Annotated in this window: 64 protein-coding genes (2 of these 64 running past the window's edge); 25 read left to right on the top strand and 39 right to left on the bottom strand. The window is 67.0% G+C overall.

The window, feature by feature from the left end; genetic code table 11:
* A protein-coding gene (locus ELY12_RS09505; protein WP_126176449.1) for a Zn-dependent alcohol dehydrogenase crosses the window boundary here: on the top strand, positions 1-793 show its 3' portion. It extends 296 nt beyond the left edge of the window; only the last 793 of its 1,089 coding nucleotides appear in the window; the start codon falls outside the window, past its left edge; it ends in the stop codon at positions 791-793.
* Positions 794-879: 86 nt separating this feature from the next.
* On the top strand, positions 880-1,968 hold the full coding sequence (locus ELY12_RS09500) for a phosphotransferase family protein (protein ID WP_126176448.1): 1,089 nt from the start codon (positions 880-882) through the stop codon (positions 1,966-1,968).
* Between the two features lies 1 nt (position 1,969).
* On the opposite strand, the gene ELY12_RS09495 is transcribed toward ELY12_RS09500, so the two are convergent.
* On the bottom strand, positions 1,970-4,087 hold the full coding sequence (locus ELY12_RS09495; RefSeq protein ID WP_241229807.1) for a S8 family peptidase: 2,118 nt from the start codon (positions 4,085-4,087) through the stop codon (positions 1,970-1,972).
* Here ELY12_RS09495 and ELY12_RS14520 point away from each other — a divergent pair.
* The 3 genes from ELY12_RS14520 to ELY12_RS09480 all read left to right on the top strand — a co-directional run bounded on the left by ELY12_RS14520 (position 4,077) and on the right by ELY12_RS09480 (position 5,750).
* Positions 4,077-4,403, top strand: coding sequence for a hypothetical protein (locus ELY12_RS14520; RefSeq protein ID WP_241229806.1), 327 nt, complete (start codon positions 4,077-4,079; stop codon positions 4,401-4,403). The two genes, ELY12_RS09495 and ELY12_RS14520, sit on opposite strands and share 11 nt — an antisense overlap.
* Positions 4,404-4,515: 112 nt before the next feature.
* Positions 4,516-5,355 carry a 2,3,4,5-tetrahydropyridine-2,6-dicarboxylate N-succinyltransferase gene (gene dapD, locus ELY12_RS09485; protein ID WP_126176445.1) on the top strand — a complete coding sequence of 280 codons (840 nt, stop codon included), beginning with the start codon at positions 4,516-4,518 and terminating at the stop codon, positions 5,353-5,355.
* Between the two features lie 56 nt (positions 5,356-5,411).
* Positions 5,412-5,750 carry a hypothetical protein gene (locus ELY12_RS09480; RefSeq protein ID WP_126176444.1) on the top strand — a complete coding sequence of 113 codons (339 nt, stop codon included), beginning with the start codon at positions 5,412-5,414 and terminating at the stop codon, positions 5,748-5,750.
* Between the two features lie 35 nt (positions 5,751-5,785).
* On the opposite strand, the gene ELY12_RS09475 is transcribed toward ELY12_RS09480, so the two are convergent.
* Both ELY12_RS09475 and ELY12_RS09470 read right to left on the bottom strand, forming a co-directional pair.
* The gene (locus tag ELY12_RS09475) at positions 5,786-7,042 is read right to left on the bottom strand and encodes a dipeptidase (RefSeq protein ID WP_241229805.1); all 1,257 of its coding nucleotides are present in this window, start codon (positions 7,040-7,042) and stop codon (positions 5,786-5,788) included.
* Positions 7,039-7,839 carry a DUF72 domain-containing protein gene (locus tag ELY12_RS09470; protein ID WP_126176443.1) on the bottom strand — a complete coding sequence of 267 codons (801 nt, stop codon included), beginning with the start codon at positions 7,837-7,839 and terminating at the stop codon, positions 7,039-7,041. The genes ELY12_RS09475 and ELY12_RS09470 overlap by 4 nt, the downstream gene beginning before the upstream one ends.
* A gap of 70 nt (positions 7,840-7,909) precedes the next feature.
* Here ELY12_RS09470 and ELY12_RS09465 point away from each other — a divergent pair, with 70 nt between their 5' ends.
* A complete protein-coding gene (locus ELY12_RS09465; RefSeq protein ID WP_126176442.1) occupies positions 7,910-8,380 on the top strand; it encodes a pyridoxamine 5'-phosphate oxidase family protein in 471 nt (156 codons plus the stop codon).
* A 10-nt stretch (positions 8,381-8,390) separates the two neighbouring features.
* Complete coding sequence (locus ELY12_RS09460) at positions 8,391-8,801, top strand: DoxX family protein (RefSeq protein WP_126176441.1); 411 nt, start codon at positions 8,391-8,393, stop codon at positions 8,799-8,801.
* Between the two features lie 3 nt (positions 8,802-8,804).
* Here the strand turns inward: ELY12_RS09460 and ELY12_RS09455 are convergent, their stop codons facing one another.
* Positions 8,805-9,056, bottom strand: a complete 252-nt coding sequence (locus tag ELY12_RS09455) for an SWIB/MDM2 domain-containing protein (protein ID WP_126176440.1) — start codon at positions 9,054-9,056, stop codon at positions 8,805-8,807.
* A 314-nt stretch (positions 9,057-9,370) separates the two neighbouring features.
* On the opposite strand from ELY12_RS09455, the gene ELY12_RS09450 reads away from it, so the two are divergent.
* Positions 9,371-10,798: a S41 family peptidase gene (locus ELY12_RS09450; RefSeq protein WP_126176439.1), complete on the top strand. Its 1,428-nt coding sequence runs from the start codon at positions 9,371-9,373 to the stop codon at positions 10,796-10,798.
* Positions 10,799-10,805: 7 nt separating this feature from the next.
* Here ELY12_RS09450 and ELY12_RS09445 read toward each other — a convergent pair whose 3' ends face one another.
* Positions 10,806-11,411 (bottom strand): TetR family transcriptional regulator, encoded by a 606-nt coding sequence (locus ELY12_RS09445; protein ID WP_126176438.1) that lies wholly within the window; start codon positions 11,409-11,411, stop codon positions 10,806-10,808.
* A gap of 111 nt (positions 11,412-11,522) precedes the next feature.
* Here ELY12_RS09445 and ELY12_RS09440 point away from each other — a divergent pair, with 111 nt between their 5' ends.
* Positions 11,523-12,395 (top strand): metal-dependent hydrolase, encoded by an 873-nt coding sequence (locus ELY12_RS09440; protein ID WP_126176437.1) that lies wholly within the window; start codon positions 11,523-11,525, stop codon positions 12,393-12,395.
* A 277-nt stretch (positions 12,396-12,672) separates the two neighbouring features.
* Here ELY12_RS09440 and ELY12_RS09435 read toward each other — a convergent pair whose 3' ends face one another.
* The 3 genes from ELY12_RS09435 to rplU form a co-directional block, all read right to left on the bottom strand.
* The gene (locus ELY12_RS09435; RefSeq protein ID WP_126176436.1) at positions 12,673-13,206 is read right to left on the bottom strand and encodes a GNAT family N-acetyltransferase; all 534 of its coding nucleotides are present in this window, start codon (positions 13,204-13,206) and stop codon (positions 12,673-12,675) included.
* A 218-nt stretch (positions 13,207-13,424) separates the two neighbouring features.
* A complete protein-coding gene (gene rpmA / locus ELY12_RS09430; RefSeq protein ID WP_126176435.1) occupies positions 13,425-13,694 on the bottom strand; it encodes a 50S ribosomal protein L27 in 270 nt (89 codons plus the stop codon).
* Between the two features lie 16 nt (positions 13,695-13,710).
* Complete coding sequence (gene rplU / locus ELY12_RS09425) at positions 13,711-14,253, bottom strand: 50S ribosomal protein L21 (RefSeq protein ID WP_126176434.1); 543 nt, start codon at positions 14,251-14,253, stop codon at positions 13,711-13,713.
* 180 nt (positions 14,254-14,433) lie between these two features.
* On the opposite strand from rplU, the gene ELY12_RS09420 reads away from it, so the two are divergent.
* Positions 14,434-14,934: a hypothetical protein gene (locus ELY12_RS09420; RefSeq protein ID WP_126176433.1), complete on the top strand. Its 501-nt coding sequence runs from the start codon at positions 14,434-14,436 to the stop codon at positions 14,932-14,934.
* On the opposite strand, the gene ELY12_RS09415 is transcribed toward ELY12_RS09420, so the two are convergent.
* The 9 genes from ELY12_RS09415 to ELY12_RS09375 are packed head-to-tail and all read right to left on the bottom strand — an operon-like array spanning position 14,931 to position 20,630.
* Complete coding sequence (locus tag ELY12_RS09415; RefSeq protein WP_126176432.1) at positions 14,931-15,380, bottom strand: molybdenum cofactor biosynthesis protein MoaE; 450 nt, start codon at positions 15,378-15,380, stop codon at positions 14,931-14,933. The two genes, ELY12_RS09420 and ELY12_RS09415, sit on opposite strands and share 4 nt — an antisense overlap.
* A 3-nt stretch (positions 15,381-15,383) precedes the next feature.
* Positions 15,384-15,626, bottom strand: a complete 243-nt coding sequence (locus ELY12_RS09410; RefSeq protein WP_126176431.1) for a MoaD/ThiS family protein — start codon at positions 15,624-15,626, stop codon at positions 15,384-15,386.
* Positions 15,627-15,630: 4 nt separating this feature from the next.
* Positions 15,631-16,614 (bottom strand): GTP 3',8-cyclase MoaA, encoded by a 984-nt coding sequence (gene moaA, locus ELY12_RS09405; protein WP_126176430.1) that lies wholly within the window; start codon positions 16,612-16,614, stop codon positions 15,631-15,633.
* Positions 16,615-16,619: 5 nt separating this feature from the next.
* Complete coding sequence (locus ELY12_RS09400) at positions 16,620-16,958, bottom strand: Rossmann fold domain-containing protein (RefSeq protein WP_126176429.1); 339 nt, start codon at positions 16,956-16,958, stop codon at positions 16,620-16,622.
* The gene (locus tag ELY12_RS09395; RefSeq protein ID WP_126176428.1) at positions 16,955-17,329 is read right to left on the bottom strand and encodes a dihydroneopterin aldolase; all 375 of its coding nucleotides are present in this window, start codon (positions 17,327-17,329) and stop codon (positions 16,955-16,957) included. Before ELY12_RS09395 ends, ELY12_RS09400 begins: the two co-directional genes overlap by 4 nt.
* Positions 17,330-17,338: 9 nt before the next feature.
* Positions 17,339-17,932 carry a TMEM175 family protein gene (locus tag ELY12_RS09390; protein WP_126176427.1) on the bottom strand — a complete coding sequence of 198 codons (594 nt, stop codon included), beginning with the start codon at positions 17,930-17,932 and terminating at the stop codon, positions 17,339-17,341.
* Positions 17,929-18,831 carry a class I SAM-dependent methyltransferase gene (locus tag ELY12_RS09385; RefSeq protein ID WP_126176426.1) on the bottom strand — a complete coding sequence of 301 codons (903 nt, stop codon included), beginning with the start codon at positions 18,829-18,831 and terminating at the stop codon, positions 17,929-17,931. Before ELY12_RS09385 ends, ELY12_RS09390 begins: the two co-directional genes overlap by 4 nt.
* Positions 18,831-20,231, bottom strand: coding sequence for a threonine synthase (gene thrC, locus ELY12_RS09380; RefSeq protein WP_126176425.1), 1,401 nt, complete (start codon positions 20,229-20,231; stop codon positions 18,831-18,833). Before thrC ends, ELY12_RS09385 begins: the two co-directional genes overlap by 1 nt.
* 54 nt (positions 20,232-20,285) lie before the next feature.
* Entirely contained in the window at positions 20,286-20,630 is a 345-nt protein-coding gene (locus ELY12_RS09375; protein ID WP_126176424.1) for an ArsR/SmtB family transcription factor, read from the bottom strand.
* Positions 20,631-20,678: 48 nt separating this feature from the next.
* Here ELY12_RS09375 and ELY12_RS09370 point away from each other — a divergent pair, with 48 nt between their 5' ends.
* Positions 20,679-21,140, top strand: a complete 462-nt coding sequence (locus ELY12_RS09370; RefSeq protein WP_126176423.1) for an SRPBCC family protein — start codon at positions 20,679-20,681, stop codon at positions 21,138-21,140.
* On the opposite strand, the gene ELY12_RS09365 is transcribed toward ELY12_RS09370, so the two are convergent.
* The 5 genes from ELY12_RS09365 to ELY12_RS09350 form a co-directional block, all read right to left on the bottom strand.
* Positions 21,141-21,725: an SURF1 family protein gene (locus tag ELY12_RS09365; protein WP_241229804.1), complete on the bottom strand. Its 585-nt coding sequence runs from the start codon at positions 21,723-21,725 to the stop codon at positions 21,141-21,143.
* A 28-nt stretch (positions 21,726-21,753) separates the two neighbouring features.
* Positions 21,754-22,581: a cytochrome c oxidase subunit 3 gene (locus ELY12_RS09360; protein WP_126176422.1), complete on the bottom strand. Its 828-nt coding sequence runs from the start codon at positions 22,579-22,581 to the stop codon at positions 21,754-21,756.
* 70 nt (positions 22,582-22,651) lie between these two features.
* Positions 22,652-23,206: a cytochrome c oxidase assembly protein gene (locus ELY12_RS09355; protein WP_241229803.1), complete on the bottom strand. Its 555-nt coding sequence runs from the start codon at positions 23,204-23,206 to the stop codon at positions 22,652-22,654.
* Between the two features lie 22 nt (positions 23,207-23,228).
* Positions 23,229-23,351, bottom strand: a complete 123-nt coding sequence (locus ELY12_RS14575) for a hypothetical protein (RefSeq protein WP_277600244.1) — start codon at positions 23,349-23,351, stop codon at positions 23,229-23,231.
* Entirely contained in the window at positions 23,348-24,265 is a 918-nt protein-coding gene (locus ELY12_RS09350; protein ID WP_126176420.1) for a heme o synthase, read from the bottom strand. The genes ELY12_RS14575 and ELY12_RS09350 overlap by 4 nt, the downstream gene beginning before the upstream one ends.
* Before the next feature lie 315 nt (positions 24,266-24,580).
* Here ELY12_RS09350 and ELY12_RS09345 point away from each other — a divergent pair, with 315 nt between their 5' ends.
* Positions 24,581-27,055, top strand: a complete 2,475-nt coding sequence (locus tag ELY12_RS09345) for a polyamine aminopropyltransferase (RefSeq protein ID WP_126176419.1) — start codon at positions 24,581-24,583, stop codon at positions 27,053-27,055.
* 15 nt (positions 27,056-27,070) lie between these two features.
* Here the strand turns inward: ELY12_RS09345 and ELY12_RS09340 are convergent, their stop codons facing one another.
* The 3 genes from ELY12_RS09340 to coxB form a co-directional block, all read right to left on the bottom strand.
* On the bottom strand, positions 27,071-28,030 hold the full coding sequence (locus tag ELY12_RS09340; RefSeq protein ID WP_164549468.1) for an alpha/beta fold hydrolase: 960 nt from the start codon (positions 28,028-28,030) through the stop codon (positions 27,071-27,073).
* 72 nt (positions 28,031-28,102) lie between these two features.
* A complete protein-coding gene (gene ctaD / locus ELY12_RS09335; RefSeq protein WP_126176418.1) occupies positions 28,103-29,824 on the bottom strand; it encodes a cytochrome c oxidase subunit I in 1,722 nt (573 codons plus the stop codon).
* Between the two features lie 29 nt (positions 29,825-29,853).
* Entirely contained in the window at positions 29,854-30,975 is a 1,122-nt protein-coding gene (gene coxB, locus ELY12_RS09330) for a cytochrome c oxidase subunit II (RefSeq protein ID WP_126176417.1), read from the bottom strand.
* 185 nt (positions 30,976-31,160) lie between these two features.
* Here coxB and pyrE point away from each other — a divergent pair, with 185 nt between their 5' ends.
* The 7 genes from pyrE to ruvX are packed head-to-tail and all read left to right on the top strand — an operon-like array spanning position 31,161 to position 36,509.
* Positions 31,161-31,742 carry an orotate phosphoribosyltransferase gene (pyrE, locus tag ELY12_RS09325; RefSeq protein WP_126176416.1) on the top strand — a complete coding sequence of 194 codons (582 nt, stop codon included), beginning with the start codon at positions 31,161-31,163 and terminating at the stop codon, positions 31,740-31,742.
* On the top strand, positions 31,739-32,482 hold the full coding sequence (locus tag ELY12_RS09320; protein ID WP_126176415.1) for a pyridoxine 5'-phosphate synthase: 744 nt from the start codon (positions 31,739-31,741) through the stop codon (positions 32,480-32,482). The genes pyrE and ELY12_RS09320 overlap by 4 nt, the downstream gene beginning before the upstream one ends.
* A complete protein-coding gene (gene acpS / locus ELY12_RS09315; protein ID WP_126176414.1) occupies positions 32,479-32,880 on the top strand; it encodes a holo-ACP synthase in 402 nt (133 codons plus the stop codon). The genes ELY12_RS09320 and acpS overlap by 4 nt, the downstream gene beginning before the upstream one ends.
* Complete coding sequence (gene lepB, locus ELY12_RS09310) at positions 32,838-33,755, top strand: signal peptidase I (RefSeq protein WP_126176413.1); 918 nt, start codon at positions 32,838-32,840, stop codon at positions 33,753-33,755. The genes acpS and lepB overlap by 43 nt, the downstream gene beginning before the upstream one ends.
* Entirely contained in the window at positions 33,752-34,855 is a 1,104-nt protein-coding gene (locus ELY12_RS09305; RefSeq protein ID WP_241229801.1) for an AI-2E family transporter, read from the top strand. Before lepB ends, ELY12_RS09305 begins: the two co-directional genes overlap by 4 nt.
* Positions 34,855-36,042, top strand: a complete 1,188-nt coding sequence (locus ELY12_RS09300; protein ID WP_126176412.1) for a DUF3089 domain-containing protein — start codon at positions 34,855-34,857, stop codon at positions 36,040-36,042. Before ELY12_RS09305 ends, ELY12_RS09300 begins: the two co-directional genes overlap by 1 nt.
* Positions 36,024-36,509: a Holliday junction resolvase RuvX gene (ruvX, locus tag ELY12_RS09295; RefSeq protein WP_126176411.1), complete on the top strand. Its 486-nt coding sequence runs from the start codon at positions 36,024-36,026 to the stop codon at positions 36,507-36,509. Before ELY12_RS09300 ends, ruvX begins: the two co-directional genes overlap by 19 nt.
* On the opposite strand, the gene ELY12_RS09290 is transcribed toward ruvX, so the two are convergent.
* The 6 genes from ELY12_RS09290 to ELY12_RS09265 all read right to left on the bottom strand — a co-directional run bounded on the left by ELY12_RS09290 (position 36,506) and on the right by ELY12_RS09265 (position 42,349).
* A complete protein-coding gene (locus tag ELY12_RS09290; RefSeq protein WP_126176410.1) occupies positions 36,506-37,201 on the bottom strand; it encodes an NAD(P)H-binding protein in 696 nt (231 codons plus the stop codon). The two genes, ruvX and ELY12_RS09290, sit on opposite strands and share 4 nt — an antisense overlap.
* Positions 37,194-38,354 carry a deoxyguanosinetriphosphate triphosphohydrolase gene (locus tag ELY12_RS09285; RefSeq protein WP_126176409.1) on the bottom strand — a complete coding sequence of 387 codons (1,161 nt, stop codon included), beginning with the start codon at positions 38,352-38,354 and terminating at the stop codon, positions 37,194-37,196. The genes ELY12_RS09290 and ELY12_RS09285 overlap by 8 nt, the downstream gene beginning before the upstream one ends.
* Positions 38,355-38,413: 59 nt before the next feature.
* Entirely contained in the window at positions 38,414-39,109 is a 696-nt protein-coding gene (locus ELY12_RS09280) for an aspartate/glutamate racemase family protein (RefSeq protein ID WP_126176408.1), read from the bottom strand.
* Between the two features lie 62 nt (positions 39,110-39,171).
* Entirely contained in the window at positions 39,172-40,152 is a 981-nt protein-coding gene (locus tag ELY12_RS09275) for an alpha/beta fold hydrolase (RefSeq protein ID WP_164549467.1), read from the bottom strand.
* The gene (locus ELY12_RS09270) at positions 40,134-41,138 is read right to left on the bottom strand and encodes an SO2930 family diheme c-type cytochrome (protein ID WP_126176407.1); all 1,005 of its coding nucleotides are present in this window, start codon (positions 41,136-41,138) and stop codon (positions 40,134-40,136) included. The genes ELY12_RS09275 and ELY12_RS09270 overlap by 19 nt, the downstream gene beginning before the upstream one ends.
* Positions 41,135-42,349, bottom strand: coding sequence for a parallel beta-helix domain-containing protein (locus ELY12_RS09265; RefSeq protein ID WP_126176406.1), 1,215 nt, complete (start codon positions 42,347-42,349; stop codon positions 41,135-41,137). The genes ELY12_RS09270 and ELY12_RS09265 overlap by 4 nt, the downstream gene beginning before the upstream one ends.
* Positions 42,350-42,459: 110 nt before the next feature.
* Between ELY12_RS09265 and ELY12_RS09260 the strand changes: the two genes are divergently transcribed.
* Complete coding sequence (locus ELY12_RS09260) at positions 42,460-42,813, top strand: hypothetical protein (protein WP_126176405.1); 354 nt, start codon at positions 42,460-42,462, stop codon at positions 42,811-42,813.
* Here ELY12_RS09260 and ELY12_RS09255 read toward each other — a convergent pair.
* From ELY12_RS09255 to ELY12_RS09235, 5 genes are read right to left on the bottom strand one after another with little or no spacing between them, the layout of a single operon-like run.
* Positions 42,810-43,130 carry a hypothetical protein gene (locus tag ELY12_RS09255; protein WP_126176404.1) on the bottom strand — a complete coding sequence of 107 codons (321 nt, stop codon included), beginning with the start codon at positions 43,128-43,130 and terminating at the stop codon, positions 42,810-42,812. The two genes, ELY12_RS09260 and ELY12_RS09255, sit on opposite strands and share 4 nt — an antisense overlap.
* Positions 43,130-44,650, bottom strand: coding sequence for an NAD(P)(+) transhydrogenase (Re/Si-specific) subunit beta (locus ELY12_RS09250; RefSeq protein ID WP_126176509.1), 1,521 nt, complete (start codon positions 44,648-44,650; stop codon positions 43,130-43,132). The genes ELY12_RS09255 and ELY12_RS09250 overlap by 1 nt, the downstream gene beginning before the upstream one ends.
* An 11-nt stretch (positions 44,651-44,661) precedes the next feature.
* On the bottom strand, positions 44,662-44,970 hold the full coding sequence (locus ELY12_RS09245; RefSeq protein WP_126176403.1) for an NAD(P) transhydrogenase subunit alpha part 2: 309 nt from the start codon (positions 44,968-44,970) through the stop codon (positions 44,662-44,664).
* A gap of 3 nt (positions 44,971-44,973) precedes the next feature.
* The gene (locus ELY12_RS09240) at positions 44,974-46,098 is read right to left on the bottom strand and encodes an NAD(P) transhydrogenase subunit alpha (protein WP_126176402.1); all 1,125 of its coding nucleotides are present in this window, start codon (positions 46,096-46,098) and stop codon (positions 44,974-44,976) included.
* A gap of 11 nt (positions 46,099-46,109) precedes the next feature.
* Complete coding sequence (locus ELY12_RS09235) at positions 46,110-46,235, bottom strand: aa3-type cytochrome c oxidase subunit IV (RefSeq protein ID WP_241229800.1); 126 nt, start codon at positions 46,233-46,235, stop codon at positions 46,110-46,112.
* Between the two features lie 139 nt (positions 46,236-46,374).
* On the opposite strand from ELY12_RS09235, the gene ELY12_RS09230 reads away from it, so the two are divergent.
* On the top strand, positions 46,375-47,793 hold the full coding sequence (locus ELY12_RS09230; protein ID WP_126176401.1) for a sigma-54-dependent transcriptional regulator: 1,419 nt from the start codon (positions 46,375-46,377) through the stop codon (positions 47,791-47,793).
* Here ELY12_RS09230 and folP read toward each other — a convergent pair.
* The 3 genes from folP to ELY12_RS09215 all read right to left on the bottom strand — a co-directional run bounded on the left by folP (position 47,790) and on the right by ELY12_RS09215 (position 50,962).
* Positions 47,790-48,902 (bottom strand): dihydropteroate synthase, encoded by a 1,113-nt coding sequence (folP, locus tag ELY12_RS09225; protein WP_126176400.1) that lies wholly within the window; start codon positions 48,900-48,902, stop codon positions 47,790-47,792. The two genes, ELY12_RS09230 and folP, sit on opposite strands and share 4 nt — an antisense overlap.
* A gap of 124 nt (positions 48,903-49,026) precedes the next feature.
* Positions 49,027-50,151 (bottom strand): site-specific DNA-methyltransferase, encoded by a 1,125-nt coding sequence (locus tag ELY12_RS09220; protein ID WP_126176399.1) that lies wholly within the window; start codon positions 50,149-50,151, stop codon positions 49,027-49,029.
* Positions 50,152-50,290: 139 nt separating this feature from the next.
* A complete protein-coding gene (locus tag ELY12_RS09215) occupies positions 50,291-50,962 on the bottom strand; it encodes a ribonuclease HII (RefSeq protein WP_126176398.1) in 672 nt (223 codons plus the stop codon).
* Between ELY12_RS09215 and ELY12_RS09210 the strand changes: the two genes are divergently transcribed.
* The 4 genes in view from ELY12_RS09210 to ELY12_RS09195 are tightly spaced (at most 47 nt apart) and all read left to right on the top strand, a layout consistent with a single transcriptional unit that may run on beyond the window.
* A complete protein-coding gene (locus tag ELY12_RS09210) occupies positions 50,961-52,136 on the top strand; it encodes a PQQ-dependent sugar dehydrogenase (RefSeq protein ID WP_126176397.1) in 1,176 nt (391 codons plus the stop codon). The two genes, ELY12_RS09215 and ELY12_RS09210, sit on opposite strands and share 2 nt — an antisense overlap.
* Before the next feature lie 47 nt (positions 52,137-52,183).
* Positions 52,184-52,708: a GNAT family N-acetyltransferase gene (locus tag ELY12_RS09205; protein ID WP_126176396.1), complete on the top strand. Its 525-nt coding sequence runs from the start codon at positions 52,184-52,186 to the stop codon at positions 52,706-52,708.
* Between the two features lie 28 nt (positions 52,709-52,736).
* Positions 52,737-53,282 carry a DUF1285 domain-containing protein gene (locus tag ELY12_RS09200; protein ID WP_126176395.1) on the top strand — a complete coding sequence of 182 codons (546 nt, stop codon included), beginning with the start codon at positions 52,737-52,739 and terminating at the stop codon, positions 53,280-53,282.
* A protein-coding gene (locus ELY12_RS09195; RefSeq protein WP_126176394.1) for a CoA pyrophosphatase crosses the window boundary here: on the top strand, positions 53,279-53,333 show its 5' end (the start). Its footprint extends 545 nt past the window's final position; 55 of the gene's 600 nt are visible here — the first part of the coding sequence; the start codon lies at positions 53,279-53,281; the stop codon falls past the right edge of the window. The genes ELY12_RS09200 and ELY12_RS09195 overlap by 4 nt, the downstream gene beginning before the upstream one ends.

The raw sequence follows: 53,333 nt of genomic DNA, 5'->3' as shown, positions 1-53,333 counted from the left end.
GATGGCGCTGTGCCTCGGCGCGGAGACCCGCCGGGCGCAGGGCGACGCGCCGCGCATCACCCGGCCTGACGGTTCGATGGTCAACCAGATGCTCAACCTCTCGGCCTTCGCCGAGCAGATGCTGATCCACGAGCATGCCTGCGTGCGGATCGATCCGGAGATGCCTTTGGACCGTGCCGCGGTGATTGGCTGCGCGGTAACCACCGGCGCTGGCGCGGTGTTCAATGCGTGCAAATTGGTCCCGGGCGAGACGGTGGCGGTGATCGGCTGCGGCGGTGTAGGTCTCGCTGCGATCAACGCCGCCAAGATCGCCGGCGCGGGACGGATCATCGCCTGCGACCCGATCCCCGCCAAGCGCGAACTCGCCAAGGCGCTCGGCGCCACCGACGCGGTCGATGCGTTGGCGGAGGATGCGGCGCAGCAGGTGATCGAGATTTCCAGGGGCGGCGTCGATCATGCGATCGAGGCTGTGGGGCGGCCGGCTTCGGCGGAGCTTGCCTGCAAGGTCCTGCGCCGCGGAGGGACCGCGACGATCCTCGGCATGATGCCATTGGATTGCAAGGTCGGCCTCGGTGCGCTGGACCTCCTGAGCGGCAAGAAGCTGCAGGGCGCGATCATGGGCAACAACCGCTTCCCGGTCGACCTGCCGCGCCTGGTCGACTTCTACATGCGCGGACTGCTCGACCTCGACACCATCATCGCCGAGCGTATCCCGCTGGCCGCGGTGAACGAGGGCTTCGAGAAGATGAAGCAGGCCGACAGCGCCCGCAGCGTGATCGTGTTCGACCAATAACCCTTTTCCGCTCGGGCTGAGCTTGTCGAAGCCCGCGCGCGGCGCCAGCATCCTTCGACAGGCTCAGGATGAGCGGAGGTTTGTGAATGAGTACCCCATCGCCCGAGATCAAGGACGCGACCGCCGCCTTCACCGGCACGGTCGAGCCGAGCGAAGCCGATCACCTCGACGAAGGTCGTTTGACCGAGTGGATGGAGGCCAACGTCGAGGGGTTCCAAGGGCCACTCAGTCAAGGCAAGTTCAAGGGCGGGCAGTCGAATCCCACCTACAAGCTGACGACCCCGAACAAGAACTACGTTCTACGCCGCAAGCCGTTTGGTCCGCTACTCCCCAGCGCGCACGCGGTCGACCGCGAGTTCAAGGTCCAGTCGGGTCTCTACAAGACTGGCTTCCCCGTCGCGCGGCAGTTCGGGCTGTGCACGGACGACAGCGTAGTCGGATCGTGGTTCTACGTCATGGACATGGTCGATGGCCGCACGATCTGGGACGGCGCCATGCCGGGTGCACGGCCCGAGGAACGGCGCGCGGTGTACGATGCGATGGTCGATACCCTCGCCAAGCTCCACAACACCGACATCGAGGCCGCGGGCCTCGGCGATTTCGGGAAGCCCGGCAACTACTTCGGTCGTCAGGTCGACCGCTGGACCAAGCAGTATCGCCTGTCGGAAACCGAGACCTTGCCGTCGATGGAAAAGCTCATCGAGTACCTGCCGGCAACCCTGCCTAAGCAGACCCGCACCAGCGTGGTCCACGGCGATTACCGCATCGACAACATGATCTTCGCGCATGACCGGCCCGAAGTGATCGCGGTGCTCGACTGGGAGCTCTCGACCCTCGGCGACCCGATGTCGGACTTCACTTACCTGTGCATGATGTACGTCACCGAGAACGGCGGCCGCTCAGGCGTGATGGACCTCGACCGCAAGGCGCTCGGCATCCCCGAGCTCGAGGAGGTCGTCGATCGCTATTGCGCGGCGACCGGGCGCGACCAGGTGCCCGACATGAACTGGTTCTTCGCCTACAATTTCTTCCGCCTCGCGGGCATCCTGCAGGGCATCAAGAAGCGGGTGATCGACGGCACCGCCAGCTCCGCCCACGCGAAGGCACAGTCCGACCGCGTCGCGCCGCTCGCCGACAAGGCGTGGGAGTTCGCGAAGAAGGCGGGCGCATCCTAAGCTAGAAGCGCTTCGCCCACTTCACCGCCACGCCCTTGTCGTCGGGCAGGCTGTCGATGTGCCCCGGGTCGGTGCGGTAGAACACGCTCGCCGAAGCATCGCCGCCCCACAGGTTGCCGTGCCAGGCGAGTTCGCTGTCGATCTCGCGCCCTTGGGGCGTCAGCGACAGCAGGCTGGTGCCATAGGTCGGCAGCAGAGTGTTGTAATCGTAGCTCGTCGGTAGCGTCAGGTTGAGCCCGCCGCCCTCGACCCGCAGCGGCTGCGACACGCGCAGGCCCAGGCTGTCCGAACGGCCGAGCACGCCCTGCTTGCTGACATCGGCCGACCAGCCGCGGCTGACGAAGTTCGATCCCGCGCCGATCACGCCCGACCGGTCCGCGCGGGTCCAGCCCTGGCGGAACGCTCCGCCCAGCCGCCAGCCATCGCCCATGTGCCACGCCGCATTGGCGTCGAGGAACATCGTGTTCGCCCCGCCGCCGCCGAAGGTGTCGTTGAAGTAAGCGCCGAGTACGGTGCGCTGCTCACCCAGCCAGGTCACGCCCAGCGCGGTGTCGACCGGGCCGAACCGGCGGTCGGCGGTCAGCGAGAAGCTGTTCAGCCCGCGCGCCTCGCGGTTGCGGTCGAGCTGGCCATCCTGCACCCGCAGGCTGCCGAGCCAGGCCTTGCCCTGCTCGCTGCTCGCGGTCAGGCCCCACGGGCCGAGTTGGCGGCGATAGGCGACCGACAATTCTCCGCTCTGGGCAAAGCCGTTGTCGCCGCGCGCATCCCCCGCGATCAGGAATGCCGGGCGATCCTGGCCTTGGAGCTGCGCCACGAGGCCGTCGGCACCCTCCTTGAACGCGAAGCCGATCTGCTGGTCGGGCGCGATCTTTATCGCCACCCGCCCCGCCAGCACCTTGGCCGCCTGCGCATCTTCGGCCGACAAGCGCAGCGGCGCGATCCAGTTCGACTGACCGTGCGCGCCATCCGCCAAGGTGAACGACATGGCCATCACCGGCCCGTCGCCGCCCACCGTCCGCGCCCCGGAATCGACTGCGCCGAGCAGCTTTGGCCGCACGCTCGCGCGTTGCAGCCCACGCGCGAAATCGTAGCTGTAGGCGCGCTTGTAGCCATCCAGCACCACCGTCCCGAGCGGCGCAGAGGTAAAGGCATCACCCATCGGCCCTGACGACACCCCGCTGCTGTCGCCGAGCGCTACCGACGTCGTGCTGCCGGCAAGCGTGGTCGTCCCGCTCGGCTGGAACGCCTTGGCGATGTCGAGGATACCGCGGCCATAAGTCGAGTCGGTTCCTGCCGCGCCGGCATCGCGCGCGCTGGTCAGCAGCAGCTCGACCATCTGCGGTCCGGTGAGGTTGGGGAACGCCTGCTTGAGCAAGGCCACCGCGCCGGCGATCTGCGGCGCCGAGAAGCTGGTGCCCGAAATCAGGGTGACGAACTGCCCATCCGGCGTGGTTTCGATCTTGAGCGCGCCGTTCTCGTACTCGCAGCACACCCGCTCGCCCAGCGCGGACAGGAACCACTGCGCCTGCGATCCGGCCTTGTTGCTGAAGCCCGAGAACTGGCTGTTTTCATCGACCGAGCCCGCGATGATCACGTTGCTCCCGCCTGCGTTGCGCACGCCGGCAGCGAAGGGGTTAGGCTGATTAGGATCGATCTTGGGATCGCTGCCGTCGCCGTCGTTGCCGGCCGATACCACAACCACAACGCCCTTCGCGCTCGCGTTGCGCACGGCGTTGATCAGCGCGGTGCTCGGCGCGTCGCCGCCCAGGCTGAGGTTGACTACCGTGGCACCCGCCGAAACCGCACGGTTGATGCCGGTCGCGATGTCGCGGTCGTCGAACGAGCAACCGTCCGAATCCGCGCTGGTATCGGCGCAAGTGCCGGGCGTATCGGCACGGAACATCGCGATCGTCGCGTCATAGGCGATGCCCACGATGCCGGTGTTGTTGCGGGCCGCCGCGGCGATCAGGGCAACCTGGGTACCGTGCCCGCCGACGTCCTCGACCGTGCCGTTCCCGGCGACGTCGGCGCTGGCGGGATCGATCCGGCCGGCGAACTCCGGACTGTCGGTATCGATGCCGGTATCGACGATTGCGATCTTCGCGCCCTTGCCGGTCACGCCCCTGGTCCACGCCGCGGTCGCGTTGTGGAATCCGGGTCCGTCCGACCGGCGAAACTCCGCGGTGTCGAAGGTCGATAACGGAGTGGGTGTCGGGGTCGGCGACGGCGTGGGCGTCGGCACAGGAGTAGGCGTTGGTGTCGGCACCGGCGCGGGCGTGCTGGAAATCGGTGGCGCGCTGCCCCCGCCTCCGCCGCAACCGGCGAGCATGGCGAGCGCGCTGATCGCGCAGCCGATGTGGAACCGCCGTGAGCGGAGCGAGCGAGTGTCCATAATGCGTGCGTCCCGAATTATGCGCTCTTCCCTGCCGGATTGACAATAAAGCGGCGCTGAACGCGTCGTTTCGCTTTCCGGCAGCAAAGCCGTTCGCGGCTTGCCCGGCGGCGGCGGCAACGGTAGCGCCGGCCCACACCCGCATGGAGCACCCTATGTCCGCCGATCTCGCCGCCGCCATCGACCAGGCCTGGGAGGATCGCGCCAACATCACGCCAGCCAGCGCAGCGGTTCGCGAGCCGGTCGAGGCCGCGCTTGAGCTGCTCGATGCTGGCCAGGCCCGGGTCGCCGAGCCCGACGGGTCGGGCGGTTGGCAAGTCAACCAGTGGCTCAAGAAGGCGGTGCTGCTGAGCTTCCGGCTCAACGACAACGTGGTGATCGACGGCGGCAGCGCGGGCGCGCCGGCGTTCGACAAGGTACCTTCGAAGTTCGCCGGCTGGGGCGAGAACCGCTTTCGCGATGCCGGCTTCCGCGTGGTGCCGGGCGCGGTGGTGCGGCGCGGCGCGCATATCGGCCGCGGCGCGGTGCTGATGCCGAGCTTCGTCAACATCGGCGCTCACGTCGGCGAGAACACGATGGTCGATACCTGGGCCACCGTCGGCAGCTGCGCGCAGATCGGCACCGGGGTGCACATCTCGGGTGGAGCGGGGATCGGCGGCGTGCTCGAGCCGTTGCAGGCCGATCCGGTGATTATTGGTGACGGCGCGTTCATCGGCGCGCGGGCCGAAGTGGCTGAAGGCGTCCGCGTGGGGGAAGGCGCGGTGCTCTCGATGGGGGTCTATCTCGGCGCCTCGACCAAGATCGTCGACCGCGCGACTGGCGAAGTGCACATCGGCAGCGTGCCGCCTTACGCGGTGGTCGTTCCGGGCGCACTCCCCGGCAAGCCTCTGCCCGACGGAAGCATGGGACCGAGCCTCTACTGCGCGGTCATCGTCAAGACGGTCGACGCGCAGACGCGGGCCAAGACCGGGATCAACGAGCTATTGCGCGACTAGGAACCGAACCGCGCCGAAAACCGTAGAAGGGCCAACCAGAACAAGGGAGCCAGATCATGGACCAGAGGGGCGACGAAGTTCACACCAGCACCACCGAAGCGAGCGCAGGATCGAAGGAAGGCGTGGTCCGCTGGGTGCTGATCATCGGCCTGATCCTGGCAATCGGCCTCCTGACCGTGATCTGGGTGACCGGCGCTTTCACGCAACCCGCCGAGGTGCGGCACGAAAACGTCAGCCGTGAAATCGCCGCCGAGGAGGCCGCGGAGGCGGACCGCGGCCAGCCGATTACCCCGGCGCTTGGCGATGATAGCACAAGCGCCTCGACGTCCACCACGGCCGCGCAAGCCACCCCCGGCGACGCGCCCGCGGGCGATCCGAAGCCCGACGCCCAATAACCCGTCGTCCCAGCGTAGGCTGGGATGGCGATCCATTAGAACGCGGTCGGATTCTCGATCGGCGGATCGCCGCGATGCGCGGCGGCATAAGCCTCCGCCGCATGCAGCACGCGGTCGATGTTCCGGTTGGCGATCTTCTCCAGATCGGCCTGGCTGTAACCGCGCCGCGCAAGCTCGGCGAACAACACCGGGTAGCCGGTCACATCCTCCGCGCCCACCGGGCCCGTCTCCATTCCGTCGTAATCGCCGCCAAGACCGATGTGGTCGATCCCGGCGACCTGCCGGATATGGTCGATGTGATCGGCCCAATCGCTGACCGTCGCCTTTATCTCGGGGTTGGCGGAATCCCATCGCGCGAGCGCCGCGGCCGTCGCCGCGGGATCGCCCGGCCACAGCGCCTTCAACCGCGCCTGCTCGGCGGTGCGCTGGGCATCCCACTGCCGGCGCTTCTCACTGAGAAAGGTCGGAAAGCCGACCGCCATCACGATCCCGCCGTTATCCTTCAGCCGCGCCAGCACGCTGTCGGGCACGTTGCGGGCGTGTCCATCAACTGCGCGCGCGCCCGAGTGACTGAAGATGACCGGCGCCTTTGCCACGTCGAGCACATCCACCATCGTCGCTTCGCTGACGTGGCTGAGATCGACCAGCATGCCGATGCGGTTCATCTCGCGCACCACGTCGCGGCCGAAATCGGTCAGGCCGTCGTGCGCCGGCGCGTCGGTCGCGCTGTCGGCCCACGGGGTGTTCTTCGAGTGCGTGATCGTCATGTAGCGCGCTCCGAGCGCATACATCTGGCGCAGCACGCCGAGGCTCGAGCCGATCGAGTGCCCGCCCTCCATCCCGATCAGCGAGGCGACCCGGCCAGCCTTCATCGCCTTCTCGGCGCCCGCCGCGGTGGTGACGAATTCCAGCCGGTCGGGATGGCGCGCGAGGATGCGCTTCATCACATCGATCTGCTCCAGCGTGGCCTGCACCGCCTGCTGCTCGGTCAGGCCGGCATCGACATAGACCGACCAGAACTGCGCGCCGACGCGGCCCTTGGCGAGCCGGGCGAGGTCGGTGTGCATCGGGCCCTTCTTGGTTGCGGGATCGGCGGTGCCGGTGGTGTCGGCGAAGTTCAGCTCGGCGATTACGTTGCGATAGCGTTCGCGCAGCTGCTCAGGCACGTCGTTGTGCCCGTCCCACACCGGCGCGGCCTTGAGCGCGGCGGCCGCCACCTGCTCCGGCGTCGGCGCGGCATGCGCGGTTCCGGCGAGCAGCAGCGCGGCAAGCGCGATCGGAGTCAGATTCACTTCGTCTCTCCCAGTCGTTCGGCGAGCGCCATGGCGGCCGCCGGTGCGCGCTCCTTGGCGCCGTTGATCAGCAGGGCGAATACATCGCCGCTTCGGCCCGCACTATCGGCGCGATCGCCAGCGTAAGGCAACTCCGCTGACGCCTCACCCGCTGCCCACGCGCGGCATAGCCGTGCGATGCGATCGAGTTCGTCAGGCGCGTAACCGGTTGGGCAGTTGCTGTGCATGTTCTGCATCCGCAAGTACGCGAAGTCAGCTGTGCGATCGGCGATCGAGACGCGGTTGTCCGCTTCCGAGAATACGATCGCGACCCCCGCCTTGCGCGCGAGGTCGACGAACTCGGCGCAGGCGAAGCTTTCGTGCCCGACTTCGATCGCGTGGCGCAGCGCCACCCCTTCGTGCTTGCGGGGCAGCATGGCGAGGAACTGCGCGAGATCGTCCGCCTCGAACCGCTTGGTCGCGGCGAGCTGCCACACGACCGGCCCCAGCTTGTCGCCCAGTTCGACGACGCCCTGATTGAGGAACTTGGGCAGCGCCTCGCCGGCAGTCGCAAGCACCTTGCGATTGGTGATGAAGCGCGAGCCCTTGAGGCTGTAGACGAAGCCGGGCGGCGCGACCTCGCGCCAGGCGGCGAAGCTCTCGGGCTTCTGCAGCTTATAGAAGGTGGCGTTGATCTCGATCATGCCGACTGCGCGGGTGGCATACGCCTGCTCGTCGGCTTGCCGCAGGCCCTTGGGATAGAACATCCCGCCGCGCCAGTCGGGGTAGGTCCAGCCGCCGATGCCGGTGCGTATCATGCGCAATCCATATCGCCCCGGAACTCCCTGTCGATCCAACATTTGATAGCCGACAAGGAGAGAGAACCCGATGACCAAGACGCTGTCCGACATTTCCGAAGACATGAAGCAGATCGACTTCTGCACCCTCGCTACCCACGCCCCGAACGGCACGATCGGCGCGCGGCCGATGAGCAACAACCGCGAGGTCGATTACGACGGCGATTCGTGGTTCTTCACCTATCAGGACCGCCAGATGGTGGCCGATATCGAGCGCGATCCCAATGTCGCGATGACCTATCTCGGCAGTGCGGGCCTCAAAGGCATTCTCGGCGCGCCGGGGCAGTTCATCCACGTCGAGGGCAGGGCGTCGATCATCCGCGACAAGGCGCGGTTTCAGGAGCATTGGGACAAGTCGCTCGACCGATGGTTCCCGAAAGGGACCGACACGCCCGGGCTGACGATGATCGAGGTGAACGCGACCCGCATCCACTATTGGGACGGCGAGGACGAAGGCGAAGTGGCGCTGAAGGACAATAAGGCGTGGACCGAAGGTCCGTGACACATAGCCAATGAAGCGCGCCGCCGCGCGCTGGCTGCTGGCGATGTTCTACGGCGTGGCGGGGTATTTCCACCTCGCCGCGCCGGCCTCGTTTCTGAAGATCATGCCGCCGTGGGTGCCCTCGCCAGGCGCAGTGGTCGCGCTGACCGGAGTGGCCGAACTGCTGGGAGCGGCGGGCTTGGCGCAACCGTGGTCGCGCAAGTTGCGGCAAGCGGCGGGGATCGGGCTGGCGCTCTACGCGCTGTGCGTGTGGCCGGCGAACTTCCATCACATGGCGCTCGACCTGGCGCGCCCCGATCACGGCTGGGGCCTGGCCTATCACATTCCGAGATTGCTGGCGCAGCCGCTGATCATCTGGGCCGCGCTATGGGCGGGCGAAGCGACCAACTGGCCCTTCGCCCGCGCCAAACGTTTACCGTAGGTCTCAGCTCATGTGCTTGGAGACGGCACCGGTCATCTTGAACATCGAGATCTGATCGTTGCCGGTCACCTTGCCGAGCGAGGCATCGGGATTGATCATCCGCTTGTCCTTGGTGTCCTGCAGGCCGTTCTTCTTGATGTAGTCCCACACCTTCGAAGTCACCTGCGCGCGGGTCATCGGGCCCTTGCCGCAAACCGCTTCGAGATCGGGGGTAAGATTGACGGGCTTCTGCAGCGCGTTGTTCTTGCCAGCCATGATTTAGATCCTTTCCTGCTTGGCTATGCGAAATAAGCTAGTCGAACAGGTTCGCCAGTCCACCCCTGCCTGCGATCGGCGACGGGGATGGCGAGACGCCCTCTGCCATTTGGAGTACTAGGCGCTCGGAAGGGGCACTGCGAGGGCAAGAAGCCCCTGAGGACAAGTTTTCGACAGCCATGACGCGGTTTTACGGGTAAAAACTGTTTCGCAAGCCGCTCCTGAGGTCCAAAACGGCAGTGAGAGCGGCGGCTGGGGCCGAGTCTCATTCACCACCGCGCCCGAGAGTGGCGCCGGTAATGAGGGATTTGGTCATGAGCATCGGTCGCACTTCGCTCAGTTTCGTGCTCGCACTCTCGCTCGCCGCATGCGGCGGAGGCGGAGGCGGTGGCGGCGCCCCGATCGGCGGCGGCGGCGGTCCGACTCCCACCCCGACCACCGCGGCCTGCTCGCTGTCGGCGCGGCAAGATTTCGCCAAGTCGGTGCTCGATGAGTGGTTCCTCTACCCCGAGCTGATCGACAGCTCGGTCAACAAGGCGAACTACACCACCGTCCAGGGCTACATCGACGCGGTGCTGCACAAGTTCTTCGAGCAGAAGAAGAATGCCCAGTTCACCTACATCACCTCGATCGCCGAGGAGAACGCGTTCTATAACTCGGGCTCCAGTGCCGGCTTCGGCTTCCGGCTGGGCTACGACACCTCGCAGAACCGCGTCTTCGTGCTCGAGACGTTCGAGGGCACCACGGCACTTGCCGCTGGGATCGACCGCGGGGCGGAGATCCTCGCCATCGGGACCTCGGCCGGCAACCTTACGAATGTTTCCACCCTGATGGCATCGGGCGGCGCCCAAGCCGTCGTCGATGCACTCGGCCCGTCGACCGTCGGCACCACCCGCGTGCTCAGGGTCAACCGCGGCGGCGTGGTGAGCGACATCACCCTGCAGAAGACCGATTACGCGCTCGATCCGGTGTCCAATCGCTACGGCGCGGTAGTGCTCAACGACGGCGGCAAGAAGGTCGGCTACATCAACCTGCGCACCTTCATCGATCCCGCCAACGCCGACCTGCGCGCGGCGTTCGCCAACTTCCAGGCGCAGGGGATCACCGAGGTGATCGTCGATCTGCGCTACAACGGCGGGGGCCTGGTCAACGTCTCCGAGCTGTTCGGGGACCTGCTCGCCGCGGACAAGGTCGGCAAGGTGTTCAGCTACACCACCTTCCGCAGCAGCAAGGCGGGTGAGAATTCGACCAAGCTGTTCGCCGCGCAGCCGCAGGCGATCGCCGCGACCAAGATCGCCTTTATCGGCTCAAACGGGACCGCCTCGGCGAGCGAGCTGCTCGCCAACTCGTTCATCCCCTACCTTGGCAACAACACCGCGCTGATCGGATCGAATACCTACGGCAAGCCAGTCGGCCAGATCGCGGTCGACAAGGCCGCGTGCGACGACCGCATTCGGGTGATCGCGTTCCGGACCGAGAACGCCAATCACCAGGGCGATTACTTCGGCGGCCTTGCGAGTGTGTTCCCGAAGACCTGCGCCGCGCCCGACGACATCACGCACCAGCTCGGCGATCCGAACGAGGCGCAAATCAAGGCCGCGCTCGACTTCCTAGCAGGCCGGGCGTGCACCTCGATCACCGCGTCTGCGGGTCAGAAGGCCCTGTCCGTCGCGCCGACGCGCGAGCTGATCCGGCCGGAGAACGGGAGCACCGCCCAGCGCGAATCGCCGGGCTCGTTCTAAAGCGAGCCTAGAGCGGCTGCGGTTCGGCCGCGCGCTGCAGCGAGCTGACCAGCAGCTGCTCCGCGCGGTCGCGCGCCGCGGTCTCGGGCAGCCCGAGCGAGCGCGCGAGCGCGCGGCCCATCAGCGCATCGCCGAGCGCCAGGAGGACCAGCGTCAGCGTATCCTCGTGCAGGCGGCGCGGATTGTCTTCATGGCCCGCTTCGTCGGGAGCGATTTCGTCGACCAGCTCGTGGATCGTCTCGATGATCGGGTCGAGCGCGTCTTCATTGCCGCTCGCGAGCATCCAGCTGGCCAGCGCGCCGGCGCCCTCCTTGTCGAACGCGTCGAAGGTCAGGTCCACCACTTCGCGCGGGCTGCCCAGCCCCGCCCGGCTGGCGCGCACCGCGTCCTTGATCGTGTCGCAGACGGTTTCCGCCAGGTGCTGCGCAAGCGCCTTTTGCAACCCCGAGGCGGAGCCGAAGTGATGCAGCAAGTTGGCGTGCGTACGCCCGATCCGCCCAGCGACCGCCTTGAGCGTGACCGATTGCGGCCCTGTCTCGATCAGCAGCAGGCGCGCGGCGACCAGCGCGGCGGTGCGGGACTCTTCGGGACTCAAACGCTTGCGGGTATTCATCGGTCAGCCGAACTAGGACGCACCTTCCGCTAGGGCAATCGTTTCCTTATTTACACTCTTGTCAGTAGTGCGTATTGACACGTCTGTCAGTTAAACCGGAGTCGACGCACCGTGAACGCGCCCACCACTTTGGAACTCGCCGAACCGTCCGCTACCCCGAGCGATCTCGACATCGTCGTGCGCGATCGCCGCTTCCTGCGCGGGGCGGAGCCCAAGCGCTGGTGGCTCAATGGCGACCCGGTCGCCACCGCGTGGTTCAACGCGCTGTCCGCGACCTTCCCCCGCGGTGAGGCGTTCTTCATCGAATCGGTCAAGGCCTTCCGCGACGGCGCCAGCCCGAAGCTCACGAGCGAGATCCGCGCGTTCGTCCGCCAAGAGATTAATCACACCCGCGAGCACATCGTGCTCAACAAGCTCGCCGAAGCGAGCGGCTACGACGTCAAGTTCATCGACGGCCGGATCGAACATCTGCTGCAATTGCTCGAGAACCGCCCGATGCACCTCAACCTCGCGGCGACGATGGCGCTCGAGCACTTCACCGCCATGCTGGGGCACGAGCTCCTCGCCAACCCCGAGCATCTTGCCGGGGCAGAGGGCGATCTCGGCGAGATCTGGCGCTGGCACTCGGTCGAGGAAATCGAGCACAAGGGCGTCGCCTACGACACCTGGCTCCACGCGACCAAGGACTGGAGCCGGTGGAAGCGGTGGAAGGTCAAGAGCCTGATGATGGTGATTGTCAGCAAGCGCTTCATCTTCAACCGGGTGCAGGATACCGCCGACTTGCTGGCCCAGGACGGCCTCACCGGCTGGAAGTGGCGCGCGAAGATCTGGTCCTACCTGCTGGTCCGCCCCGGCTTCCTGCGCCGCATCGCGCCGCAGTGGCTGGCGTTCTTCCTCCCTGGCTTCCACCCCTGGAACCACGACGACCGCGCGCTGATCGCCAAGCACGAGGGCGATTTCGCCGACGCGCTGCTGCCGGCGTAAGAAAGACCACACCCGTCATCCCAGCGAAGCCGGAGGCGTGCGAAGCACAAAGCTGGGATCTCGTGCCGCCGAGCTCGGCGCCTGAGGGCACGAGACCCCAGCCTACGCTGGGGTGACGAATACACTTTTGATCCCCATGTACTCCGTCGGCCCGGGCTTGACCCGGGCCAGTGCTTCTCTTTGCGAGGTCGGCAAGGAAGCACCACCCCGGAACAAGTCTCCTTCGGAGAGCTGCGCTTCCCGGGGCGAGGCCAGTATTCGGATCAAATCCCTGACCTCACGCCGCGCGCATTTGCGGCGCTGCGTCGGCATCCAGGTCGAGCACGTACTCGTGCGCCGCGACTTCCTCGCCCCGCGCACAGCTCAACCGCGGACGCGTCACGCCCGTCGGCACGAAGCCCAGCTTGCGCAGCACCCGCCCCGAAGCGGGATTGTCGACGAAGTGCCCGGCGTTGACGCGCCGGTGCCCCAGCAGCCGCGCCACTTCGAGTACGCCGCCGGCCGCCTCGGTCGCATAGCCCCGCCCCCAATAGGGACGCGCGATCCAATAGCCGACCTCAGCCTCGCTGTGATGATCGCCGAGCCCCGCGGACCCGACCACGCGGCCGCTCGCGGATTCAACCACGAGGAAGTGCGGGCGACACGGATCCTGCGCCTTTGCGGCGAACGCGCGCGCCTCGTCGGGCCCATAGGGCCACGGCGCGCGTGCGAGATTGCGCACGACGCCTTCGTCGGCGATGCCGCCCAGGACGGCTTCCCAGTCCTCGGGCCACGCGGGCCGCAGGAACAGCCTTGTCGTACGATGGAACACGTCGTTTCTCCCTTGTGCCCCGCGCTCGCCCGCTAGGGCGTTCGCGTGACAGTCTCATGGCGGCGCTTCTGCGAGGGCGCCGATTGCACGAGGGAGATACGACCAAGGGAGACATGGCCTCCCGATTGCTCGGGCTGGCCCCATCTCCCTCTACGTGCCGGTTCTTGAGTCCCGGCGGGGGGCCATCCCGTGGACGGCCCCGTTATCGGTCCGTCCGGTTATTCCGCGGCTTGGGCCATCATGTCGACCGACACGTATTTGCGGCCGAGCTTGCCCGAGTGGAATCGCACGCGGCCGCCGGTAAGGGCGAACAGGGTGTGATCCTTGCCCATGCCTACGCCGGTGCCCGGGTAGAACTTGGTCCCGCGCTGACGCACGATAATGTTACCCGGCACCACTTCCTGGCTGCCGAACTTCTTGACGCCGAGGCGACGGCCCGCGGAGTCGCGGCCGTTGCGGGACGAACCGCCTGCTTTTTTATGTGCCATTGTCTCGTCCTAACTCTTATTCGCTGTCGGTCTTCGGAGCGGCCTTCTTGGCCGGCGCCTTCTTCTTGGGGGCCGCATCGACCTGGCCTTCGCCGGCGGTGCCGGTGTCCTTGGCAGGCGCCGCAGCCTTGGGCTTGGTCGCCTTCGGCGCGGCAGCCGGCTTGGCGGCCTTGTCGGCCTTCGGCGCAGCTTCGGTGGCCGGAGCGGCTTCGGTCTTCGGAGCGGCCTCGGCCTTCGGGGCAGCCTTCTTATCGGACTTCGAATCGCCGACCGAGACGATGCGCAGCAGGGTCATCTGCTGGCGGTGGCCCGCCTTGCGGCGATAGTTGTGCCGGCGGCGCTTCTTGAAGACGGTGACCTTCTCGCTCTTCGCCTGCGCGATGATCTCGGCCGAGACGACGACCTTGGCCGCGTCGGCCAGGTTGTCGCCTTCGCCGGCGACAAGCACGTCGCCCAGCGTGATGGTCGAACCGGCGTCGCCCGCCAGCTTTTCGACCGCGATCTTGTCTCCGGCGGCAACCCGGTACTGCTTGCCGCCCGTGCGCACTACTGCGAACATGGTAAGGTTCACTTCCGACTATGTGTGTGGCCGCCCATGGCAAGGCGACGAGACCGGGAAACCCATATGGGTCCCGGAAAGATGAGCGCCGCTAAAGGAAAGGGGCGGGCAAGTCAACGCCCGGATCGCGCGTTTCGCGAACCGCTTCCCACTTGGGCCGGCCATGCTAAGGACGACGCCGTGACCGCCGCCTCGCGCCTTCTCGCCATCGCCCCGGTAACCCTGCTGGCCGCCTGCGCAAGCTCGGGCGACTATCCCTCGCTCGCCCAGCGTCCGGCGGAACGGGTCGAGGGCACGCTGACTCCCGCCGCCCCCGACGCGACTCCTGCACCACCTCCCGCTCCCAGCGCCGACCTGGTCGAGCGCCTCGCCGCCTTGCGCGGAGAAGCCGCCGCGCGGCACGCCGAATTCACTGCCGCGCTCCCGGTAGCCCAGAGGCTCGCCAACGCGGCAGGCTCGACCGGCAGCGATAGCTGGGCCAGCGCACAGGTCGCTTTGGCCGATCTCGATTCGCTGCGCAGCCGGGCCGCGGTCTCGCTGGCCGATCTCGACACCTTGTGGGTCGATGCGACACTCGATGGCGGGGCCCGCGAGGCGATCGGCGCGACTCGCAGCGAGGTTGAATCACTTGTGCGGCAAGAAGACGAGGCGCTCGCCCGCCTGCGCGCCCGCGTCGGCTAGGTACTCCACCGAGCCAAATCGGCATGATCTTCGGGCCGTGGCTCGATCCAATGCCACTCCCCGCTGCGCTGCTCCCGCTTCCAGAACCAAGCCGCGGACTTCAGGTGATCCATCACGAAGTCCACCGCCTCGATCGCCGCCCGCCGGTGCTTCGCCGCCGCGGCGACCAGCACGATCGGCTCACCCGGCCGCATCACGCCGACCCGGTGCCAGAGCAGCAGACCATCGAGCGGCCAGCGCGCCAGCGCCGCTCGGGCGAGCTCCTCCATCCCTGGCAACGTTAGCGGTTCATAGTGACTGAGCTCCAGCGCAGTCACCCCATTCCCGGGCCGCACATGACCGACGAAGCTCGCGATCCCCCCGCTCTCACGAAAGGCGACAGTGAAAGCGCCAAATGCTTGGTCCGGCGCGAACGGCTCATCGAGCAGCCTGATGTCCAACCTCATGCCTCACCCCCCGCTGACCGGAGGCAGCAGGGCAACCTCGTCCCCGTCGACCGCATTAAGTTGCGACTTATCCGCCACAAGGTTCCCGCCGCACGCAACGCGGACGCGATCATCCTGCAGCGCGTCGCGGACGGACGATGGCACGGCCTGGAGCAGCACCTGCCAGTCCATCGGACCGGGGAGCGCCATCTCATCGCGCTCGGCGAGATCGCGCAATCGCCCCAGGAACACCACCCGAACGCTCACGCAATTAGCCGCCGGTGACAGACATGTGCCGCTCGACTGCGGGGCCAGCTCCTTGCGCAATCGCAAAGCTGTGCCGCTCGGGCTTCACACGCATGGCCTGATCGAGCGCGTGCGACAGCGCAGTGTCCGGCTCGTCCGATCGTAGCGCCGCTCGCAGATCGATCGCTTCGGCGGCGCCCAGGCAAGGATGCAACTGCCCGGTAGCGGTCACCCGCAACCGATTGCAGCCGGCGCAGAAGTTATCGCTCAGCGGAGTGATGAAGCCGAGGCGCCCACCGGTTTCCGCGACGTCGAAATAGCGTGCCGGCCCGCCGGTGCGATGGGTCGATGGCAGCAGCGTCCAACGTTGCTCCAGCTCGCGGCGAACCTCCGACAGCGGCACGAACTGCTCGGTGCGCGGCTGAGCGATCTCGCCGAGCGGCATGACCTCGATCAGGGTCACCTGATGGCCTTGGCCGTGCGCCCAGGCGATCAGATCGGACAATTCGGGCAACCCGTCGCGCAGCGCCACGACGTTGATCTTGACCGCGAGGCCAGCCTCGCGCGCGGCGGCTACGCCTTCGAGCACCTGCGGCAGGCGGTCGGCGCCGGTCAGCTCGGCAAATCGTGCACAGTCGAGCGTGTCGAGCGACACGTTGATCCGCCGCACGCCGGCTGCAGCCAGCGCATCGGCATGCGCGGCGAGTTGGGTGCCGTTGGTCGTCATCGTCAATTCGTCGAGGCCGCTGCCGACCGCTCGGCCAAGTGACCGGACAAGGTCCATCAGATCGCGCCGCACCAGCGGTTCGCCGCCGGTGATGCGGATCTTGCGCACCCCCCGCGCCATGAACGCGAGCGCGAGCCGATGCAGCTCCTCCAGCGTCAGCAGTTCGCGGCGCGGCAGGAAAGTCATCTCGCGCGGCATGCAATAGGCGCAGCGCAAGTCGCAGCGGTCGGTCACCGAGAGCCGCAGGTAGGTGATCCGCCGTTGAAAGCCATCGACCAGCATGGCGCTCAGTCTAACGGATCGCCCGCGCCGTGACCATCGAGCGGCAGATATTGCCCGGTCACGCCGGGCGCGGCAGTAAGGTAAGCGAGGGCTGCGGTGATCGCGCGCTCGTCGTCGCTGGCAATCACGTTCACCCGCTTCGGCGCCACCGCCCGCGCAAGATCACGCGCTGCCGCCCGACGCCAGTCTGCATGGTCGTAGGGCGCTGGCGGCAGTACAACCGCCAGCACGTCCCCCTGATCGAGAAGGGACTGCGCGCGGCCGCGCCACTCGCCGTGAAACGTCGCCGCGGCATCGAGCGCGCTGTCAGGCAGCGCATCGATCCGCAGCACCGCTTGGCTCACCCGCGACGCTCGCGCGTCAGCGTCATGCCGATCATCTCCGTCCCCTCGGCGATGGCAAGCTTGACGATTTTGACCGTCACCGCCTCCACCCGCTGGTCCCCGACAAATAGCGTGTCGCAGATATGGTCGGCCACCGACTCGATCAGCTTAAAATGCAGCCCTGGGGTCAGTGCCTCCGTCGCGGCGAACTTCAGGTCCATGTAGTTCTTGCTGGCCGAGAGCGGCGTGTCGGGCGCGTAGTGCGGCGCAGGCTTGAGGCGGGCCGACACAGAGATGCGCAGCGGCTGCGGCTTACCGGTCTCCTCCGAATAGATCCCGGTGAGCACATCGACTTCAAGGTCGGCCACTTCGAGGATCAGCGAATCGTCCATTGCGCGCACCTAGCCGGTCCGGTCTTCACGTTCGACCTCGCGTTCGATCCGGCGATCGGGCACAACCCACATCAGCGCGGTTGCCGCAAAAAACGCCACTCCGATCCATGGATCGACGAACCACGCCGAGGCGATCCCAGCGAGGTAGAGCGCCGGCGAGACCTTGCCCTTGAAGTCATTGCCCAAGGCGCGGGCCAGCGTGCCGCCCTCACCCTGCACACTGACGATGCGCCGCTCGAGAATGTAATAGGCAATCGCACACGCGAGCAGATCGAGGCCGTAGAAAATCGTCGGCCAGCGATCGAACTCGTTCTCGCCCATCCACGCCGTCGTGAACGGCAATAGCGAGAGCCAGAACAGCAGGTGCAGGTTCGCCCACAGGATGCTGCCGGTGGCCTCGTCGGCCGCCGCCATCAGGTGATGATGATTGTTCCAGTAGATGCCGATGTAGATGAAACTCAGCACGTAGCTCGAGAATACTGGCCACAATCGCCCCAGCGAGCCGAGCAAGGCATCGTGCGGGACCTTCAGCTCCAGCACCATGATGGTGATGATGATCGCGAGCACGCCGTCGCTGAACGCTTCGAGGCGGCTCGTGCTCATGAATGGCCGTTAGCAGGGTTCGACCAGCGCGCGAAGATGGCGGTCGGAAGCAGGCGGCCGTCCTCGCCGTCTTCGCGGACTGCGAGATCGCCGTGCTCGATAGTCCCGGGCAGGTCGCCGAACAGTTCCGCCAACAACCCGGCGATCGCCAGGCTACTCATCCGCACCGCATAGACTGTGAGAAACAGGAAACGGCTGTCCGCATCGAGCAGGCGGCGGCAATCGGCGACCAGGGGGGCGAGATGCTCCTCGATGCGCCAGGTTTCGCCGTTGGGGCCGCGGCCGAACTTGGGTGGGTCGAGGATGATGCCGTCGTAGCGCTTCTCTCGCCGCACTTCGCGCGCGGTGAACTTGGCCGCGTCATCGATCAGCCAGCGGATCGGGCGGTCCTCCATGCCCGACAGCGCGGCGTTTTCGCGCGCCTGGGCAACCGACTTCTTGCTCGCATCGACATGGGTGACGGGGCCGCAAGCGCTCAACGCAAGGCTGCCGACGCCGGTGTAGCCGAACAGGTTGAGCGTCTGCGCGTCAGTCTTGCCGGCAAGCTGGCCCCGCATCCAAGACCACACAGGCGCCATGTCGGGGAAGAAGCCGAGATGGCGAAACGGGGTGCATTGCGCGGTGAAGCGCACATCGTTCCACGCAAGCGGCCAGCCTTCGGGCGGCACCGCGCGTTCGAACTGCCAGCGGCCGCCGCCCTCCTCGTCCGAGCCAGGCACGAACTCGCCGTCGGCTTGCCAGTCGACCATGCGCGGCGACCACATTGCCTGCGGTTCGGGGCGAATGAAGCGGCGCGGGCCGTAGCGCTCAAGCTTGCGCCCATGGCCGCTGTCGACGAGCCCGTAGTCGGACCACCCCTTGCCCGCCAGGATCAGCGGCTGCTCGGCAAGGGTCGCCATCAGGCAGCGGGCGTCGCGCGCTCGGCGATGTAGGCGCGGACCGCCGCATAGTCGCCGGGAAGCTCGTCGTAGCGTTCCTCGCGCGCGAACAGGTCCCCAATGCGCGCGGGGAGCTGCGGGCGTTGCCCGGTGGCGCGCTCGACCGCGTCGGGAAACTTGGCCGGATGCGCGGTCGCGAGCGTGACGATCGGTACGGCGGAATCGAGATCGGCGGCGCGGGCGGCATGGAGCGCGATCGCGGTGTGCGGATCGATGATCTGGCACGCCGCCTCGCGCGCCCACCGCATCGCCTCGGTCATGTCCGATGGTTCAGCGCGGGCGCTCGTGAGTAGCTCCGACGCACCCTGGCGCTGCGCATTGGTCAGCCGCATTGCCTTGCTCGCCTCAAACCCGCGCATCTGGTCGGCCAGCGCAGCGCCATCGCGACCGCCGGCGTCGAACAGCAGCCGCTCGAAGTTCGAGCTCACCTGAATGTCCATGCTCGGCGCCGCGGTGGGCGTCACCTCGCCGGTCGAGTAATCCCCGTCCGACAGTGCGCGGTGGAGAATGTCGTTGACGTTGGTCGCGACGATCAGCCGCTCGATCGGCAGGCCCATGTGCGCCGCGACATGGCCGGCGAACACATCGCCGAAGTTCCCCGTCGGCACGCTGAACGCGACCTTCCGCTCCGGCGCGCCAAGCTGCAACGCAGCGGCGAAATAATACACGACCTGCGCCATCAGCCGGGCCCAGTTGATCGAGTTGACCGCGCCGATGTGAAAGCGCCTCGTCAGCTCGGGATCGGCAAACATGCGCTTCACGTGTCCCTGCGCGTCGTCAAAACTGCCTTCGATGGCGATATTGTGCACGTTGGGCGCTCGCACGCTGGTCATCTGGCGGCGCTGCACGTCGCTCACCCGGCCCTTGGGATGAAGCATGAAGATCTCGACGCCCTCGCGGCCCGCGACTGCATCGATTGCCGCGCTGCCGGTATCGCCGCTGGTCGCGCCGACGATGGTCAAGCTCTTGCCGGTGCGGCCGAGGAATTCCTCGAACAACAGGCCGAGCAGCTGGAGCGCTACATCCTTGAAGGCGAGCGTCGGCCCGTGGAACAGCTCGAGCAGCCACTGGCGCTCGTCGAGCTGGACCAAAGGGGTGACCGCGGCGTGGGCGAAGCGACCATACGCCGCGGTGGTCAGCTCAAGCAGTCGTTCGGGCGTCAGGCTGTCGCCGACGAAGGGTTGCATGACCCGCGCTGCAAGCTCGGCATAGGGCAGGCCACGGAGCGCCGCGATTTCGTCGTTCGAGAATCGCGGCCACTCGCGCGGAACATAAAGGCCGCCGTCGCTCGCCAGGCCCGCGAGCGTCACGCCTTCGAAATCGAGCGCCGGCGCGCTGCCCCGGGTGGAGACGTATTCCATCGCCGCCGCGCCTAGCCGCGCGCGCACCGACCGGCAAGCAAGCCTCGCTTGCCGTCAGGCGTCGGTTTTCTTCTCGGCGCGTTCGAGCTCGGTCTTGAGCCGCAGCAATCCGCTTGCCGCCGACGCGGCATGCGGGCCGATCCAGCGCTCGTGGATCGCCTGGATCGGCGTCGCATCGAGGTAGTTGAACCGCTCCCGCCCCTTGCGCACCGCGACCACAAGCCCTGCGTCTTCGAGCACGCGCAAATGCATCATCACGGTCGTGCGATCGAGGTCGGGAAAGTGCGCGCTGAGCTGGTTGGTGGTCAGCGGCCGCAACGCGAGCGCGTCGCAGATCGACCGACGCACCCGGTTGGCGAGCGCCTTGAACACCGCGTCGAGATCGCGTTCGCTTGACATGTTATATTTCTATAACATATTCCCAAGCGACTCAACAGGAGATGCATGATGGATCTCAAGTTCAGGGTGTTCGCGAACGTCGCCCGCCCGGTGCACGAGGTGTTCGAGGCGGTTGCAGACCCCGATCAGCTATCGCACTACTTCACCACCGGCGGTGCCAAGGGCCGGCTAGAACAGGGCGCGACGGTCACGTGGGACTTCGCCGACTTTCCCGGCGCGTTTCCGGTCAAGGTGGTCGAGGTCGTGCCGGACGAGCGCATCGTCCTGGAATGGAAAGCCAACGATCCGTCCGCGGGCCGCGACTACGATACGACCGTGACGATGACTTTCAAGCCGGTGGATGGGGACACGGAGCGGACTTTGGTCGAGATCGCCGAGGAAGGCTGGCGCGAGACTGAAGGTGGTCTCAAGGCCAGCTATGGCAACTGCATGGGCTGGGCGCAGATGGTCGCCGCGCTCAAGGTGTGGGTCGAGCATGGCATCAATCTGCGCGAAGGCATGTACAAGTAGCTAGGCCCCCTCACGCCAGCGCTTTCTGAGCGCGAGGGCGTAGATCACCAGCGCGGTGGCGGCGAACAGGAACCACTGCACCGCGTAGGACAAGTGATTGTTCGGCACATCGCGGGGGTCAGGCGCGGCGAGTTGAGCAAGGCCCGCTTGCGGCGGCGCGGCGACGAGGCGAACGCCGTCCTTGCCCGAAGGTCCGACGAAGCCGGTCACCTCACCGCCCTGCCAGGCGACTGTGCGCGGGTCGCTCGACCAGCCGAGCGCGACATCCGCCGCGCTTCCATCCGTAAGCACGCAATGGGCGATGTGCGCCCAGCCCGTCTCGCCAGACTGCGAGTGGCCGGCGCGTTCGTCGATCCCGGTGATTCTCGCGCAGTTGAGCTCCGAATGGCGATAGAGCGCCAGCTCCCGCTCGGCCGCCGACTTCGGCCACGGCGCCTCCGAAGACATCGTCAGCGAGCGGTTGTAGCGAGCGAGCTGCGCTTCCTTCTCGCCGAGGCGATCGAGCTGCCAGAAGCCCAGCCAGATCATCACCCCGACTGCCGCCGCCACCAAAAGCGTCGGCAGGATGGGCACGCGCCGGATCATCGGCGCGGCCACCGTTCACCCAGAGGCATCAGTGGATCGGCGCGCCCCAGCCGCCCCAGACGTAGACGACGACGAACAGGAACAGCCACACCACGTCGACGAAGTGCCAATACCAAGCCGCCGCTTCGAAACCGAAGTGCTGCTGCGGGGTGAAGTGGCCCTTATAGGCACGGACCAGGCAGACGATCAGGAAGATCGTTCCGACCAGCACGTGGAAGCCGTGGAAGCCGGTCGCCATGTAGAACGCCGAACCGTAGGTATTCTCGCCGAAGTTGAACGGCGCGTGGGCGTATTCGTAGGCCTGGATGCTGGTGAACAGCATGCCGAGCAGGATGGTCAGCCACAGGCCCTTCTTAAGGCCGTCGCGGTCACCGTGGATCAGGCAGTGGTGCGCCCAGGTGACGGTGGTGCCCGAGCATAGCAGGATCAGCGTATTGAGCAGCGGCAGATCGAACGGATCCATCACCGCCTCGATCGCCCTGGGCGGGAATTGCCCGCCGACGACTTCGCTCAGCTCGCTGGGGAACAGCGAGAAATCGAAGAACGCCCAGAACCAGCCGAGGAAGAACATCACTTCCGAAGCGATGAACAGGATCATGCCGTAGCGCAGGTGCAGCTGCACCACCGGGGTATGATCTCCGGCCTGCGCTTCCTTGACGATGTTGGAGAACCAGCTGAAGAAGGTCGCGATCAGCCCGGCGATGCCGAGGCCGAGCACGATCGGCCAACCGCTCAGCGTGTCGCGGTGCATGAACAGCACCATGCCGCTGGTGAAGGTCAGCGCCGAAAGCGAGCCGATCAGCGGCCAGATGTCGGGCGGCAGGATGTGGTACTGGTGGTTCTTGGCGCCGGCCATGTGAATTCTCGTCCCTGATCGAGCGGTTACGCCCCGCCCTTAGTGCGCGTGAAAGGCGCGGTCCAGTGGCCTATTGCGGCACATCCGGAGCGCGGTGGAAAGTGTAGCTCAAGGTGATCTGCTGTACCGGCGCCGCATCCGGATCCTGCGCCATCGCGGGATCGACGAAGAACAGCACGGGCATGTGCACTTCCTCGCTGGGCTGGAGCGTCTGCTCGCTGAAGCAGAAGCACTGCACCTTGTTGAAATAGGAGCCGGTTTGATCGGGCGAGACGTTGAAGCTCGCCTGGCCGGTGACCGGCACGTCCGAATTGTTCTTGGCGTAGTAGAACGCCATCTGCCGCTGGCCGAGCTTGACCGTCTTGGTCACCTGTTCGGGGCGAAAGGTCCACGGCAGGTTGGCGTCGACATTGGCGTCGAACCGCACCGAGACGGTACCGCCGACCTTCGCCCCGGCTTTCTCGGCTGCCGCCGCCTCACCGGTCGTGGCACGCTGGGTGGTGCCGCCGAAGCCGGTCACCTGACAGAAGATGCGATAGAGCGGCACCGCGGCGAAGCCGAGCGCCAGCATCGCCAGCGCCACCAGCGCGGCGATCAAGGCGACGCGAGCGTTGCTCTTCTGCATGGGCGCGGCGCTCGCCATCGCGTCAGCCCATCTTCACGATCGTGAGCGCGTAGAACAGGATCACGAAGAACACGAGCACGGCGCCCAGCGCGAGGTTGCGGCCCTTGCGCCGCTGCTTGAATTCGATCTCTTCTTCGGGGGTCATGCGAGCAGCCCCTGCCCGTAAACCAGCCGGTCCGCAACCAGCGCGGCGAACAGCGCGAAGAGGTAGAGCACCGAGAAGCCGAACAGCCGCTTTTCGGGCTTCATCCGGTCGCCCTCTTCGGATCGGCGCAGCGCGACCGGGCCGGCTAGAACGATAAAGGCCAGGCTGAGCGCGATGGCGATTGCGCCATAGATCACACCGGTGCCGCCGATGAACCACGGCGCGGCCGCGACCGGCAGCAGCAGCACGGCATAGGCCATGATCTGGCGGCGCGTGCTCGCCTCGCCCTTCACTACCGGCATCATCGGAATCCCGACCTTGGCGTAATCGCTCTGCACGAACAGCGCGAGCGCCCAGAAGTGCGGCGGGGTCCACATGAAGATGATCGCGAACAGCAGCACCGGCATCAGCGTGATGTGCCCGGTCACCGCGACCCACCCGATCATCGGCGGGAACGCGCCGGCGCCGCCGCCGATGACGATGTTCTGCGGCGTGCGGGGCTTGAGCCAGATGGTGTAGATCACCGCGTAATAGACGATCGAGATCGCGAGGATGATCGCCGCCAGCCAGTTGACCGCGATGCCCATCAGTCCGACCGAGGCGACCGACAGCGCAATTCCGAAATCGCGCGCATCGGTCCGCCGCACCCGTCCGCCGGGGATCGGGCGCTTGGCGGTGCGCTTCATGCCGCTGTCGAGATCGGCCTCCCACCACTGATTAAGCGCCGCCGCGCCGCCCGCGCCCATCGCGATGCACAGCACGGCGATGAAGCCGATCAGCGGGTGAATATAGCCGGGTGCCGCCAGCAGCCCGCACAGGCCGGTGAAGATCACCAGGCTCATCACGCGCGGCTTGGTCAGCGACAGGAAGTCGCGCCAGTCGGTCGGCAGGTAAAGGGCGGCGGAGTCGGTCATGCGGGAATGGGCGCGCCTATAGGGCGCAATGTAGGACTTGTCACACTTGTCACACTGTCCTGATGACAAAATCCGGCCCGCCGGAAACACGGCTCGTTGGCATGAACAAAGGCGTCTGTCGGCCGGATCATCGGTCGACGTTGGCACAGGCGGCGGGCTGTAGGAAACCGGGATTGCCCGCGTTCACGCGGAAAGGATCTTCCGGGCCGACGCCCATCGCAAGGCGGACCTCACTCACAACCAAAATTCCACGCTTAAGAACAAATTAACCGTAAAGCCCGAAGGACTGGGGGTACATTGGACGGGGGTCGCGAAATGCTTGTTTTCGATTTGAGGCGCGGTGTGGGCGTCGGCCTGGTGTGCGCTTCCGCGCTGATCTTCCAGGTTTTCTTCACGCGCATCTTGAGCGTGATCCTGACCGAACAAGTCATTCTCATGGCGATCTCGTTTGCGCTTCTCGGGATGGGCGCGGCGGCGACTTACGTCAGCACGCGCGACGACTATCGGCCCATCACCGACAAGCGGATGGCGATTCTCGCCGTCGCCCTGACGGTCAGCTATCTGGCGGCATTCTATCTCAGCTCGCTACTCAGCGGTGCCTACAACCGAGAGATCGACGCGACCGTCACCAAGAGCGGCGGCGCGGGCCTGTTCGCCATGTTGCAGGGCACCATGCTGGAGAACATGTGGTTGCTAGGCGCCATCCTGGTCATCCCGTTCGGGCTCTTCGGGTTGTTCGTCGCCTCCGTGTTCCGCTCGGCGCGGCAGGAAGACTATCACCGCTTTTATGGCGCCGATCTGGTCGGCGCTTCGATCGGCGCCATGGCGTCGATGTTTGCGCTCGACGCCTGGGGCTTTCAGGGCGGCCTTGGTTTGACACTCATTACCGCAGCCACTGCGGCGGTTCTGTTCGCTGCCGGCCAATCGAAGGCGATGGGAGCCGGCTTCTCGGCGCTAGCCGCACTGGCCGCCGCGATCAGCGTTACGCCGGCAGTCAGCCAGATTCTCGAGCCGCGGCCGGCAAGCGCGTTGCTCTCCCGCAATTTCGACGATGACCGGACCAGCAAGGAATTGTGGTCGCGCTGGAATGCCCACTCGCGCGTCGCGCAGCTGCAGATCGACTACAAGGATGGCACGCGCGACGAAGTCTATGCGCACGAAGGCGGGGACGGTTGGGCGATGGCCAAGCCGGCCAAGCCCGACAAGATGTACAAGCTCGCTGCGACGCTCGAGCCGAAGGACATCCTCGTCCTGTTCGCGGGCGTCGGCCAGGACATGCGCCAGTTGGACACCGCCTGCGAAGGCAAGTGCAACATCACCGGCGTCGAGATCAATCGCGACATGGTCGAGCACGAGCTTGCGGTGCGACCCTCTACCCGTGCGTTCCTGGCCAAGCCCAACATTCAATTGAAGGTGGCCGAGGCGCGCGAATACCTCGAGCGCGACCACCGCAAGTACGATTCGATCCTGCTGTCTTGGTGGGGTGCGGGCACGTCGTTCTTCCTGGGCACGTCCGGCCAGTTGGCCGAGCACCTGTACACCAAGGAAGCGATCGAATCGCTGATGGACCACCTCACGCCCGACGGCACGATCGTGTTCTTCAACGGGAGCAAGATCCAGCTGGTGAGCACGATCGCGACGATCGCTCGCGAACAGGGAATGGACGATCTGCGTGACCGCCTGGTTCTCATGCGGCCCACCCAACTGGTCGAAAGCAATTCCGCCGGCTTCTACGACACGCCGGAATCGATGCGGATGCTGTTCAAGCCGTCCGGGTTCACCCCTGCGGACATCGCGAAGGTGGAGGGCTTCGCGAGGTCGGTCGACATGACCATCGTCGTGGGACCCGACACGCTGGTTCGCGGCTACGAGCCGTACGCGCAGCTTATCGGCGGCATGCCGATAGCGGAGGTCAACAAGACCCTGCGCAGTCGCTACGGCATCGAGGTTTCGGTACCGACCGACGCGCGTCCCTTCGTCAACGACCTCAATCCGCGGGCCGACTACTTCGACATCGCGCATCTCATCGCCGGCGGTGCGGGTGAACGTCCCGCGTGGCTGTGGGTCCGCAACATCTTCCTGTTCATCGTCATTCTGTCGGTCATTTCATGCTTCCTGGTGCTGGCGCCGGTGAGCCGCCGTGGGAAGGCCAAGTGGTCTCCGCGCAATACGCACTACCTTATCTATTTCGCCGCGATCGGAGCCGGGTTCATGCTGATCGAGGTGGGCCTGCTGCGGAAACTGGGGCTGCTCCTCGGGCATCCCTCGTACGCCATCTCGGTGGTGCTCGCCTCGCTGATCCTGTCGACCGGCGTCGGCTCTCTCGTCGCGCCGAGACTGGTGGCGCGAGGCGTCACGCTTCGCACCCTGGCGCTGTTCGTGATGGCGTACCTGCTAGCGTTCGTAGTGGCCTATCCCGCCGTATTCCCAACCGTCGTGGCACTGCCGTTCGCCGCCAAGGCCGCGATCAGCATCATGGCGATCTTCCCGCTGGGTATCGCGCTGGGGCAGTTCTTCCCGCGGGGTCTGGAAGCTGCGGGAGCCGAGGATGTGAACTTGGTGCCGTGGGCGTGGGCCGTGAACAACACCCTGTCCACCATCGCTTCGGCGGTGGCCGTCTACCTCAGCTTCCCGCTCGGCTTCGACTGGATCCTGTTGCTCGGCGGCTCGGTGTATCTGCTGATCTTGCTTACGGAACGCCGGACTGCGAGCGCGCCGATCGCTAGCGACGCGCCAATAGCGATCAGCGCTGGACCCGGCACCGGCGCACAGCCGATTGCCGCAGGGTAATCGGCCCGTCGCCGTCTAGAGGCGCGCCAGCCAGTCGAGCAGCAGACGGTTGACCTCCTCGGGCCGCTCCTGCTGGGTCCAGTGGCCGACGCCTTCGAGCACGTGGCCTTCGACCTTGGGCGCGAACATGCGCATCATCGCTACCGGATCGGCAACCGCGCCGAACAGCGTGGTCGCGGGGTCGCGGTCGCCGCCGATGAACAGGCATGGCTGCTCGATCCGCTTGCCCGCGTAAGCCTGCAGCCATTCGTAGTCGCGCTCGTGGTTGCGATAGCGGTTGAGCGGGCCGCGGAAGCCGCTCTGGCTGAATTCGCGGCCGTAGAACTGGATGTCCTCGGTGGTCAGCCACGGCACCGGCTGCGGATCGGGCAGGCCGTCGAGGAACTTGGCGCCGAGCGGCTTGTCCCAATAGGCGCCGGGTTCGACATCGCCGCTGATCGAGTACATCATCCGGTGGACGAAATGCTCGGGGTCGGCCTCCGCTTCGGCCTCGGCGACGCCGGGTTCCTGGAAGTATTCCTGGTAGAAGAACCGGCCCTTCGAAGTGAAGTGCTCGCGGAAGACCTCGGTGAAGGGGCGGCTCGGCACACCCGCGAACGGCACCGACAGGCCGGCCACCGCCGAGACCCGATCCGGGTTGGTGAGCGCGGTGTTCCACACGATTGGGGCGCCCCAATCGTGGCCGACGAGGATCACCGGCTCGCCCGGCTGCAGCGCGTCGGCGAGCCCGATCAGGTCGGCGGCGATCTTCTCGAGGGTGTAGTCGGCGACCTCGGGCGGCTTGTCCGATCCGCCGTAACCGCGCACGTCGATCGCGCAGGCGGTGTAGCCGGCCGCCGCAACCGGATCGATCTGGTGACGCCACGAGTACCAGCTTTCGGGAAAGCCGTGAACAAAGATCACCAGCGGCCCGGTCCCCTCCATCGCGCAGCGCAGTGTCGCGTGACCGGTATCGATCAGGCGCATCTCAGGCATCGTCATCCCTCCCAAAGCAAACGGCCGGCCCCATAAGGGACCGGCCGCTCGTGTTCCGTCAAGCCGTGAAAGTCAGGCCGTAGCCGGGGCCGCCGGCGGCAGGTGGTTGTGATAGTCGTGGTCGTCGTCGATCACCGGCAGTGTTTCGAACTGGTGATACGGCGGCGGGCTGGTCAGCGACCATTCGAGCGTGGTCGCACCCTCGCCCCAATAGTTCGGCGCGGCCTTCTTGCCCGCGGTGAACGCGTAGATCAGGTTGACGAAGAAGAAGATCATCGACCCGGCCATGATCATGTAGCCGATCGTGCTGACGTGGTTCCAGTGCTCGAACGCCAGCGCGTAGTCGGGATAGCGGCGCGGCATGCCGTTCAGCCCGAGGAAGTGCTGCGGGAAGAAGATCACGTTCACGCCGATGAAGAAGCCCCAGAAGTGCAGGTGCGCCAGCAGCTCCGAGTGCATCCGGCCGCTCATCTTCGGAAACCAGTAGTAGAAACCCGCGAACAGCGAGAACACCGCGCCCATCGACAGCACGTAGTGGAAGTGCGCGACTACGAAGTAGGTGTCGTGCACCACGTCGTCCACGCCGCCGTTGGCGAGGTAGACGCCGGTCACGCCGCCGACGGTGAACAGGAAGATGAAGCCGATCGACCACACCATCGGGCTCTTGAACTCGATCGAGCCGCCCCACATCGTGGCGATCCAGCTGAAGATCTTCACGCCGGTGGGCACCGCGATGACCATCGTCGCCGCAGTGAAGTACATCTTCTCGTTCACGCTGAGGCCGGTGGTGAACATGTGGTGCGCCCACACGATGAACCCGACCACGCCGATCGCGACCATCGCGTAAGCCATGCCGAGGTAGCCGAACACCGGCTTGCGGCTGAAGGTCGCAACGATCTGGCTGACCATGCCGAAGCCCGGCAGGATCATGATGTACACTTCGGGGTGACCGAAGAACCAGAACAGGTGCTGGTAGAGGATCGGGTCGCCGCCGCCCGACGCTTCGAAGAAGGTCGTGCCGAAGTTGCGGTCCGTGATCAGCATGGTGATCGCCGCGGCGAGCACCGGCAGCGCCAGCAGCAGCAGGAACGCGGTGACCAGGATCGACCACACGAACAGCGGCATCTTGTGCAGGGTCATGCCCGGCGCGCGCATGTTGAAGATCGTGGTGATGAAGTTGATCGCGCCCATGATCGACGCCGCGCCCGCAAGGTGCAGCGCGAAGATCGCGAAGTCGGTCGCGGGACCGACCGAGCCCGAGGTCGAGAGCGGCGCGTACACCGTCCAACCTGTGCCCGAGCCGAGGCCGGTCGCGTCACCCGGCATGAACAGCGAGATGCTGAGCGAGGTGAAGCCGGCCACCGTGAGCCAGAACGAGATGTTGTTCATGCGCGGGAACGCCATGTCCGGCGCGCCGATCATCAGCGGCACGAACCAGTTGCCGAAGCCGCCGATCATCGCCGGCATGACCATGAAGAACACCATGATCAGGCCGTGCGCGGTGATCAGCACGTTCCACGCGTGGAGGTTCGCTTCAAAGCTGGCCTCGCCGCCCCACATATTGACCCAGCCGCCCAGCACCTGGATGCCCGGTTCCATCAGCTCGGCGCGCATCACGCCCGAGATCGCACCGCCGACGATGCCCGCGAAGATTGCGAAGATCAGGTAGAGCGTGCCGATGTCCTTGTGGTTCGTGGACATGAACCAGCGGGCGAAGAAGCCAGGCTTGTGATCCGCGTCATGATGCGCATGATCGTCGTGGTGAGCCTGGAAGTGGTCGGCGGTAGTGGCCATGAGCGGTGTCTTTCGAACTTCGAATTGGGTCAGGCGGCGGGCTTGGCGGCGGGAGCCGCAGCCGTGGCGGCCGCGCTGGCGGTCGTGTTGGCGGGCGCGCCGACGGGCTGCTGGGCCGAGCTTTCCGGCTGCTGCAGCGGCGCCGCGGCGGGAGCCGCGGGCGCTTCCGGCTTGCCGACGGTGCCGCCCTGCGAGCGGACCCACGCCTCGAACTGCGGCCGTGGCACGGCTTCGACCGCGATCGGCATATAGCCGTGCTTGGCGCCGCACAGTTCAGAGCACTGGCCGTAGTAGATGCCCGGCTCTTCGATGAAGAGGCGCTTCTCGTTGAGACGGCCCGGAACGGCGTCGAGCTTGTACCACAGGCTCGGCACCGCGAACGAGTGGATCACGTCGGCGGCGGTGGTCTGCACGCGGATCCATTCGCCGACCGGCACGACCATGCGGTTGTCGACGCCGAGGTGGTGCGGCTCGCCGCGCTTCTCGGCTTCCTCGTCGGGCAGCATGTTCGAGATGACCTCGAACCCGCCGTTGTCAGGATAGGTATAGCCCCAGTACCATTGGTAGCCGGTGACCTTGACCGTCACCGCATCCTTGGGCGCCGACTGGTACTGCGCCGAAATCAGGCTGATCGAGGGCAGGGCGATCGCGACCAGGATCAACACCGGCAGCAGCGTCCAGGCCACCTCGATCGCGGTGTTGTGCGTGGTGCGCGAGGGCACCGGATGCGCGCCCTTGCGGAAGCGGATCATCACGTACAGCAGCAACGCGAGCACGAAGAGGCAGATGATCGCCATCACCCACACGAGCGCCGAGTGCAGTTTGAACGCCTGACGCCCGGTCGGCGAGTACTGCGTCTGCACATCGAGCGCGCCGGGAGTCGGCACGCCCTTGATCCATTCCGGGCCGAGCGGCTTGTAGGCGCTGGCGCCCGGGGCGACCTTGTCGCTCGAGGCATCGGCCTTGTCGTCGACCGCACCGGCCGCTGCCGCGCCGGTCGCGTCGGCAGCGGGAGCAGCCTCGGTCGCGGCAGCCGGCTGGCTGGCGATCGACGCCGGCTCCTGAGCCAACGCCGCCTGCGGCGCGAGCGCCAGCAGCAGCGCAGCCCACAGCGGGGCGAGAATACGGGCGGTCGATTTGCCGAGGATCATCGGTGCGAAGCTTTCCGTCTTGCCTTGTTTTTGTTTCGCTTCCCCGCCCCTCATCACAGGCCGGAAACGCCCCTCTGGCAGGGGTTTGCGCGGGCCTATACGCGCGCTTGCCCCATGCCTCAAGCGCTTCTAGGGAGATTTTTGCCCGCCTTTTCCCCACTCATAAAGAGCGCAGCGATCCGCCGATGACCGACGAAGAAGTGCTGCACGAATTCCGCGAAGCCGAAGCGCTGCTGGAAGGCCATTTCCGCTTGTCGAGCGGGCGGCACAGCACGCATTACCTGCAATGCGCGCGCGTGCTGATGAATCCCGACCGCGCCGACCGGCTCGCCCGCGCGCTGTGCCAGAAGATCCCGCGCGAGGTGCGCGCCGAGATCGACGCGGTGGTCAGCCCGGCGATGGGCGGTCTCATCATCGGGCACGAGATGGGCCGCGCGCTGGGCAAGGACGCCATGTTCCTCGAGCGCCCGACCGGGACCTTCGAACTGCGCCGCGGCTTTCGGCTCGAACCCGGATCGAAAGTGCTGATGGTGGAGGACGTCGTCACCACCGGCCTCTCCAGCCGCGAGGCGATCGAAGCGGTCGCGCGCGAAGGGAGCGAGGTGATCGCCGAAGCCGCGCTGGTCGACCGTTCAAACGGCTCGGTCGATCTCGGCGTGGCTTTCTATCCACTTATCGCCATCAGCTTTCCCAGCTATGCCGACGACGAAGTGCCCCCTGCCCTTGCGGCGATTCCGGTGACCAAGCCCGGGAGCCGCGCGGCTTGAGCCTCCCGAGTGCTCAGGGGCGCCTGCGTCTCGGCGTGAACATCGACCACGTCGCCACCATTCGTAATGCGCGCGGCGGCGACCATCCCGATCCGGTCCGCGCGGCCGAGATCGTCGCGGCGTGCGGCGGCGACGGGATCACCGCGCACTTGCGGGAGGATCGCCGCCACATCCGCGACGCGGACCTCGCGCGGATCCAGGCCGCGACCGACCTGCCGCTCAACCTCGAGATGGCCGCAACCGACGAGATGCTGGAGATCGCGCTCAGGCACAGCCCGCACGCCGCGTGCATCGTGCCCGAGCGTCGCGAGGAGCGCACCACCGAAGGCGGCCTCGACGCCGCCGGCCAGCACAATCGCCTCGCCCCGATCGTCGCGCGGCTGGCCGACGCCGGCATCCGGGTCAGCCTGTTCATCGCGCCCGAGGAGCGTCAGATCGAAGCCGCGTTGCGTCTCAAGGCGCCGGTGGTCGAGCTGCACACCGGGGAATACGCCCACGCCACGGGCGATCGGGTGTCGGTCGAACTCGAGCGCATCGCCGACATCGCCGCGCTCGCCGCCAAGAACGGCATCGAGCCGCACGCCGGCCACGGCCTCACCTATGACAACGTCCAGCCGATCGCCGCCATCCCGCAACTCGCGGAGCTAAATATCGGACACTACCTCGTCGGCGAGGCGGTGTTCGTCGGGCTGGAAGCCGCGGTGCGCAAGATGCGCGAGTTGATGGACGACGCTCGGTGATCATTGGCCTCGGCTCCGACCTCACCAACATGGACCGCATCGCCAACTCGCTCGAGCGGTGGGGCGAGAGGTTCGAGGCGCGCTGCTTCACCGATGTCGAGCGTGCCAAGGCGGCGCGGCGGCCCTATACGCGCGTCGGCACCTTCGCCAAGCGGTGGGCGGCCAAGGAAGCTTACGCCAAGGCGGTCGGCACCGGGTTCAAGCGCGGGGTGTTCCACAAGGACATCGGCGTCGTGAACGCTCCATCGGGTGCTCCGACCCTCGCGCTCACCGGCGGGGCCGCCTTGCGGCTTGCCGAATTGACGCCGGAAGGCCATGAGGTGCGCATTCATCTGACCCTAACCGACGACCATCCATGGGCGCAGGCCTTCGTCGTCATCGAGGCTCTCCCCACTTGACCAGCTTGAGCGATACGCACCCCGTGAGCGAACCCGACAAGAAGCGCGAGAAGATCAACTGGCTCGCCGAGCTGCGCGGCCTCGCGCTGATGCTGATCGCGGTGCTGGCGTTCCATAGCCTGGTCGCCAAGCCGTTCTACATCCCCTCGACCTCGATGGTGCCGAACCTGATGGTCGGCGATCGGCTGGTGGTGTCGAAATATCCCTTCGGCTGGAGCTGGGTCTCGGCGAGCTTCCACGTCCTGCCGCGCAGCGAGGGCCGCGTGTGGCCGGCGACGCCGCAGTATGGCGACATCGTCATCGCCGTGCCGCCCGATCGCGACGAGGACTACATCAAGCGCGTGATCGGACTGCCCGGCGACCGCATCGCGGTAGTCAACGGCCAGGTGATCCTCAACGGCAAGCCGGTGCCGCAGAAGGTCGAGCCCGACATCCGCATCCCCGTCGATGCGCAGATGTGCGACGGCCGGCCGTGCCTGGAATACTGGGACAACTACCGCGTCCGCGGCGCGGACGGGAAGGACTACTACGAAGTGCCTGCGCTGCGAGAGACGCTGCCCAATGGCGCGACCTACCTGATCGTCGATACGCAGAACCAGATCCTCGACAACTATCCGGAAACACTGGTCCCCGAGGGCCACGTATTCCTGATGGGCGACAACCGCGACCATTCGGCCGACAGCCGCGCCGACACCTGGGAGCGCGGTCTCGGCGGGCCGGTGCCGCTCGCCAACGTCGGTGGCCGGGCGGAGTTCATCACCTTCTCGCTCGACGGGACGACGACCTGGAACCCCGCCACCTGGTGGAGCTCGCTGCGCGGCAACCGCGCCTGGACCACGCTCCGCCCCGCCATCGCGCATAGCGAGAAGCGATGACCGACGCGCCGTCGATGAAGGGGGAAGTCGCGGCCGATCCGATCGCGGGGGACGGCCCGGTAGGACCGAGCCCGACCCAGATCGAAAGCCCCGAGCTGCGGCGCGAGGCCAACCGGGCGCTGATCTGGGCGCTCGTCATCGGCCTGCTGGCGCTTGCAATCTACCTGTCGCAATCATTGCTCGTCGTGTTCGGCGCGCTGGTGATCGCGTGCATGCTCGATGGCGGCGCCCGCCTGCTCGGCCGCTGGGTGCCAATCGGCCGCGGTTGGCGGGTGATGATCGTGCTGGTCCTCGCGGTCGCCTTCATCACTTGGCTCGTGCAGTTCGCCGGCGCGCAGATCGCGGAGCAGGCGGCCGAGTTTCCCTCGCTGATCACCACCCAGCTCGGCCGGCTGGTCGCGTTCCTGCGCTCCAAGGGCATCGATATCGGGCAGGACGACCTGCAGAACCTTGCCAGCCAGGCGATGAGCGGGGTGGGCACCCTGGGCCGGGTGGTCGGCGGGTTCTTCGGTGCGATCACCACCGCGGTGCTGATGCTGACGATCGGCATCTACCTCGCGGTCGATCCGCGGCCCTACGAGCGCGGCCTGTCGTGGATGATCGCCGAGCGGCACCGCGAGCATGTCGCCGACACGCTCGATCACATGGCATTCAACTTGCGTCGCCTGCTCGCCGGGCGCCTGCTGGGCATGGTGGCGGAGGGCTTCTTCACCTGGGGTCTGCTGTCGCTGATCGGCGTGCCGATGGCCGCATTGCTGGGGCTCATCACCGGCATCCTAGCGTTCATTCCCAACATCGGCGCGCTGACCGCCGGCATCCTGATGACACTGGTCGGCTTCTCTGGCGGGACCGAGATGGGGCTGTGGACGATCGCCTCATACTTCTTCATCCAGACCTTCGACGGTTACGTGCTGGTGCCGCTGATCGCCAAGAAGACGGTCGACCTGGCGCCTGCCTTGGTGCTCGGCTTCCAGCTCATCATGGGCGTGTTGTTCGGGGTGCTTGGCCTGACCTTTGCCGATCCGATGCTGGCAATGATCAAGACCGCGCTCGAGCGGCGCGCGCACCGTATCCATAGCGAAGGGACGGCGTGGGGCTGATGGCGCGCAAGTTCCTGTATGCCGTCGCGCTCGTGATCTTCCTGTTCATCGCGGGGGCGATCGCGCTCAACATCTGGTCGAAGGAAGCGACCGAGTTGGCCTTCGTGCCGCGCGGCGAGTTTGTCTCGCAGCCCGCGCTCGACAGCAACGCCTATGCCGATCCCGCGATGTGGTACTCGCGCCCGGGCATGGGAGCGGCCGATCCGGCGCGCTACGTCCCGCAGGAAGATTCGTCGGCCGAGACACCGGCGGCCGAGCAGGCGCTGGCGCCCTCCCCCACGCCAAGCGCGACGCCCGCAGGATCCGGCTACGCGGTCTTCTTCGTCCATCCGACCAGCTATCTCCAGCCCGCCATCGGCGCCGACGCGCCGTGGAACGCTCCCCTGGGCGACAAGGATGCCGAAGCCCGCGCGCACCTGTTCTTGCGCGGCATGGCGAGCCCGTTCTCCGGCGCGGCCGAGATCTGGGCGCCGAAGTACCGGCAGGCGGTGTTCGGCGCGTTCCTGACCGACAAACCCGAGGCGAACCAGGCGCTCGACCTCGCCTACCGCGATGTGAGCCAAGCGTTCGACTTCTTCGTCGCGACCGCGCGCAAGGACGAGCCGATCGTGCTCGCCGGGCACAGCCAGGGCGCGTTGATGGTGCTGCGGCTACTGCGCGAAAAGGTGATCGGCACCCCGCTCGAGAAGCGGGTCGCGATGGTCTATCCAATCGGCTGGCCGATTTCGGTTGCGCACGACCTCCCCGCACTCGGCCTGCCCGCCTGCGCCACGCCCGACCAGGCCGGCTGCATCGCCACCTGGTCGAGCTTCGCCGAGCCTGCCGACCCGAGCCAGCTGCTCGAGCGCTTCACCGCCACGCCGGGCTTCGACGGACAGCCGCGCGGGGATGGACCCATCGTCTGCACCAACCCGATCACCGGCACCCTCAACGGCACGGCGCCGGCGGAGGACAATCTCGGCACACTGAAGCCCGCGAGCGACTTTTCCAGCGGCGAACTGATCACCGGTGTCGTGCCCGCGCGTTGCGACCCCACAACCGGCCTGCTGATGATCGGCGATCCGCCCGATCTCGGGCCCGGCGTGCTGCCGGGCAACAACTACCACGTCTATGACATCCCGCTGTTCTGGGCGAACCTGAAGGCGGACGTGACGCGGCGACTCGCGGCGTGGACCAAGGCGCACTGATCACCGACCGCGCTGGCGAATTCGCGGCGGCCCTGCCCGAGGGCGGTGTGCTGCTCGCGCTCGATCTCGGCACCCAGACCATCGGCACCGCATTGTGTGACGCCGGCTGGCGGTTCGCCAGCGCGGACAAGACCCTGCCGCGCGGCAAGTTCGGCCGCGACCGCGAGGTCCTCGCAGCACTAGTGGCGGCCCGGGGCGTGCGCGGGGTCGTCATCGGCCTGCCGCGCAACATGGACGGCAGCGAAGGGCCGCGCGCACAGGCATCGCGCGCCTACGCCCGCAATCTGTCAGCCGCACTGTCGCTGCCGGTCCTGTTGTGGGACGAGCGCTGGTCGACCACCAGCGCCGAGCGCTCGCTGATCGAGCAGGATATGAGCCGCGCCAAGCGCAAAGAACGGATCGACGCGCATGCCGCCGCGGTCATCCTCCAAGGCGCGATCGATGCGCTAGCTGGAGCGGCGTTCTAGTCCTCGACGGGCATCGGCAGCGTCGCGGCTGCGCGCAGCAGCGCATCGTTGTCGTGCACGAACCGGCCGCCCGCCCGCCGCAGCGCCAGCGCCATTGCAGCCTTGGCAACCAGTTCGGCCCGGATCGAGCGGTACTGCCGATAGCGGCCCTGCATCGCGAGATCGGCCAGCGGGCTGAGTGCGCTGCCGATCCGCTCCAACGGCCGCAGGTCGCCGATCCGGTGGCCCTTGAGCAGGCCGGGGCGCAAGATATCGAGCCGCTTGAACCGCATCCGCCCGAGCTCGCGCTCGACCTCGCCCTTGGTGCGCAGGTACCGGTTCTCGCTCATCGCGTCGGCGCCGGTCGAGCTGACTGCCACCAGCCGTTCGACCCCTGCCTCCCGTGCTGCGCGAGCGGTTGCCAGCACGAGATCGTGATCGACCGCGCGAAAAGCCTCTTCGTCGCGCCCCGCCTTGCGCCACGTGGTGCCGAGCGCGCAAATCAGCGCGGTCGGATGCACCGCCTCAAACACTTCGCCCCATTTCTCCGGATCGGCGACGAACATCTCCATCCGAGCGCCTTGCGGCAGCGGCGACTCGCGCCGCGCCACCGCGACCAACCGCAGGTCCTGCCGACCCACGGCGAGCTTCATCACCTCGCTGCCGATAAGCCCGGTCGCCCCGACCAGCGCGATCCGCACCGGATCAGACATTGCGCAACCCCTCGGGTGCGCGGCCGAAGATGCGCACGCACTGGTCGATAGCGTAGCGGTCGGTCATCCCGGCGATGAAGTCGGCGACATGGCGACTCCGCTCGGGTTCCTGCGGAGGCAGCGAAGCACGCCAGCCGTCGGGCATCGTGGCCGGATCCTGGTCATACGCCGCGAACAAGCGTGAAACGACATCGCGCGCCGCTTCGGCGGCGGCGACCTGCTCGGGGTGGTAATAGAGCTTGGCGTACATGAACGCCTTCAGCTCGCGCTCCGCGTTGGCGACCGGGTCGGAAAACGCCACCAGCGGCCCGGGATGGGCGCGCACTTCGGAAACGCTCTTCACGCCGGCGATGTTGCCCCGCGTCGTCTCCAGCAGATCGTTGACCATCGCGCCGATCTGGCTGCGCACCAGTTCGCGCAAGCGCTGTTCGGGCCTCGCGTTCGGGAAGCGCCGCTCGACCTCGCGATAGCGATCGGCGAGCAGCGGCAGCTCCAGCAAGTCGTCGAGCGTCAGGAAACCTGCGCGCAAGCCATCGTCGATGTCGTGGTTGTCGTAGGCGATATCGTCGGCGAGCGCGGCGACTTGTGCCTCCAGGCTCGGCCAGGCGCCGAGATCGAGCGGGAAGGCCGCATCGAGCTCGCTCAACGCCCAGTTCGGCGCGGCGACGGGGCCATTGTGCTTGGCGAGGCCCTCCAGCACGTCCCACGACAGATTGAGGCCCGGATGATCGCAGTACGGGCTCTCCAGCCGCATCACAGTCCGTAGCGTGTGAGCGTTGTGATCGAACCCGCCCCGCTCCGCCATCGCCGCTTCGAGCGCCGCCTCGCCCGCATGGCCGAAGGGCGGGTGACCGATGTCGTGCGCCAGGCACAGCGCTTCGGTGACATCCTCATCGAGCCCGAGCGCGCGGGCGATCACCCGCCCGATCTGCGAGACTTCCAGGCTGTGCGTCAGGCGCGTGCGATAGTGATCGCCGTCGGGCGCGATGAACACCTGGGTCTTGGAGCGCAGCCGGCGGAAGGCGATAGAGTGCACCACCCGGTCGCGATCGCGCTGGAACTCGCTCCTCGGACCCCGCGCACCCGCGCGGTCTTCTGCGAACTCACGCCCGCGTCCAGCAGCAGGGTCGGCGGCGTAGGGTGCGAGCGGCATGTCCCTCGCGATAGGGACTCGGCGGAATCCCGACAACGGGAACGCCTGCGGAACATCTGCTAGTCGGCGGCGAGAATCCAGTCGACCGCTGCATTCGAGTGGATGCGCGTGGAATCGAACACCGGCAGCACGTTGGCGTCGACGTCGACGATCATCGCCAGCTCGGTGCAGGCGAGTACGATCGCCTCGGCGCCGTCCTGCTCCTTGCGGGTGATCCAGGTCTTGAGCGTCCGCTCGGCCTCGCGCGTGGCCTTCCCGCGCATCAGCTCCTCATAAATGATCCGGTCGACCTCGCCGACCATGTCCATGTCGGGCGGCAATAGGTCCACCCCGTGCGCGACCAGCCGTTCGCGATAGAAGCGCTCGGTCATCACGTTGCGGGTACCGATCAGAGCCGCGTTGGTCGCGCTCGCGGCTTCCATCGCCCGGCCGACGCAATCGGCGATGTGCAGTACCGGCACGCCGGCGGCCTCTGCTACCCGGTCATAGACCTTGTGCATCGAATTGGCGCAGATCAGCAGCCCCTCGGCCCCCGCGCCGGTCAGGCGGCGGGCGGACTCGGCGAGCACTTCGCCCGCGCGATCCCAGTCCTCATCGCTCGCCGAGCCCCACAGCTGCTCGAAATCGAGGCTTTCGATCAGCAGCGGCGCGCTCGCCATTGGCGAGGTGCGCCGGCGGACGCCGCGGTTGATCTGCTCGTAGTAATCGCGGGTCGAGACCCAGCTCATCCCCCCGATCAGTCCCAGTTTGCGCAATCGCCGTCCTCCCAGAGGCAAGTGAGGCGCGGCCATTATCGATGGCGCTATGCCGAGTAAAGCTACTGGCGCGGGTGGGCGGAAGGCGTCTGCGCTGTGAGCCAGGTCTCGAGCAGGCTCGCGCTGGCCTCGGGCGCTTCCTCCATCGGAATATGGCCGATGCCCGGCAGCACCTCGATGCGCGCGCCGGGAATGTGCTGCGCCAGCCAGCGCCCCGAAGACAGCGGGATCAGCGGATCGCGCTCGCCCCAAATGATCAGCGTCGGGACCTTGAGGCCCGCGAGCTGAGCCTCGGTGAAGGGCGTCTGCGGTGTCGCGAACCGGGTTGCGGTCGCCTGCCGGTTGCCCGGATAGCGCAGCAGCTCCCAGTACCGATCGACCGCCGCATCGGTGACGACCGCCTTATTGGTGACGCTCTGGCGCAGGCTCTTCTCGATCAGCGAGCGGGGTGTGATCGAGCGAATCAGCCACGCTGTCCCCGGCATCCGCGCGAGGGTGAAGCCGATGTTGCCCTTCGCCTTCTCAGTCTGCGGGGCGCCGCCCGCATCGACCAGCACGAGGCCGGCAAGGCGATCGGGATGCGCCAATGCAAATTCGAGCGCGATCCCGCCGCCCATCGAGTTGCCCGCGAGCACGAAGCGATCGAGCTCGAGCGCATCGGCCACCCGTTCGACGTCGGCGGCAAAGGCGTTGCGCGAATAATCGCCGTCGGGCGCTGGCCCGGTGAGACCGTGCCCTCGCTGGTCGAAGCGGATCACCCTGTGTATCCTGGCGAGCTGCTCGACCCATGGCTGCCAGGTGTGGAGGTCCGCGTTCGATCCGTGCAGCAGGACGATCGGCACGCCGCTGCGCGGGCCTTCGTCGCGCAAGTGAACGCGCTCGCCGCTGTCGAGCGTTACGAACTGCGAGGGCGACTGCGCGTACTTCGCCCGCATGGCCTTGGGATCGGTGTCTGGTGTCCGGAGGATCAGGAAGAGTGCCACCAGGGCTATCGCGACGACCGCCAGAGCCTTGAGCAGCCGCTTCACAGTCCGGCTATCCATCGTTTGACCACCTTGAGGCCGTCCTTGTCCACCGTCGCCTTACCCAGCTCGGGCATCGCGACCCCGCCCTCGGTGCTCGCCATGCGGTGCACGAGGATGGATTCGTCGGGCTTGCCGGGGACGACGTCGAACAGCAGTTCGCCCGCCCCGCGGCCGGCGGCGACCGGGCGTTTCATCACCCCGAGCGCTTGGTCATCGGTCTGCTGCCAGCGCAGGTCCAGCCCCGAGTTCGACGCGCCCGCGCCCGGCTGGTGACAGTGTGCGCAGTTGACGTCGAGATAACCACGCGCGGCCGAGGCTGCGGAGACCTTGTCGCGATCCTCCCACAGCGGCACGGCGCTCTTCACGGCCGGCACTGCGTCCAGCATCCCGGCGGAGGCGAACTGCTGGAGCCAATCGTGCGACAGGTTGCGCGCCTTCGGGCCGATCGGCGTCACCACACCATTGAGGCCGTGGCACTCCTTGCACTGGTTCTTGTTGGGCACGCGGTACTCGATCGCCTCGCCCGCGGGCGTCGTGACCGGCACCCGAGCGCCCGCGAGCGCCAGCTTGGCCTCGGTCTGCTCGGCGTTCCACAGGTACGGCAGTGCGACCCAGCCGCTCGCGCGGTGAAGCAGGACGCGGGTCTCGATCAGGCGGCGCTTGCCGTTATCCTCGAACGCGAACGTTTTAATCAGCGCCGCACCGACCGGAAGCTGCAGCAGGTTCTCGCCGTCCGCCTTGGCCTGCGCGCCTGCAGGCAAGTACATGAAGCGCAGCTTCTCGGCGCCGTCGGACCACAGCGGGGTGTTGAGGCGATAGGGCGTGACGCGGTTCGCTGGCACCTGACCCGGCGCGTCGGAGAAGAAGCCATACTCGGACAGGGTTGCCGGGAACGTCTCAGCCGTGACCACGGCATCGTTCGGCGCAGCCACCGGCCCGGCGGCGTGCGCGACCGCGGCTGCTGCGCTGAGCAGCGCCAAACCAAGGACTGCCGAACGGATCACGGGACCAGGCGCGCCTCCAGCTCGGCCGGTGCGCCGTAGCCGGTCAGCGTGACCGAGGCGTCCGGTGCTGCGACCTGCAGCGGCCCCGGCTTGACGTTTGCGACATCAAGCCCGCCGCCTTGCGAGGTCAGCCCGAGCGTCCAGCCTTTCAGCGACGGATCGACCCGCACCGCGACGGTGCCCGGCTGGCTCAGCCCATCCCACAGCACCGGCGGCAGCGCACCGCCGAACGCGGCGAGCATCTGCTCCTTGCCCTCGAACTGCGGATCGTAGCCGCCGCGGTCGACCCGGTTGGCGCCGATCGTCACGTTGCGGGGATAGGGGTTGTAGGTCGTGTCCTTGAACTGCAGCGGATAGGCGACGACCATCACCGGCGCGGTCGGGTTGTCGAGGATCGTGTTGCCCTCGACCAGCACCCCGTCGTTGGCCATCACCATCACGCCGGTGCCCCGGCGCACGCCGGCGACGATGTTGCCCTTGGGCGCGAAGTTCGGCGTGGTGTTGTGCGCCACCAGGTTGTCGCGCACCACGGTGTTGCCGCCGCCCATCACCGGCAGGCTGGGCAGGTCGAACACCAATATCCCGCCGGTGTTGCCGGTGACGTAGTTCGAGGTGACCAGCGCATCGCGGCTGTTTTCGATCTCGATACCAGCAACGTTGTGACGGGCGATGTTATTGCGCACGGTGATGCGCTTCGACTGGCCGACGTAAATCCCGGCGTCGGAGGCACCCGACACCTCGCTCTCGGTGATCAGCACGCCGTCGCTCTCGACCGGGTAGAGGCCGTAGGCGCCGTTGGTCTCCTTGGGGCCACCGGTCCAGGTGACCCGCAGGCGCTGGTAGACGATCTCATCCGCGCCCTTCGACTTGATCCCGTCGCCATGCGGGTTCTCGACCGCAAAATCGCGCAAGGTAACCTTGTCGCTGGTGACGAGCAGCCCTTCGCCCGCGCCCTGCTGGCCGGTGAAATCGAGCACCGTTGCATTCATTCCCGCGCCGCGCAGGGTCACACCATCGACATCGAGGCTGAGCCCGTCGTCGAGCAGGAAACGCCCCGCGCCGAGCACCACCTCGTCGCCCGGCTGCGCAGTGATCAGCGCTTCCTGCAGGCGCGCTTGCGCGCCGTCGCCGGCGGCGATCTCGTGGGTTTCGGCCAGTGCGGGTGAAGCCGCGGCGGTGAGCGCCAGGAGCGCTAGACGGGTGATCCTCATGGCCGGCAAGCTGCTACTGACAGCCTTGTTAGTCAACGCTGAACGCGGCGCTTGCATGACTCGCCGTTGAGGCGCACTTTCGCCGCTGTTCCTATGGGGAGGAGCATTCGATGGTTGCAAAGTTTCTCATCGGCGCGGTCCTGCTGACTGCCGCCGTGCCTGCCTATGCCGCGGAGCAGGAATTCGTGCTGGTCAACAAGACCGGCAAGACGATCAAGACGATCGAGGTGTCCGATGTCGGCAAAGGCGAATGGACGCCGGAAACGCTGGACGAGGACATGGTCCACGATCCGGTGCGCAACGGGATGAACCACACGGTGCACTACGACAAGGGCTGCAAAATCGACGTGCGGCTGACCTTCAGCGACGGCAGCCAGTCGGTGTTCGGCAATTTCGACGCCTGCGATTACGCGTTCGGCGACTTCTCGTTCAAGGGCGAACTGCCCGTGGTGAAGGGTACCTAGCCCAGCCCCACCGCGCACAGGCCGGCCGAGCTGGCGGTGACTGCGATCACTTCGCTGTCGCCGACCCGGCGGACACGCTCGACGTATTCGCCGATGGATACGGGGCGTTCGCGCTCGCCGGCCCGCGCCTTGAGCGCCTCGAGCTTGCGGAGTTGGCCGATGGTGAGACGATCGACCATGCGGCCCGCCATGCAGCTCGCGTTCTTGTCGGACAGCCCCGCTTCGACCAACGCGGATCGCACGCGGCTCTCGGCAATCTTCTGCACGCACCCGCCAGTAGCGAGCGCGAAGACCAGCAAGGGCAGCGCGGCGCGCATCAGTCGAGGTTCTTCACGATATCCTCGACCATCTTCTTCGCGTCGGCGAGCAGCATCATCGTCTGGTCGAGGTAGAACACGTCGTTGTCGACGCCGGCATAGCCGACTCCGCCCATCGAACGCTTGATGAAGAACACCTGCTTGGCGTTGCCGACATCGAACACCGGCATGCCGTAGATTGGGGAGGACTTGTCGGTCTTGGCAGCCGGATTGACCACGTCGTTGGCGCCGATCACGAACGCCACGTCGGCCTGCGCGAACTCGGAGTTGATGTCCTCCAGCTCGAACACCTCGTCGTAGGGCACCTGCGCCTCGGCCAGCAGCACGTTCATGTGCCCCGGCATGCGCCCGGCGACGGGGTGGATGGCGTACTTCACCTCGACGCCCTTGGCCTTGAGCTTGTCGGCCATCTCGCGCAGCGCGTGCTGCGCCTGGGCGACCGCCATGCCGTAGCCGGGGATGATGATGACCTTTTCGGCCTGTTCGAGCATGTAGGCGGCGTCTTCCGCGCTGCCCGACTTGTAGGGACGCTGCTCGCGCGCCTCGCCGCCGGCGATCGCGTCGTCCGCGCCAAACCCGCCCGCAATCACCGAGATGAAGCTGCGGTTCATCGCGCGGCACATGATGTAGCTCAGGATCGCACCCGAGCTGCCGACCAGCGCGCCGGTGACGATCATCGCGGTGTTGTGCAGGGTGAAGCCCATCGCCGCCGCCGCCCAGCCCGAATAGCTGTTGAGCATCGACACCACGACCGGCATGTCCGCCCCGCCGATCGGAATGATCAGGAGGAAGCCGATCGCGAAGCTCAGGACGAGCACGATCCAGAACAGGTTGTTTTCGCCCGGTCCCGCATTGGCGGCGACGGTGAACACCCCGGTCAGCGCGACGATGCCGACCAGAGTGCCAAGGTTGATGAGGTGCCGCCCCGGCAGCAGGATAGGCTTGCCGCTCATGTTGCCGTTGAGCTTGGCAAAGGCGATGACCGAGCCGGAAAAGGTGATCGCACCGATCGCCGCGCCGAGCGCCATTTCCACCCGACTGACGGTGAGAATGTTGCCGTCCATTCCCAGGATGCCGAACGCGCCGGGGTTGAGGAATGCAGCCACCGCCACGAGCACCGCGGCAAGACCGACCAGTGAGTGGAACGCCGCGACCAGTTGCGGCATCGCGGTCATCGCGATGCGGCGGGCGATGATCCACCCGACCGCGCCTCCCAGCGCGATCGCCGCGAGTATCTCGCCGAAGGTCACTCCATCGAACCAGTGCACGCCCGGCCCGCAATCGGCCGGCCACGCGCAGCCGCCGGTCTTTGTCACCGGCAGGTGCGTCAGCAGCGTGGTCACCACCGCGATCAGCATGCCGGCCATGCCGAAGCGGTTGCCGCGCTGGCTGGTCGCGGGGCTCGACAATCCCCGCAGCGCCAAGATGAACAACACGCCCGCCGCGAGGTAAGCCAGCGCCACCCACGGATTGACCGCATGCACCGCGTCGGCGGCGACCGACAGGTCGCTCGTCTCCATCGGCTGAAGCGTCACGCCTGTTTCTCCGCAGGCGGCGCCGGCTTATCCTTTTTCTTGTACATGGCGAGCATCCGTGCGGTCACCGCGAAGCCGCCGAAGATGTTGACGCTGGCCAGCGCCACCGCCGCGAGCCCAAGCCACTTCGAACCCGCGCTCCCCGCTGCCGCGCTCGCGATCAGGGCGCCGACGATGATCACCGAGGAAATCGCGTTGGTCACCGCCATCAGTGGCGTGTGCAGCGCGGGGGTGACCGACCACACGACGTAGTAGCCCACGAAACAGGCGAGCACGAAGATCGACAGGATCGAGATGAAGTCCACTGCTCAGCCCCCCTTGAGCCGTTCGCTCACCACTTGCCCGCCGCGCGTCAGCCGCACCGCGTCGCCGATCTCTTCGTCGAGCACGGGCTTGCCTTGGTCCTTGTCCCAGAAGGCGGAGAGGAAGTTGTAGAGGTTGCGGGCGTAGAGCGCGCTCGCGTCTGCCGCGAGGGTCGCGGGCGTGTTGGCGTAGCCGATGATCTTGACGCCGTGCTTCTCGACCGTCTGGTCCGCCACTGAGCCCTCGACGTTACCGCCCTGCGCGACCGCGAGGTCGAAGATCACACTGCCCGGCTTCATGGTCGCGATCTGCGCATCTGAGATCAGCCGCGGCGCGGCGCGCCCCGGAATCAGCGCAGTTGTGATGACGATGTCCTGCTTGGCGATGTGACCGCTGACCAGCTCGGCCTGCGCCTTTTGGTACTCGGGGCTCATCTCGGTGGCGTAGCCGCCGCTGCCCTCGCCCTCGATGCCCGCGACGTTCTCGACGAACACCGGCTTGGCGCCGAGCGACTGGATCTGCTCTTTGGTCGCACTGCGCACGTCGGTCGCCGAGACCTGCGCGCCCAGCCGCCGCGCGGTGGCGATCGCCTGCAGGCCGGCGACACCTACGCCCATCACGAACACCTTGGCCGCCTGCACGGTGCCGGCCGCGGTCATCATCATCGGGAACGCGCGGCCATAGACGTCGGCGGCGGCAATCACCGCCTTGTACCCGGCGAGGTTCGACTGGCTGGATAGCACGTCCATGCTCTGCGCCCGGGTGATGCGCGGCATGAGCTCCATCGCCAGCGCCTCGTACCCTTCGGCCGCGTAGGCATCGACCCGATCGCGGCGGCCAAACGGATCGAAGGTCGCGGCGATCCAGGCCCCTGCGTTCGCCCCGGCCAGCGCAACCGGATCGGGCGCCTGCACGCCCATCACGATGTCGGCGCCCTTGACCGTCTCCACCGCGGAACCGACCTCGGCCCCCGCCTCGGCATAGGCGGCGTCGGAAATGCTTGCGCTCACGCCCGCGCCGCTCTCCACCGCGACGGTGGCGCCGAGCGCGATGAACTTCTTGGCGGTTTCGGGCGTCAGCGCGACGCGGGTCTCGCCCGGCGCGGTCTCCTTGAGAACGGCGATCCGCAAGGGACGCGCGGTCAGCTGGAAATGAGGACGATGACGACCAGCCCGATCACGGCCAGCAGCGGCACGGTCCACTTCAGCAGCGCGATGAAGCTGCCGTACGTGCCCTGATGCGCCTTCATGTCGTTGCCCGAAGCCATCGCAATTCTCACCCTGTATCCAGTGTCTGGTTGGCGAGCCTCCTATCGCGCCCGCACCTGCTGCTCAACCCCGCGCGGCGGACTTAAGCGGACCTTTACTCCTGTCCCGTAATAGGTCGCTCTGTTTCGGAGTGGGACAATGATCGAAGGCGACGACCGCCTCCTGATGCTGATCGATGATGAGCCGGCGCAGAGCCGGCTGATTACGGCGCTCGCCGCGCGCGAGGGCTGGCGCACGCTAGTGGTGGCCGATTCGGAAACCGCCATCGCGACGCTGGGCACGCGCCAGGGCATGCAGCTCAGCGCGATCATCCTCGACCAGTGGGTGCCGGGCGACGACGCCTGCCAGCTGATCGAGGAATTGAAGAGCCGCCGACCGGGCCTTCCCATCCTCATGCTCACCGCGAGTGCCTCGCCATTGCTGGCGGTCGAGGCCATGCGCGCCGGCGCGACCGATTACCTGATCAAGCCGGTCGCGCCCGACCGCCTGATGCTCGCGCTGCGCAGCGCCACCAAGCGTGAGCCGCCGCGCGACGAACTGCAGCCGCTGACCGAGAAGCTCGGCCAGGTGCTTGATTTCGATGCAATGATCGGCAACGCGCCCAACTTCCGCGCCGCGCTGGCCAAAGCGGCCAAGACCGCACGCGGCCACGGCAACGTGCTGATCGAGGGCGAGACCGGATCGGGCAAGGAAATGCTGGTGCGCGCGATGCACGCCGCCTCCCCCCGCGCCAAGGGACCCTTCCGCCAGATCAACGCCCGCGCGGTGCCGGCCAATTCGATCGAGTCGGTCCTGTTCGGCCATGAGCAGGGCGCGTTCCCGGGCGCGTTCGAGCGCCAGATCGGCACGCTGCAGCACTGCGATGGCGGCACGCTGGTGCTCGACGAGGTCGACCGCCTGCCGATGGATGTGCAGGAAAAGCTCGCCGAGGTGCTCAAGACCGGCGTTGTCCGCCCGGTCGGCGCGCGGCACGGCTTCCGCATCGACGTGCGCGTGCTTTCCGCCAGCAACCTGCCCGTCAGCACTCTCGGCGACGCAGGCTATTTCCATCCCGCGCTGCACGAGGTGCTGGCGCCCGTCACCATCACCCTGCCCCCCTTACGCGAGCGGAGCGGCGACATCGCCGCGCTCGCCCGCCACTTCCTCGCCCGCATCGGCGAGCAGCCCGGCCTGCGGGCGCTGACCATCACCGACAGCGCGCTGGCACTGCTCGCCGCATTCGACTGGCCGGGCAACGTCCGCCAGCTGCAGGCGGTGCTGTTCCGTGCGGTGGTGTTCTGTGACGGCGACGCGCTCACCGCCGAGAGCTTCCCGCAGCTGTCAGACATGCTCGGCCAGCCGGCTGAGCCGCGCGACCCCAAGCACGACGGCGTGGGCGTCATGCTCTACACCGAGGACGGCAACCTGCGTTCGCTCGATGAGATCGAGGCCGACGTGATCCGCCTCGCCATCGGCCACTACCGCGGCCGCATGACCGAGGTCGCCCGCCGGCTGGGGATCGGCCGATCGACGCTTTACCGCAAGCTCGGCGATCTGGGGATCGAGAGCGCCGCCTAGTCCGGCAGCGCGGAGAAATCGGTCAGCGTCGCATCGCGCAGGCCGCGCCAGACGTTCCGGGCCTGCACCGTCTCGGCGACATCGTGCACCCGGATCAGCTGCACGCCGGCATCCATCCCCTTCAATGCCAGCGCGAGACTGCCGCCGAGGCGCTGGTGCGCTTCGGCCTCGTTGCTGAGCGCCCCGATCATCCGCTTGCGGCTCGCGCCCAACATCAGCGGCTGGCCGAGCGCATGGAACAGCGGCAGCGCGTTGAGCAGCGCGAGGTTCTCGGCGAGCGACTTGCCGAAGCCGATGCCCGGGTCGAGCACGATCTTGTCGCGCGAAATGCCCGCCGCGATCGCCGCGTCACGGCGTTCGGCAAGCCAGTCGAACACATCGAACACCACGCTGTCGTAATCGGCGTCGGCGTGGAGGTCCTCTGCCTTCCCCGGAGCGTGCATCAGCACCACCGGACAGCCGCGCGCGGCGACCACTTCCAGCGAGCGGGGATCGTGGCGCAAGGCCGACACGTCGTTGACCAGGTGCGCGCCGGCATCCAGCGCGGCCTCCATCACGGCCGCGCGGCGGGTGTCGACCGCGATCGCGGCGCCCATCTGGCGGCAGTATTCGACCGCCGGTTTGACGCGGGCGATCTCGTCGCCTTCCCACACTGCGGGCGCGCCCGGCCGCGTGCTCTCGCCGCCGATATCGACCAGCGCCGCCCCCGCCTCGAGCATCCGCGCCGCGTGCGCCGCGCCGTCCTCCGGCCGGTCGAGGAACTTTCCGCCATCGGAGAAGCTGTCGGGCGTGACGTTGAGGATGCCGGCGATCTGCGGCTGGTCGAGCCGGATGGTGCGCTCGCCGAGCTGCAGCGGCGGGTGCGCGGTCCGCAGCGCAGACCATTGGTTCTCCGCGTCGTCCCCGAGTTCGTCGGGGAGCCGCGCGAACGTTTCCGCCGCGGTCTCGGGCGTGAAGCGATGCCGCTCGACCACGCACCCGTCGCGCCGCACGATCGCGGCGAAACGGTGCGCATAGACCAGCCCGCCGGCGAGGCGGATCGCATCCCCCTCCTCGCTCTGCGGGCTCGCCGCGAGGCCGATGGGCATGAGGTAGAGGCGGTCGGTCATGAACAATGCCTACCTTCATCGTCATCCCCGCGGAAGCGGGGATCCAGCTCGGACGTCGCTTGCATGGCAGCGTCGGAAATGGATTCCCGCCTTCGCGGGAATGACGAGTTAAGCTTGGTGAGAACTAGTCTTCGACGCTCAGCAAGTACGTCTGCCGGACTGCGTCGATCGGCTTGACCGCATCGCCCTCGAGGTAGTGCCAGAACGCCCACCCGTTGCAGCTCGGCGCGCCTTGCAGGTCCTTGCCGAGGCCGTGGATCGACCCGCTCAAAGTGCCGCACAGTAGCGAACCGTCGGCCCGCACAGTGGCAGTCCAGCGCCGCTTCTTGTCGAACACTTGCGTCCCCGGCGGCAACAGCCCCGCCTCGACCACCGACCCGAACGCGACCTTGGGCTGGGTGCGCGGGCTGGCCATGGTCGCCAGCGCGCTTTCGTCGAGCGGGAGTTCCTTCTCGATCCGTTTCGTCGCGACCTCGCGGTAAGCCGGCTCGCGCTCGCAGCCGATCCATTCTCGGCCGAGCCGCTTGGCGACCGCGCCGGTGGTGCCGGTGCCGAAGAACGGGTCGAGCACGACGTCGCCCTTCTCGGTCGTTGCCAGCAGCACGCGGTAGAGCAGCGCTTCGGGCTTCTGCGTCGGGTGCGCCTTGTGGCCGTCTTCCTTGAGCCGTTCCTGCCCGCCGCAGATCGGGATCACCCAGTCGCTGCGCATCTGCAACTCGTCATTGAGAGTTTTCATCGCGCGATAATTGAAGTGATAGCGCGCCTTTTCTCCCGTGCTCGCCCACAAGAGCGTCTCGTGCGCGTTGGTGAAGCGGGTGCCGCGGAAGTTCGGCATCGGGTTGGTCTTGCGCCAGACGATGTCGTTGAGCAGCCAGAACCCAAGGTCCTGCAGGATCGCGCCAACGCGGTAGATGTTGTGGTAGCTGCCGATCACCCACAGCGCGCCGTCGGGCTTGAGCACGCGCTTGGCCTCGGTCAGCCACGCGCGGGTGAAATCGTCGTAGCTCTTGAAGCTGTCGAACCGGTCCCATGCATCGGTTACCGCATCGACATGACTGCCGTCGGGCCGGTTGAGATCGCCGCCCAGTTGCAGGTTGTAGGGCGGATCGGCGAAGACAAGGTCGACGCTCGCGGTCGGCAGCCGCTTCATCGCCTCGACGCAGTCGCCCGCCAGGATGCGTCCCACCGGCAGTTCGACCGCCTCCTGTGCGGCGCGCACACGCACCCGCGTGGTCTCGATGACCCCCATCCCGTCACTTCCCCCTGATTCAAGTTATCCACAGGGTGAGTCCAAGCGGACTCGCCGTCAAGCGGGGAGTTGGGAGCGACGTAAAATTCGCTGAAATGGTTAAGACAGAACGAAAGGTGTCCGCCACAAGATGTTGAGTCTAGGCGACTTCCTGTAGCTCGAAATCTGGAGGGGTGTTGCCGGAAAGACTCAAACCGGCGGCAATTCGCACCGGCGCGAAGCTCTTGCGATGAAGCGGGCACGGTCCGTGCTCGCGCAGCGCCCTAAGGTGGGTCGGGGTCGAATAACCGACGTTGGTGTCCCACCCGTAGTGCGGGTGCGCGAGCGCGTGCTCACGCATGATTCGGTCGCGGTGCGTCTTGGCGATAATCGACGCGGCCGAGATGCACGGCTCGCTCTCGTCGCCGCCGACGATCGCCCGCGCAGGCCAGCGCCAGGCGGGCTGGCGCTTGGCGGGCGTAAGGTTGCCGTCGACGAGGATCTGCAGCGGATCGCAGCCCACCACTTCGCACAGCCGGGTGACAGCCAGCGTCATCGCCAGCATCGTGGCGTGGAAGATGTTGATCTCGTCGATCGTCTCGACTTCGATCACGCCGATCCCGAACGCGCAGCGCCGGCGGATGCGCTCTTCGAGGTGCTCACGCTCCTCGCGGGTCAGCTTCTTCGAATCGTCGAGCCCTGCCGGTCGCGGCTTGCATAGCGCGACCGCGGCGGCGACAACCGGCCCTGCGAGCGGGCCGCGCCCGGCCTCGTCCACCCCGACGATGAGCGGGGTGGAGCCGAACTCTGGATGAGGTGTTCCTGACAGCATGACCCGAAATGCGATCTGTTCCGCCCTCATATCCACTGCCGCGCTGGTTCTCGCAAGCTGCGGATCGGGGGCGGCGGGGGATAGCGCCGCGCAGGCGAAGTCCACGCCGGCCAGCGCCGACGGCGTGCCGTTCGCGATCACCGAGCACGGCGCGTTCAACGAGCCGTGGGCGGCCGATTTCGCGCCCGGCACTTCGGTGCTGTTCATCACCGAGAGGCCGGGGACGATGAAGTTTGTCGATCTCCCAAGCGGGCGCCGCGGGACCGTAACCGGCCTGCCGAAAGTCGACTACGGCGGCCAGGGCGGCCTCGGCGAAGTGGCATTCCTCCCGACCGAGCGTTCCGCGACGCTGGGCACGCGGACGATCTACCTGAGCTGGGTCGAGGCGGGCGACGGCGACACGCGCGGGGCGGTCGTGGGCCGCGGCAAGCTGGTATGCGAGGAAGCCGATGCGTGCCGCATCGATGGCCTCACCGTGATCTGGCGCCAGGACCCCAAAGTGACGGGTCGCGGGCACTTCTCCCACCGCATCGCCTTTGCGCCCGACAGCAAGACGATGTTCGTTTCCAGCGGCGACCGGCAGAAGTTCACTCCCGCGCAGGACCTGTCGGTCAATCTGGGCAAGATCGTGCACCTCAACCTCGACGGAACGCCGGCGGCCGGCAACCCGTCATTCCCGGGCGTCGCGCGGCGCGAGATCTGGTCGCTCGGCCACCGCAACCTGCTCGGTCTGCAGTTCGATGCGCAAGGGCGGCTGTGGGACCTCGAGCACGGGCCCAAGGGCGGCGACGAGCTTAATCTGGTCAAGCCAGGCGCAAACTATGGCTGGCCGGTGGTCTCCAACGGCGACAACTATGACGGCAGGCCGATCCCGCGCCATTCGACCCGGCCCGAGTTCGCCGCGCCGGCGATAAGCTGGAATCCAGTGATCGCCCCGGGCGACTTCACCTTCTACTCGGGCAAGCTGTGGCCCGAATGGAAGGGCAACGCGGTGATCGGCGGCATGAAGCCGACCGTGCTGGTCCGCGTCGCCATCAACGGCGAGAACGCACGCGAAGTCGCCCGCTACCCGATGGACAAGCGCATCCGCGAGGTCGTCGAAGGGCCCGACGGCGCGCTGTGGCTGCTGGAGGACGGCAAGGGCGGGCGGCTGCTGGAGCTGCGCCCGCGCTGAATCGGCTCGACAGCGGGGACGCGTGACCCTATCGGCGCGCGCCTTCCATGCCCTCGCTCGTCCCCCTCGCCTCGGTCCCGCCGCACTTCGTCGACGAACTGCTCGACGCGGCGTTCGAGCCTGAGCGGCGCACGCGCACCGCCTATCGCATTCGCGAGGGCGCCGATTTCCTGCCTGCACTGAGCTTCGCGGCGCTCGATGATGAGCAATACCTGGTCGGCTCGATCCAGCTCTGGCCAATCGCGCTCACCGATCCGCAAGGCCGCGCGCATCCGCTGATCATGGTGGGGCCGGTCGCGGTGCTGCCCGCGCACCAGGGCGAGGGGTACGGCAAGGCGCTGATGGCCGCCGCGCTCGGCGCGATCGATCCCGCTGCGCCGCTGACCCAGGTGCTGATCGGCGACGCGTCCTACTACGCGCGCTTCGGCTTCGTGGAGGCGCCGCGCGGGTGGCAGTGCCCAGGGCCGTGGGATCCGGCCCGGCTGCTGGTACGCGGCGGCACGGGAAACTTGCCGGCGGAGGGCATGCTCGGCCCGTGGGTGACTGCCGGCAGCGCCAGCTTGGCGAACTGACCCGCATCTGGCATCGCCCACGCCGACGATGCCCTACGAGCCGCCGCCCGAGATCGCCGCCCTGTCGCTCGCCGAGCTGGCCGAGGCCGTCGCCGCGCGCAAGCTGCCGCCGGTCGAGAAGTGGGCTCCGGGTGAGGTCGGCGACAGCCACATGGAAATCCGCGCTGACGGCACCTGGCTGCACGAGGGCGGCGTAATCACCCGCCCCGCGATGGTGCGCGCGTTCGCCTCGCTATTGCTGCGCGATGATCAGGGGCACTGGCTGGTCACGCCGGTGCAGAAGCTGTCGATGGCGGTCGAGGACGCGGCCTTCGTCGCCACCGATGTCACCGAAAAGGACGGCGCGCTCGCATTCCGGCTCAACACCGACGAGATCGTGATCGCCGGACCGGACCATCCGCTGACCGCGCGCGGCGTTGCGCACACGCCCGCGCTCTATCTAGCCGTCCGGCGCGGATGCGAGGCGCGGCTCAACCGCTCGACCTACGAGCAACTCGCCCAGATCGCGCTGGCGCACGGCGAGGACTGGTCGGTGTCCAGCCAGGGCGAGCGCTTCTCGCTGGTGCCTGCGTGACGCTGTTCGACCGGCTCGCATCGGTGTTCGCCGCCGGCCACGCGCGAGAGG

Origin of the sequence: Tsuneonella rigui (assembly GCF_003958625.1) — a bacterium.
GTDB lineage: Bacteria > Pseudomonadota > Alphaproteobacteria > Sphingomonadales > Sphingomonadaceae > Tsuneonella > Tsuneonella rigui.
This window is presented reverse-complemented; position numbering and strand designations above follow the sequence as displayed.

Bases quoted from the DNA above. Each gene is read 5' to 3' on its own strand.
- ELY12_RS09500 (WP_126176448.1), top strand. From the start codon at position 880: ATGAGTACCCCATCGCCCGAGATCAAGGACGCGACCGCCGCCTTCACC.
- dapD (WP_126176445.1), top strand. From the start codon at position 4,516: ATGTCCGCCGATCTCGCCGCCGCCATCGACCAGGCCTGGGAGGATCGC.
- ELY12_RS09480 (WP_126176444.1), top strand. From the start codon at position 5,412: ATGGACCAGAGGGGCGACGAAGTTCACACCAGCACCACCGAAGCGAGC.
- ELY12_RS09470 (WP_126176443.1), bottom strand. From the start codon at position 7,839: ATGATACGCACCGGCATCGGCGGCTGGACCTACCCCGACTGGCGCGGC.
- ELY12_RS09465 (WP_126176442.1), top strand. From the start codon at position 7,910: ATGACCAAGACGCTGTCCGACATTTCCGAAGACATGAAGCAGATCGAC.
- ELY12_RS09460 (WP_126176441.1), top strand. From the start codon at position 8,391: ATGAAGCGCGCCGCCGCGCGCTGGCTGCTGGCGATGTTCTACGGCGTG.
- ELY12_RS09455 (WP_126176440.1), bottom strand. From the start codon at position 9,056: ATGGCTGGCAAGAACAACGCGCTGCAGAAGCCCGTCAATCTTACCCCC.
- ELY12_RS09450 (WP_126176439.1), top strand. From the start codon at position 9,371: ATGAGCATCGGTCGCACTTCGCTCAGTTTCGTGCTCGCACTCTCGCTC.
- ELY12_RS09445 (WP_126176438.1), bottom strand. From the start codon at position 11,411: ATGAATACCCGCAAGCGTTTGAGTCCCGAAGAGTCCCGCACCGCCGCG.
- rpmA (WP_126176435.1), bottom strand. From the start codon at position 13,694: ATGGCACATAAAAAAGCAGGCGGTTCGTCCCGCAACGGCCGCGACTCC.
- rplU (WP_126176434.1), bottom strand. From the start codon at position 14,253: ATGTTCGCAGTAGTGCGCACGGGCGGCAAGCAGTACCGGGTTGCCGCC.
- ELY12_RS09415 (WP_126176432.1), bottom strand. From the start codon at position 15,380: ATGAGGTTGGACATCAGGCTGCTCGATGAGCCGTTCGCGCCGGACCAA.
- moaA (WP_126176430.1), bottom strand. From the start codon at position 16,614: ATGCTGGTCGATGGCTTTCAACGGCGGATCACCTACCTGCGGCTCTCG.
- ELY12_RS09395 (WP_126176428.1), bottom strand. From the start codon at position 17,329: ATGGACGATTCGCTGATCCTCGAAGTGGCCGACCTTGAAGTCGATGTG.
- ELY12_RS09390 (WP_126176427.1), bottom strand. From the start codon at position 17,932: ATGAGCACGAGCCGCCTCGAAGCGTTCAGCGACGGCGTGCTCGCGATC.
- ELY12_RS09385 (WP_126176426.1), bottom strand. From the start codon at position 18,831: ATGGCGACCCTTGCCGAGCAGCCGCTGATCCTGGCGGGCAAGGGGTGG.
- thrC (WP_126176425.1), bottom strand. From the start codon at position 20,231: ATGGAATACGTCTCCACCCGGGGCAGCGCGCCGGCGCTCGATTTCGAA.
- ELY12_RS09375 (WP_126176424.1), bottom strand. From the start codon at position 20,630: ATGTCAAGCGAACGCGATCTCGACGCGGTGTTCAAGGCGCTCGCCAAC.
- ELY12_RS09370 (WP_126176423.1), top strand. From the start codon at position 20,679: ATGGATCTCAAGTTCAGGGTGTTCGCGAACGTCGCCCGCCCGGTGCAC.
- ELY12_RS09365 (WP_241229804.1), bottom strand. From the start codon at position 21,725: ATGATCCGGCGCGTGCCCATCCTGCCGACGCTTTTGGTGGCGGCGGCA.
- ELY12_RS09360 (WP_126176422.1), bottom strand. From the start codon at position 22,581: ATGGCCGGCGCCAAGAACCACCAGTACCACATCCTGCCGCCCGACATC.
- ELY12_RS09355 (WP_241229803.1), bottom strand. From the start codon at position 23,206: ATGCAGAAGAGCAACGCTCGCGTCGCCTTGATCGCCGCGCTGGTGGCG.
- ELY12_RS14575 (WP_277600244.1), bottom strand. From the start codon at position 23,351: ATGACCCCCGAAGAAGAGATCGAATTCAAGCAGCGGCGCAAGGGCCGC.
- ELY12_RS09350 (WP_126176420.1), bottom strand. From the start codon at position 24,265: ATGACCGACTCCGCCGCCCTTTACCTGCCGACCGACTGGCGCGACTTC.
- ELY12_RS09345 (WP_126176419.1), top strand. From the start codon at position 24,581: ATGCTTGTTTTCGATTTGAGGCGCGGTGTGGGCGTCGGCCTGGTGTGC.
- ELY12_RS09340 (WP_164549468.1), bottom strand. From the start codon at position 28,030: ATGCCTGAGATGCGCCTGATCGATACCGGTCACGCGACACTGCGCTGC.
- ctaD (WP_126176418.1), bottom strand. From the start codon at position 29,824: ATGGCCACTACCGCCGACCACTTCCAGGCTCACCACGACGATCATGCG.
- coxB (WP_126176417.1), bottom strand. From the start codon at position 30,975: ATGATCCTCGGCAAATCGACCGCCCGTATTCTCGCCCCGCTGTGGGCT.
- pyrE (WP_126176416.1), top strand. From the start codon at position 31,161: ATGACCGACGAAGAAGTGCTGCACGAATTCCGCGAAGCCGAAGCGCTG.
- lepB (WP_126176413.1), top strand. From the start codon at position 32,838: ATGGGCGCAGGCCTTCGTCGTCATCGAGGCTCTCCCCACTTGACCAGC.
- ELY12_RS09305 (WP_241229801.1), top strand. From the start codon at position 33,752: ATGACCGACGCGCCGTCGATGAAGGGGGAAGTCGCGGCCGATCCGATC.
- ELY12_RS09300 (WP_126176412.1), top strand. From the start codon at position 34,855: ATGGCGCGCAAGTTCCTGTATGCCGTCGCGCTCGTGATCTTCCTGTTC.
- ELY12_RS09290 (WP_126176410.1), bottom strand. From the start codon at position 37,201: ATGTCTGATCCGGTGCGGATCGCGCTGGTCGGGGCGACCGGGCTTATC.
- ELY12_RS09285 (WP_126176409.1), bottom strand. From the start codon at position 38,354: ATGCCGCTCGCACCCTACGCCGCCGACCCTGCTGCTGGACGCGGGCGT.
- ELY12_RS09275 (WP_164549467.1), bottom strand. From the start codon at position 40,152: ATGGATAGCCGGACTGTGAAGCGGCTGCTCAAGGCTCTGGCGGTCGTC.
- ELY12_RS09265 (WP_126176406.1), bottom strand. From the start codon at position 42,349: ATGAGGATCACCCGTCTAGCGCTCCTGGCGCTCACCGCCGCGGCTTCA.
- ELY12_RS09260 (WP_126176405.1), top strand. From the start codon at position 42,460: ATGGTTGCAAAGTTTCTCATCGGCGCGGTCCTGCTGACTGCCGCCGTG.
- ELY12_RS09255 (WP_126176404.1), bottom strand. From the start codon at position 43,130: ATGCGCGCCGCGCTGCCCTTGCTGGTCTTCGCGCTCGCTACTGGCGGG.
- ELY12_RS09250 (WP_126176509.1), bottom strand. From the start codon at position 44,650: ATGGAGACGAGCGACCTGTCGGTCGCCGCCGACGCGGTGCATGCGGTC.
- ELY12_RS09235 (WP_241229800.1), bottom strand. From the start codon at position 46,235: ATGGCTTCGGGCAACGACATGAAGGCGCATCAGGGCACGTACGGCAGC.
- ELY12_RS09230 (WP_126176401.1), top strand. From the start codon at position 46,375: ATGATCGAAGGCGACGACCGCCTCCTGATGCTGATCGATGATGAGCCG.
- folP (WP_126176400.1), bottom strand. From the start codon at position 48,902: ATGACCGACCGCCTCTACCTCATGCCCATCGGCCTCGCGGCGAGCCCG.
- ELY12_RS09220 (WP_126176399.1), bottom strand. From the start codon at position 50,151: ATGGGGGTCATCGAGACCACGCGGGTGCGTGTGCGCGCCGCACAGGAG.
- ELY12_RS09210 (WP_126176397.1), top strand. From the start codon at position 50,961: ATGACCCGAAATGCGATCTGTTCCGCCCTCATATCCACTGCCGCGCTG.
- ELY12_RS09215 (WP_126176398.1), bottom strand. From the start codon at position 50,962: ATGCTGTCAGGAACACCTCATCCAGAGTTCGGCTCCACCCCGCTCATC.
- ELY12_RS09205 (WP_126176396.1), top strand. From the start codon at position 52,184: ATGCCCTCGCTCGTCCCCCTCGCCTCGGTCCCGCCGCACTTCGTCGAC.
- ELY12_RS09200 (WP_126176395.1), top strand. From the start codon at position 52,737: ATGCCCTACGAGCCGCCGCCCGAGATCGCCGCCCTGTCGCTCGCCGAG.